The sequence below is a fragment of the Campylobacter sp. US33a genome (assembly GCF_004378855.1).
Classification (GTDB): domain Bacteria; phylum Campylobacterota; class Campylobacteria; order Campylobacterales; family Campylobacteraceae; genus Campylobacter_D.
The window spans coordinates 1-57671 of record NZ_RYYL01000002.1; the positions used below are offsets into that span (position 1 = coordinate 1).

Consider the following 57671-nt stretch of genomic DNA (forward strand, 5'->3'; position numbering starts at 1 on the left):
GCTAAGCACATCGTGGGTGATGATACTACGCCTTACTGGCAGGGGGAAAGTAGCTCATTGCGGACTTGTTAATTCTTATTCTTACTTACTACTTAGTTTAATTCTTGAATTAGTTTATTCTTTTTATTGGTTTCTAAAGTTTATTTTTATATGTTATTTAGTTATTTCTTATGGTTTAGATTTGTATTGTTGGTTATTGAATTATTCTAATGGCTTATTTGATGGGTTGGATTTGGGGATTTAGTCATTTTAACTTTAAAATGTTTATAGTGAGTTTGATAAATTTGGTTTTTATGTGTTTCTTTATAGGAATTTTAGTTCTTATATTTAGTTTTTATTAGATTATAATATATGGTTATTGTGTGGATTGGATTTACACTTAAAATTGATTTGTTTGTGTGTAAACAAGATTGGTATGAAAAAAATTATAAAAAATATAATGGGTAATATATGGAAAAATTTGTTGAAAGATTGCTTAAAGAAGATGGTAAGTTTGAACAAGATGCAAATAATGGCTTGAGTAATATAAATATATTTGAGGCTTTGGGTGTTGAAGAAAAAGAAAATTATCATTCAAAATTTATAGCTTATTTGATTGATGTGAATAAAGGGCATTACCAAAAAAATTTTGCAAAAGAGTTTTTGGAAAAACTTAGCAAAAGTTTAGCAAATACCAAATTTGAAAATTTAAATATAGGGGATATAAAAAGTGTAGAAACAGAATCTTGTATTAAAGATAATAGAAGGGTAGATATTTTAATAATATTAAGTGACAAGAGATATATTATAATAGAAAATAAAATTTATGCAAAAGATCAAAAAAATCAATTGAAAGATTATATTAGTTTTGTAAGAAAAAATATCAAAAATATAGAAGATTGTTATAAAAATATTTTAACTATATATTTACATCAAGATGAGTATACTAGTCCTAGTGATTATAGTTTGGGAAGTTTTATTATAAGAGAAAATTGGATTAAAGATAAAAATGAAAACAATATTTGTCATTATTTGAAGATAGATTATATATGGATTAAAGAGTGGATTGATGAGTGTATAAAAACATATGAAGAAAAACTAACCAAAGATCAAAAATTTGTTCTCGATATACAAAACATTATTTTTACTCTCAATCAATATAGAAATATTTTGCAATGGTATATAACAAACGAGTATATTCAAAGAGATGATGTGTTGAAATTTATTTTTCAAGATAATGTAAAAATGCAAAATTTAAAGAATGTTATGGTTTTATATAGATATAACAAAAACAAATCAGAGCTTAAAAATTTAAATGAGCAAGATTATAAAAAAGCTAAAGTTATCATCCAACATAAATGGAATAGTATCTGTGAATACATAATAGAAGAATTTTTTGATAATTTTGAATATATGGAAATTAAAATAGGTGATATAACTTTTATTGGTAACAAAATAGAAGAAAATCGTGTCAATCATGGTGTGTTTATGTTTTATCCTAAATCTTACAAAGACGAAAGTTTATACCCTTGTATATATTTATATTTTAAAAAAAGTTACTACAATACTGTTGGTTTGACATTTGAAATTTCAAATGATAATGATGAAGATATAGAAAATGAAAAATATCAAGAATGTTTAAAATTATTTAAAGATATAAAAGAAGAAAATGTTAGAAAATATCAAAACCACTATTATTGCGATAAATTAATAAATAATGAAAAACTAGAAGGAGAATATGCTTTTATTTATTGGTTGATTGAAAGTCAAAATTTTACAAAAGATTTTATTAAAATTTTAAATGATTTTTTTAATAAAAATCTTATACAACAAGCATATAAAGATATTGATGATATATTAAATTCTAAAATATAGCTTTTATAAAAGTAAATTTTAGTAAAATAAAAATTATTTTTTTTCAATAAAGGCGAATTAATGAATTTTAAATCTATAGATGAAAAAGAATTTCTCAACCCTTACTACCGCAAAAAGCCGATTTTAGAAGTAGAGTTAAATAAATTCATTAAAATTTTAAAAGATTATAAAACAAATTTAAAAGACAATCTCAAAAACAACGAAGACTCCCTAGTAGCAAACGCCCTTGGCAAATTTTTTGAAAGTTTGAGTTTTGAGTGTGAGGTAAAAAGCATACATAAAGGCAATAGCGGTATAGATCTAGCCTTGAAAAAAGATAAGCAAATTCAAGTTATCATTGAAGCAAAATTACCAAATTCTAAGGATTTTTTCAGTCCAAACAAGCCAAATTGCAAGGCTTTGCACGAGTGTATTTTGTATTATCTTCGCGAAAGAAAAGCCTTAAATTCATCGCTTAAATACATCATTATCACAGATTTTTATCGTTTTTATATCTTTAAGGCGGAGTTGTTTGAAAATCTTTTTAACAACAACAAATACTTCAAAGAAACTTTTGAAAATTTTGAAAGCAAAAATTCTCTTTTTAAGGGCAATACTGACGAGTTTTATAAAGAATGCGAAAAGCTTTTGAAGAGTCAAAAATATCTTGATTCTATCACGAGAAAAGATCTTTTTGATGAGCCTAGCTTAAAGGGTGTTTTTGTCGATTTCAAGCCTATTTTAGAGCAAGATAAATCAAGTTTTAGCAAACTTAAGCCTTTATTTAAAATTTTTCACAAAGACTTTTTACTAAGCGAATTTAATCCCAACGATGCAAATTCCTTAAACAATACCTTTTACAAAGAGCTTTTATATATCTTAGGACTTTGTGAAAGCAAACAAAACTCAAAGCTCATCATCACAAAAAGCGAAGAAAGCAAAGCAGAACAAGGCACTTTTTATACTGCTATAAATTCCAAACTTAAAGAAGAAAATTTTGAAACCATTTTAAAACTTTTGATTTTATGGCTTAATCGTATCTTATTTTTAAAGCTTATAGAGTCAAATTTGGTGCGTTTTAATGATGATAAAAATTTAAAATTTTTAAATTTTAAAAAAATACCTGATTTTGATAAGCTTAGTGAACTTTTCTTTGAAGTTTTAGCCAAAGAAAGAAGCACACGAAAGAAAAGTGAATTTGCTTATCTGCCTTACTTAAATTCTTCTTTGTTTGAAAAACAAAGCATAGAAAATACGCTTGAAATTTCGAGCCTAAACAACGATTTAAAACTTAACTACTACAAAAACACTGTGCTAAAAGATGACAAATGCAAGACTAAAAAAGGACAAGTGGGACTTTTGGAATATTTGTTTGAATTTTTGGATAGCTTTGATTTTGGCAGTGATGATGAGCAAAGCGAGATTTTGAGTCAAAAAGAACTCATAAGTTCAAGTGTTTTAGGAAATGTATTTGAAAAACTTAACGGCTACAAAGAAGGAAGCTTTTACACTCCAAGCTTTATCACTTCTTATATGTGTAAAGAAAGTATCACAAAGGTTGTGCTTGATAAATTTAATACCCGATTTGATCTTGATGCCAAAGATATAAGCGAGTTAAGACAAGCTTTGAGAAAAGAAGATAAAAAAGTGCAAAAAGAGCTTTTAAATTCTATAAAAATTTGCGATCCTGCGGTGGGTAGCGGGCATTTTTTAGTGTCGGCTTTAAATGTTATGCTTAGTATCTACGATGAGCTAAATCTTTTTGATGAGGAGTTTTACCTGGAAGTGCAAAACGATGAAATTCTCATCACTAACCGCAAAGGTGAATTTATAGAATACAAACGCCCGCATTCAGACAAGGACAAAGCCCACTTGATCCAAAAAGAACTTTTTTACACGAAAAAAGACATCATAGAAAACAACCTTTTTGGAGTAGATATCAACCCAAACTCATGCGAGATCACAAAGCTAAGGCTTTGGATAGAGCTTTTAAAACACAGTTTTTATCAAAGTTTTGATGATGAGAATTATCATGATCTTAAAACTCTGCCAAACATCGATATAAACATAAAATGCGGGAATTCTTTGATATCTTACTTTGAAATTGACAAAAGCCTAAGCCATTATCCTAATATCAAAGAACGCATGAATAAATACAAAAACATAGTCAAAGACTACAAAGAGGGCTTTTATACAGATAAAAGCCAAATCAACCAAGAGATAAAAAATCTCAAAATTTCTTTTAAAAATTTCTGCTTTGCGGATAAATTTAAAAAAGAGATGAAAAGTTTTAATGAAAAATGCGAAAAATACTCCAAAAAATACGGCAATTTCTTAGCTGTAAATGATGAGAATTTGAGAATTTTTGTCAGTGCGAATTTGACTCTTTTTGATTTTGATGAAAAAGAAGCCACAAAAGAATTTAAAAAACTCAAAGATGACTACAATGCTATTTTTAACCTAGAAAGCAATCATCCTTTTGAATGGCGTTTTGAATTTCCTGAAATTTTAGACGATGATGGAAATTTCAAAGGCTTTGATCTCATCATTGGCAATCCGCCTTATATAAAAGAAGCGGACAATAAAGAATTTTTTACTAATACAAAAAAGCTAAGAACTTATCAAGGAAAAATGGACATTTGGTATCATTTTGTAGGGCGTGGATTTGATATATTAAAAAACAATGGATATTTATCGTTTATCGCTACAAATAATTGGATTACAAATTCAGGAGCTAAAAAACTACGCAATATAGTTTTAGAAGAATCCCAAATTTTAAGCCTTGTTGATTTTAGCTCTTTTATGGTGTTTGATTCTGCAAGTATACAAACGATGATAATGCAATTTCAAAAAACAAAACCGCCTAAAAATTATGAATTTCATTTTGCTAAAATCACAACCCAAACTCCAATTTATGAAGATGCTCTAAGTATTTTAAAAAATGAAAAAAACCAAAACAATGAAATTTTAAGCATAAATTTAGCTCCAAAAAAATTCATAGATAAAACTTTAAATTTCACAAAAAGTGATTATGAAGAACTTTTCAATAAAATTCAAAAATATGGGAAATTTTATCTTGAAGAAAAAGAAGTCGCACAAGGGATAGTTTATCCACAAGAGAATGTAAATAAGAAGTCTTTAGAGATTTTGGGAAAAAATTTTTATATAGGACAAGGTATTCAAAAGCTAACAAATGAAGAAGTTGAAAAACTAAATCTTTTAAAAAATGAAAAAAATTTATTAAAACCTATTTTTGAAAGCAATAGCATAGAAAAATATTACGCTAAAAAAGATAATGATTTTTGGGTTATTTATACAAATTCATCATTTAAAAATCTAAATTCTATGGATAATTATCCAAATTTAAAAAAGCATTTAGATAAATTTAAAAAAGTTATAACTTCAGATAATAAACCTTATGGTTTGCACCGAGCAAGAGATGAGAAATTTTTTAAAGGAAGCCCTAGAATTGTGGCACTTAGAAAATGCGTAGGTGAGCCTAAATTTAGTTATGTTGATTTTGATTGTTATGTTTCAGCAACTTTTTATATTATCAAAACACAAAGAATAAATGTGAAATATTTAACAGGGCTTTTAAATTCAAAGCTTGTCGCATTTTGGTTAAAACATAAAGGAAAAATGCAAGGTAATAATTATCAAATCGACAAAGAGCCTTTGTTAAATATTCCTATAGTAGATATAAATTCTAAAAATCAAAAAATAGCCGATGAGCTTGTAAATTCAGTCGATGAGATTTTAGTTTTAAAAGAACAAGACAAAAACGCAAACACCAAAATCCAAGAAGACAAAATAAACTCTATCGTTTATAAACTTTACAACCTAAACGAAGAAGAAATAAAAATCATTGAAGGAAAACGATGATAAGGGATATATATAATATTGATTTAGAAATACCAAATAGTGGTATCTTTATAAAAGGTTTGGATAATGAGAAATTAACTATTTCTCTAGATTTAGTTAGATTTATGCAAATCAATAAGAGGCAAATAGTATCCTCAGGCAATAAACTAGATGTTGGAAAATTGGCTAAACCATTAAATCCATATATTATTTATAATATTTTAGAAGAAAATAATAAAAACAATTTTAATGATGTAAAAATTATAGATAAAATAGAAGATAACAATAATATTGTCTATCATTTTAATTTCGGATTAATATTAAATACTTTTATAGAAAAATCAAAAATTACAAGACAGATGGAGCAAAATACATCAGATAACTTGAAAGATCTGAATGAAATCAAAGCTTTTATAGCTCCTTGTTTTTTTTCCTATGGAATGGTAGGAGATGTTAAATCAATCCCTAAAAACGAACTTGAAGATTTAGAAAATGATTACGGCTATGAGGGAAAAGATTATAAAAGTATTTTTAAAAAAGAAGTTTATATAAATTTTAGTTGCTATGAGAGAGTGTATTTTTCTAATTGTGAGTTTAAATCTAAAGTTTCTTTACATATAATTGATAATGACAATACGGTTTGTTTTCTTAATGGCATGGATTTTTCTAATTGTATTTTTGAAGATGAAATAAATTTTAAACGCTTTATATCTGGAACATCTTTGCCTGAAAATAAATATTATAACAATGAACAGGACACTTTATTTAAAAATTGTATTTTTAAAAAAAGAGTTGTTTTTCATAATTCTAATTTTTTTAACAGTATCTATTTCAATAATTCCCATTTTAAAGATTATGTTGATTTTCATGAATGTGAATTTAAAAAAACTGCTTGTTTTTACGGAGTGAGATTTGATAAAACTCCAAATTTTTCTCAAGCTATCTTCAAAGAAAATTTAAATGTAGTTAATACAAATTTAAATTTTACTTTTGGCAATCTACAAGAGAGAATCAAACAAGAATACAAAGATTTTAATGAAACTAAAGAAAAAAAATCTTTAGATAAATTCGCAAATGATTTTAGAGATTCTTTCAGAACTTTTAAAAATGCTTTGATAAAAGATAACAATCTTTTAGACGCTTCAAAATTTCACAAATATGAGCTTTATTGTAAAGAGATAGAGCTAAAATTTAAAAAGTCCAAGATATTTTCTAGAGAATGGATGGACAAATGGCAACTTGTCTTTTATCGCAAGCTTTGTGATCATCATACCGATATTTTACAAAGTTTAAATTCGCTTATTTTGGTGATAGGGATTTTTGTGCTATCAAGCGTTGTGATGGTTTTTGGTTTTAACTATAGTCTTGGATATAAGCCTATTTTAGAGCATTGGTATTTTTCATTGGATTTTTATAATCATCATATAAATTCTATCATACAGGACAATTATTTGTTTGTGGTAAAAGTAAATTTTGCAATGCTTTTTGGTTATTTGATTTTAGTTGGATTTGCTTTATGTCTAAAATATATAAGAGAATTTTTTATAATCATATCTTATGCGATAACTCTTTTAGTCCTAGTGGTTTCACCGAAAATTCTTATCCCTGCTATGGGATTTTTTACAGATAAAAGAGCTATGCTAGATCCACTTAGCACAATGGGTGGAATTTATACAATCGTTTTTGGTTTTGTTGTATTTTCTTTTATAAAGACAATTAGAAAAAATTCCATAGTGCCAAGTTGAAAAATAGGAAGGATTAAATGATGAAAAAAACACTTGAAAAAATACTTAATACCTTAGAGAAATGTTGTGAAGAAACACATCAAAATGATAAGAGTGAGTATGAAATTAGAAGACAGTTATTTAATATTTTATCAAAAAACAATCCAAATAATATAAAAGAATATGATATATCTATTCTAAATAATGAAGAGATAAAAGGCAAGCAAGACTTTAGACAAAAAGATGAATTATTTCCTAGCGATGAAAAATGGTATTCAGTTTGTGGTAAAGACGATGGGATAATAGATATATGCTTACCATATGATAAGATAAAAAGTATTCCATGTAATGTTATTTTTAATAATTGCAATATTGATTTGCATATAGATGAGTCAAAAGGCGTGAAAAAAGATAATGTAGAGACAATTAAAAACCATTTATATTTTTATAATTGTACTTTTGAAAAGTCATTAAATTTGAAAAATATTATTTTTGAAAAAATATTAACTTTTAATCAGTGTGCGTTTTCTAAAGATCTAAAAATATATCAAAACCAATTTTTAGATCATTTGGTTTTTATAAATTGCTCTGTTGAAAACAAAAAAATTAAATCATTAGATTTGCAACAAAATATTTTTAAAGGATATCTTTTTATAAAAAATTGCACCATAGAAAAAATAAATTTATGGAAAAATAAATTTGAAAATAGGTGTTATTTTGTAGATTCTAAATTTGGATATAAAGATAATCAAAAAAAATTAAATTTTTCAAATACTCATTTTGAAGATGAAGTTTATTTTAACAACTCTGAATTTTCTAGTTATGCTGATTTTCACGAGTGTAAATTTGATAATATAACTTGTTTTTATGGAGCAAAGTTTTATAAGGCTCCGAATTTTAGTGCTTGTTATTTTAAAGAGCAAAAAGCTGCAAATTTGATTAATGTTGATATATATAAGCTAGATTTTAAATCAGTGGAGAAATATATAGAAGATAACTATCAAGATGAGACATATGAAAATAAACAAGAAATAACAGAAGAACAGCGTAATAATAATTGTAAATTAAAATGCGCCAAACATTTAAAAGATTCTTTCAGGGTTATAAAAGATATTTTAATCACACAAAATAATACCCTAGAAGCTCAAGAATGGCACAAGTTAGAGCTTTATGCGAAAGAGGAAGAGATCGCGATAAAAGCTAAAAGTGCGATTGATGTTACAGATTGTAAAAACGCTAGTGCAAAATTTTTAAAAGAAGAATTATATGATTTTACCGAATGGGTTAATTTTGTATTATTGTTTATATACAGAAACACTAGTAGTCACCATACAAGCTTTTTAAAAATACTTAACTTTACAGTTGTAATGATTGCGCTTTATGCTTCGTTTGTTTGGTGGTTACAAATTAATAATACTGTTCAGTTTGTTTATGAGTTTATATTTATAACAGCTTTTAGAGTAATTGTAATTATAGCTTTTTTGTCATATATTACTTATGAGGGTGCATTTAAATTACGCATATTTCGATTTTTATTATTTTTGGGTATGGGTTGCGGTATATTTTTATTATTCTTCTTTCAAAATCCAGAGCCTATCATTATATATTGTTATATTTTATTGGTTTCTTTTTTTAGTTGGATATTTTTTTCTGAAAAACTTTCGCGTTTTTTTGTTTTAACTTTGGCATATATTGTTTTTTTTAGTGTTTTAATTGAAAAACCACAATTTATAAACCCTTTTACAGGTATATTTTCATCGGGCAAACTTTATGAAAGTCAATTTGAAAAAAGTTTAAATGATTTAAATACGAGTGCTATTATAAATCTAGCAAGCATATTGCAGAATGATTTTAATCTCCATTTAAAAGATCAAAATATTTCTTTTACAGAGTTAAATTCAGCTAAAGCATTGATAGTAGCAAATAAAGAAAATCTTTTAAAATTAAACGATGTAAATTCAAATATAGCCAAGGAAGTTTTAGGAGAAGAATATACGCATACTATAAATCAAGACAAGATTATAGAAAACACCATAAAATCCACTAGTGTTTTATATGGCATTATCCTTTTGCTTTGTATTTTCTCACTCCAAAAAACCGCACGAAAAAATTCCATAGTGCCTAGCTAAGCCTTATGCTTAGCTAGAAAATACACCCCATTTGCGATTAAAACACAAGCACACATTACAAAAGCAAGGATTAGCGGAGTATTTGCGTCTAAAGCACCCACTAAAGATGAGATAAGTCCTGCTAGGGCAAATTGCACAAAGCCAAGCACCGCAGAGGCTGTGCCCGAGTGATCCTTAAAACGCGCCATAGCCAAAGTTGTGGTATTTGGAATGATAAAACCAAGTAAAGCGATACAAGAAAAAAGAGAAATTTCAAAAAGCCAAAAATTACCCTTTATAAAAGCGCCAAGCGTTAAAACACAAGCACATACAAGCATAATTAGTAGGGCATTTTTTAAAATCTTTTCAGGATCAAATTTGCGCACCAAACGAGCATTGATATTGGCAAAAGTCACAAAACCAAGCGCATTGATACCAAAAAGTGCTGAGTATTGCTGCTCACTTAAATTATAAACCCTAGTAAAAACAAAAGAAGAGCCGGTTATATAAGCAAAAAGCATAGCCATAGCAAAGCCTGCAGAAAAGATATATACGATGAATTTTTTATCCTTTAAAACAAAGATATAATTTTGCAAAGTTTGCTTGTTTGAAAATTTGATTTTTCCAAGGTGAGGCGCGGACTCTTTAAGTCCAAATGCTATCATGAAAAACAAAATAGTCCCCAAAATGAATAAAGTCGTAAAAATGCTATGCCACGAAAAGTATTCGAGTAAAAATCCTCCAAAAGTCGGCGAAAGCATAGGAGCAATAGAGCTAAAAACCATCATTAAAGCAAAGATCCCCGCTGCTTCTTTAATCTCAAATAAATCATTAACAATAGCCCTTGCTATGACTATCCCTGCGCATCCGCCCAAAGCTTCAAAAAATCTTAAGACAATGAAAGCTTCGATCGAGTTTGCAATCATACAAGCAAAAGATGAGGTTAAAAAAAGTGCTATTCCAATGAGTGCGGGAATTTTTCGTCCAAAAATATCGCTTATTGGTCCATAAATTAATTGTCCTAAAGCAAAGGCGACAAAAAAGCTAGTCAGCGAAAGCTGGGTAAGTGCTGTTGTGGTTTGAAAGCTTTGTTCTACATGCGTAAGTGCGGGTAAATACATATCCGTTGAAAGTGGAGCAATGCTTGACATCAAAGCAAGGATAATAATGAGTTTAAATTTAGCAAAGCCGTGAATTTTGGTGTGTTTTTGCATTTTGTAATCCTAATTATTTAAAAAATGATTTTAACAAGTCAATCTTAGAATAATCTTGTATAAAACAAAGAAAAATTACTTAATTTACCTTTTTTTAAAGACAATCTCGCTAAAGTTAAGAAAATAATTATAAGGAAAACAAATGATGCCTTTTAGTGATGAAGAGCTTGTAAAGCCTGTTAAAGCAAGTTTGGATAAAAGTATGTATATTTTAGAACGCGATGGCGGTGGGCTTGAATTTTTAGGCATTAAAAACGGCGTGGTTTATGTGCATTTAATCGGTGCTTGTAAGGGCTGTGCGGCAAGTGGAACAACGCTAAAATACCACTTAGAAAGACAGCTTAAAATCGACATACATCCTGAAATTACCATAGTGAATTTAAATGGCGGAGCGGACGAATTTGCAAAATTATAAAAAAATAGCCATAGAGCATTTTTTAAAAATGGATTTTAAAACAGCAAAATTGTATTTTTCTTTGGCTTATGAAAGGAGAAAAAATAAGCGTTTGTTTATCTTTGTCTCTCTTTGCGATATAGGACTTCATTCTCCTCAAGAAGCTTTGTTGCTTTTTGAATTTTATAAAGATAATTATAAATTAAAATTTATTGATGAAGAAATGGAAGAATTACTAAAAATTCGTGAGTCAAAGCACCAAAAAGTCGTAGATTATAACGAAGATGAAAACAAAGCTTTAAATTATGGGGATTTTTTGGAAAGCGAGAAAAATGTTGGCTTTAAAAGAAGTTTTGAAAATGTGATTTTTTCAGGAAAACTCATCATAAGCGATAGAGAAGATTTCATAGAATTTTTAGAGAAATTACTTGATAATGGCTATATCGAAATGACTTTAAATTATATAGAAAGTGTTTTGCCACATTTTTCAAACCACGCAAGATTTATAAAACTTCAAGAACGCCTTAAAGGATATAAAAGTGATAATAAATTATAAAAATACCTTCATCACAGATAATTCTTTAGAATGCCAAAAAGACTGTTTTTTTCTCAGCACAGCACAAAATGCAAAATTTGTGAATCAAGCTAGGCAAAATGGTGCAAACATTATCGATATAGAAAAAGCCAAAAAAATGCTTGAAATTGATGAAAACATTAAAATCATAGGCATTACAGGCACTAATGGCAAAACCACAACTGCGGCTGCGATTTACTCGATTTTGCTTGATTTAGGCTTTAAATGTGCCCTTTGTGGGACGCGTGGGGCTTTTATGAATGATGAGAAAATTGATGAAAAATCCTTAACCACTTCGCCTATTCTTAAAACTTTGGAGTATTTACAGCTTGCTACACAGAAAAAATGTGAATTTTTCATTATGGAAGTAAGTTCTCATGCTTTGGTTCAAAATCGCATCGAGGGCTTGAAATTCGCAGCCAAAATTTTCACCAATATCACTCAAGATCATTTAGATTTTCATAAAACTTTTGAAAATTATAAACTAGCAAAAGAAAGCTTTTTTACCGATGAAAGCTTGAAATTTATCAACAAAGACACACAAGCAATTAAATTTAATGTTAGAAATTCTTTTACTTATGGCATAGAAAATCCGGCTTTGTATCATATCAAAGCTTATTCTTTAGAGAGTGGAATTAGCGCAGTTGTGATGGCAAAAGATCAAACTTTCCATATAGATTCTTCCCTTGTGGGACTTTTTAATCTTTATAATCTTTTAGCCGCAAGTGCTTGTGTTAATGAGCTTGTAAGTCCTAATTTAAAAGATTTAGAAAAAGCTATTAGTGGTTTTGGTGGGGTTTGTGGAAGAATGGAAGTTGTAGCAGAAGGGGTAATCGTTGATTTTGCACACACGCCAGATGGCATTGAAAAAGTCCTTGACGCACTTAAAAATAAAAAACTCATTGTTGTTTTTGGCGCAGGTGGTGATAGAGATAAAAGCAAACGCCCTTTGATGGGAAAAATTGCAAAACATTATGCCAAAACGCTAATTATTACAAGCGACAATCCACGCAGTGAAGAGCCTTTGGATATCATTAATGATATTTTATCTGGGATAAAGGTCGATGAAAATGTATTTATCGAGGCGGATAGAAAAAAAGCTATTGAAATGGCTTTAAAAATGCGCAAAAATGATGAATTTGTCGTTATTTTGGGTAAAGGCGATGAGGACACTCAAGAAATTAAAGGAGTAAAATATCCTTTTAGTGATAAAATAATCGTCAATGAAATTTTAAATCAAAAATAAGGAATATGATGTTTGAAAATATGGATTTTTCTAAAATGGGGGAGCTTTTAAATCAAGTGCAAGAAAAAGCAAAAAGCATAGAATTAGAGCTTGCAAATCGCGAATTTAGTGCAAAAAGTGGTGCTGGACTTGTAAAAGTAAGTGCAAATGGCAAAGGCGAAATTATCGATGTGAGTATTGATGATTCTTTGCTTGAGGATAAAGAATCTTTGCAAATTTTACTTATCTCTGCGATTAATGATGTTTTGGCTATGGTGGCGCAAAATCGTAATAACATAGCAAGCGATGTTTTAGGAGGTATGAAACTATGAGAACAAATTTAATCAAAGGTGCTTTATTATCTTTGTTTGTTGTTGTTTTTGCTTTTGGGATTGAAAGACCCAGAATGGAAGATTTTATCACTTGTTTTGAGAAAAATAAGGCGAGTATTTTAAATTATGAAGGAATGAATGCCTTTGCTTTAAGTGAAAATTTGCTTGCTGTTGTGAAAAGTCCTAGTAAAAAATTAAATAAATATGTTAAATACGATCCTTTTTTAAATTTATACCTTGTAAGAACTGATTTTAGTTTAATTCCAGCAAAAATGACAGATGAGCAAAATTTAACACGCAATGATTGGGTGGGGATTTTAGATGCTAATACCCCTTTTATAGGACATTTGAAATATTTGGCTCAAAATATTGACGAAAAAGATCAGCTTGATTTTAAAACTAAAATAGGGCAGTTAAATACTCCGTGTTGTAATATGGTCGGAATTTCTCTTAATAATGGCGCATTTATTGGAAATCGTTATTTAAAGCATTTTATGAAGTATAATGATGTGTATTGGGGAGATATTGGCGCGGATTTTGAAGTGCGTGATGATAAAATTTATGTCAGCAATGTCAGAAAAACAGGGCAGTTTTTGGTTAATGATGAAATTATCAGCGTAGATGGTGAAAAAATTAAAAACATAAGAGAGCTAAATGAAAAGGTTTTATTTGCCGATAGGGGCAGTACTTTGTATTTTTCTATTTTAAGGGACAATCAAGATGTGAATGTTTCTGCGGTAGTTTTTAATAAAGACTTAAGTAAATTTAATTTACCAAATTCAAAACCAAAGCCTAAAATTTCAAGTTTTAGAAGCAATCTTGGCTTAAGTGTGAATTCAAATCTTGTTATAACCAAAGTGGAAACAAATTCAAAGGCAGATAGCGCTGGTTTTTTGGTTGGAGATAAAATTTTAAGAGTAAATAATCAAATCATTAATGATTTTAAACAGTTGCAAAATATTCTAGCGCAAGGAAATGATTTTAATGTTTTGGTGCAAAGATCGAGCAAAAAACTTCCTGTTGGAAATTTAGACAGCAATCAAGGCGATGGACAATTTCAGTTTTTCATAAGGCTTGCTAAGTGATTTTAGAACTTTTCAACAATCATTTAGAAAAAAACTTGCCTAAAGTAAAAAGCTTCCATCCTTTTTTTAATGAAGCCTTAGCGGTGATGTTAAAAGCAGGGGGGAAGCACTTTCGTGCTCAACTTTTACTAGGCATCGTAGAAGCAAAAACACCAAGCCTTATATCAAACGCCTTAGATGCGGCTTTAGCATTAGAATTTATCCATACTTACTCACTCATACATGATGATTTGCCTGCTATGGATAATGCGGATTTTAGAAGAGGAACTCCTACTTTACACAAAACTTATGATGAAACCACGGCTGTTTTAGTGGGCGATGCTTTAAATACTGAAGCCTTTTTACTTCTTTCAAAACTTGATTTAAAAGATAGCGTGAAATTAAAACTTGTAAATACCCTAGCTTTTAACGCGGGGCTTAATGGTATGATTATAGGTCAAGCAATTGATTGTTATTTTGAAGATAAAAGGTTAAATTTAGAAGAGCTTGAGTTTTTACATATGCATAAAACTGCAAAACTCATAGCAGCGGCCTTGAAAATGGGTTGTGAAATTTGTGAGTTAGATGAAAAAGAAAGCGAAAAGATTTATCAAATCGGCTTAAAACTTGGACTCATTTTTCAAATCAACGATGATATCATCGATGCGACTATGAGTGAAGAAGAAAGTGGAAAGCCCACAAAACACGACGAGCATAAAAATTCTTTTGTGAATTTGCTTGGCTTAGAAGAGGCTATAAATTCAAAAAATCGCTTAAAGCTTGAGTGCGAGCAAAGTTTGGCTAGTGTGGATAAAGTGATCGCAAAAATGATAAGCGATCTAATAAAACAATATCTTTAAGGAAAACAATGAACGATCAAGATATAGAAGCTTTAAAATTTGAAGACAAAATAAGAGAGAAGAAATATATGCTTTTTTTTAGTCTTTTATTTTGGTGTGTTGCTTTTGGATGGGGGATATATTTTAGTGAAAATCCTATGAATAGTGAGTTTCCTTTTATCCCTTCTATTTATCCGTACTATTCTCCTTATGTTTTTGCTGTTTATCCGTACTATTCTCCTTATGTTTTTGCTGTTTGCTATATTATTTTTTCTATTTTTTGGATAAAAATTCTTAATGATTTTGGCTTAAAAATAAAATATTTTATTTGGTTTTTAATCGCTACTTTTTTGTGGGGTATACTACAAAATGATATTTTTTATATACGCGCTGTAGATTATGATAAACACAGGGCTGTCCTAAGTATTCTTAAAATGGTTTTATTATTTTTTATGAGTGCAAGTTTTTGTTTATGGATAAGGTATTTAGTGAAAATTAGCGAAAAGAAGTTTTTAAAATGTGTGCTTATAAGCTCTGCTGTATTGGCAGTAGTTGCATTTTTATGTTTGTTTTATTTTAATAGAATTCCAACACTTAAGTATCCATTCAGCTCGGGAATGGCTCATATGGTTTTATTTTATAGCTTGGCTTTATTGGTTCTTGCAATCGCTTTGGCAAATTTTAATTTTGTAAATATTATAAAGGAAAAACAATGAATAAACTTATGCTTGCTAAACAGGCAAATACTTTAAGATTTTTAAGTGCAGATATGGTGCAAAAGGCAAATTCAGGTCACCCTGGTGCGCCTTTGGGAATGGCTGATATTTTAACGGTTTTAAGTTATCATCTTTCTCATAATCCTAAAAACCCAACTTGGTTAAACCGCGATAGATTAATATTTTCAGGTGGACATGCCAGTGCTTTGCTATATAGCTTTTTGCATTTAAGTGGGTATGATTTAAGTTTGGATGATCTTAAAAACTTTCGCCAACTTCACTCAAAAACCCCAGGTCATCCTGAAATTTCAACCACAGGCGTAGAAATCGCTACTGGACCTTTAGGACAAGGCGTGGCAAATGCAGTAGGCTTTGCTATGGCAGCTAAGAAGGCGGCAAAAATTTTGGGTGAAGATTTAATTAATCATAAAATTTATTGTCTCTGTGGAGATGGAGATTTACAAGAAGGGATTTCTTATGAGGCTTGTTCAATGGCTGGACTTCATAAGCTTGATAATTTGATTTTAATTTATGATAGTAATGAAATTTCCATTGAAGGCGATGTGGCTTTAGCTTTTAATGAAAATGTAAAAGAACGCTTTAGAGCACAACATTTTGAAGTGCTAGAAATCGATGGGCATAATTTTGAAGAAATTGATGTAGCTTTAAAAACTGCAAAAGCAAGCAAAAAACCTTGTCTTATCATCGCACACACAAAAATCGCAAAAGGCGCGGGAGAGCTTGAGGGAAGCCATAAAAGTCACGGCGCACCTTTGGGTGAAGAAGTGATCAAAAAGGCTAAAAAAGAAGCGGGGTTTGATGAGAATTTAAGCTTTGAGATAAGCGAAGATGTAAAAATTCGCTTTGAAAGTGCAGTAGAACTTGGGGATTTAGAAGAAGCAAAATGGAAAAGTGTGCTAGAAAAAAGCAGTAAAAAAGAATTATTAGAAAGACTTTTAAAGCCTGATTTTAGCAAGATTAATTTCCCTGATTTTAAAGGAAAAGACTTAGCCACAAGAGATAGCAATGGCGAAATTTTAAATGTCTTGGCCGCAAGTTTAGAAGGCTTTTTGGGTGGAAGTGCGGATTTGGGCCCTTCAAATAAAACAGAACTTCATAAAATGGGCGATTTTGTAGAAGGAAAAAATATCCATTTTGGTATAAGAGAACACGCTATGGCAGCAATTAATAATGCCTTTGCAAGATATGGAATTTTCTTACCTTTTTCGGCGACTTTTTTCATTTTTAGCGAGTATTTAAAACCAGCAGCTAGAATTGCAGCTTTAATGAAAATAAAACATTTTTTTATCTTTACACACGATAGTATAGGTGTTGGAGAAGATGGACCAACGCACCAACCTATCGAACAACTTAGTACTTTTAGAGCTATGCCAAATTTCTTAACCTTTAGAGTGGCTGATGGGGTAGAAAATGTCAAGGCTTGGCAAATTGCTTTAGAAGCTGAAGTGCCTTGCGCTTTTGTGCTTTCACGCCAAAAACTCAAAGCCTTAAGTGAGCCTATTTTTGGTGATGTGAAAAATGGAGCTTATTTGCTAAAAGAAAATGAAAATGCTAAATTCACACTTTTAGCAAGTGGAAGCGAGGTTAGTCTGTGCTTAGAAGTGGCAAATGAGCTAGAAAAGCAAGGCGTGTTTTGTAATGTAGTTTCTATGCCTTGTTTTGAGCTTTTTGAAAAACAAGACAAAGCTTATCAAGAAAGGCTTTTAAAAGGTAAAGTAATAGGAATTGAAGCGGCACATTCTAATGAACTTTATAAATTCTGTGATGAGGTTTATGGCATAGAAAGCTTTGGTGAGAGTGGTAAAGATAAAGATGTGTTTGAGTATTTTGGTTTTAGTGTTTCAAAGCTTTTAAATTTCATTTTAAAGAATTAAAATGAGTGCGAATTTCAAATTTCAAAAACAAGAGCAAAACGACGAGCTTATGGTTTTTGGAATTTGGGATAAAAACTCTATTGCAAATTTAAATCCAAAAGATATTTTAAGTCAAATTTCAAAACAAAATTTAATCTTAAATTTTGAAAATTTAGAAGACATTGATATGGCTGGAGTTTGCTTTTTTCTTGCTTTAGAACATGATTTAAAACTTCAAAGTATTAACACCCAAAAAAGCAATCTTCGTCCCCAATTTCAAAGCCTTTTTGAGCTTTGCGAGAAAAATTACACACGCTTTGTGCCTTTGAAAAAAGATAAGCTTGTTTGGAGTGATTTTTTTTATCGATTAGGGAATTTTTGCATACAAAATTTAAAAACTTTTCAAAAATTCATAGCTTTTAGCGGTATGATTTTTTATACTTTATTTTATACTTTATTTCAACCTAAGAAAATCCGCTTTATTTCTTTTTTATATCACATAGAATACTCAGCCTTCAGAGCTTTGCCTATAGTGGCTTTGACTTCTTTATTAGTTGGGGTTGTTTTAGCTTATCAGGCTGCTTATCAACTCGAACAATTTGGGGCAAATATTTTCATCGTTGATCTAACTGGAATTTCAGCCACTAGAGAGATCGCTCCCTTAATTGCCGCTATTGTAATTGCGGGTAGGAGCGCAAGTTCTTATACGGCACAAATTGGAGTGATGAAAATCACCGATGAAATTGATGCGATGAATACTATGGGTTTTAAATCAAGTGAATTTATCATTTTGCCAAGAATTTTAGCTCTAGTTGTTGCGATGCCTTTAGTTGTTGCTCTTGCTGATGCTGTGAGTATTTTGGGTGGAATGATTATTGCTGATTTAAATTTAGATATTAATTATAATGAATTTATGCGCCGTTTTAAAGAAGCAGTGGAACTAAAGCATATTATTATAGGGCTTATCAAGGCACCTATTTTTGGGTTTTTAATAGGCATTATCGCTTGTTTTAGAGGCTTTGAAGTAAAAAATACCACAGAGAGTATAGGAATTTACACGACAAAAAGTGTTGTAAATGCTATTTTTTGGGTTATAGCTTTTGATGCTTTATTTTCTGTTGTGCTAACGCAAATGGGGATTTAAATGATCATTAAAGCACAAAATATCATCACGCGTTTTGGCAAAAAGCTAGTGCATGATGGAGTAAGTTTTGAAGTAAGAGAAAACGAAATTTTTGGCATTTTAGGTGGAAGTGGGAGCGGAAAATCCGTGCTTTTAAAGCAAATGTTGCTTCTGGAGCATTTTGATGGTGGAGAGTATGAAATTCTTGGTACAAGATTAAAAAATATTAGCGAAAAAGATGCTTTAAATTTGCGACAAAAATGGGGAGTGGTTTTTCAATTTGGTGCTTTATTTAGCTTTTTTTCTGTGTTTGAAAACATAGCCATACCTTTAAAAGAATATACAAAATTAAACTCACAAACCATCAATGAGCTTGTAAGAATGAAATTAAAAATGGTAGGCTTGGATGAGAGTGTTTTAACGCAATATCCTAGCGAGTTAAGTGGCGGCATGAAAAAACGCGTGGCTATTGCTAGAGCTTTGGCACTTGATAGCAAATTACTTTTTTTAGATGAGCCAACTTCGGGGCTTGATCCACATAGTAGCCGCGAATTTGATGAGCTTATTTTAAAACTCAAGCAAAGTTTTGATTTAAATATCATTTTAGTTACGCACGATAAGGAGAGTATGGGAAATTTACTCGATCGTTTTATTATTTTAGAAGAGAAAAAAATTGCATTTTGTGGGACTTATGAGGAGTTAAGAGAGCAAAATGAACGGCTTTTTCAAAGATTTATGGGGTAGATTATGGAGAATAGGGCGAATTATTTTTTTGTAGGATTTTTTGTTTTTGGAGTGTTTTTTGCAGGCATTTTTTTTGTGATGTGGATGAGTGGCTTTTCTCAAAAACAAGAATTTGAGTATTATCAAATTTACACTCAGGAATCCGTCGCAGGACTCGGGATTAAAGCTCCGGTAAGGTTTTTGGGGGTGGAGATTGGTAGTGTTGAAGAGATTAATATCGACACTAAAGAAGGTATAGGTGTGAGTATTTTGATCAAAGTCAAAAAAGGAACTCCTATCAAAGAAGATACTTATGCAAATTTACAATTTCAAGGCATTACGGGACTTAAATTCATACAATTACAAGGCGGGAGCAATGAAGCACCTTTTTTGAAAACAAGTGATAAAAATATCGCTACCATTAAAATCAAAGAAAGTTTTTTAAGCACTTTTGATAGGCAAAGTGGCAAACTTTTTTCTTTAGTTGAAACTGCTGATAATAAAACAAAAGTTTTACTAAGTGATCAAAATTTGAAAAATCTTTCCATTGCACTTGAAAATTTGGCAAGTGTGAGTAAGACTTTAAATAAAGATACTAAAGTAATGACGCAAAAAATCATCAACGCCAGTGAAGATATCAGCAAAATGGCAAAAGCAATCGAAAAAACAGCAAATCACGAAAAATTCAATCAAACTTTAGATTCTATCGAAAAAAGTGCCAACGCTATTAATAATCTTTCACAAAAGATTTCAACCAAATTTGATGAATATGATGAAATTAAATACGATTTAGGTGTAAATTTAGAGCTTTTACGAAGGCTTTTGGTGCAAAGCAATGAATTTATTAGAAATCTTGAGCAAAGTCCTTCGGATTTGCTTTTTAAAAAAAGTTCTAAAAACCCAGCTCCAGGAGAGAAAAGATGAGAAAAATTTTACTTTGTATTTTTGCACTTTTTTTAAGTGCTTGTTCTTTTAGTCAAAAAGAAATCAATCCTCCTTCGGTTAAATTCATTTTAAATTCTGATGAACTTTTGGCTACAGAAACTTTGACTCAAACCCGTTTTAAAATTAAAATTTTGATGCCACAAAGTCCACTTTATTTACAAAGCAATCAAATATATTATCTCAAAAAGAACGAACTTAACAGCTACGCATTTCATATGTGGGAAAGCCCGCTTACTATGAGTTATTATTCATTTATGACGCATAAACTGCAAAATAGCGGTATTTTTGAAGCGGTGATTAATAAAAACAGTTTAATTTCGCCAGATTATATCCTAGAAAGCAGAATGGATAATTTTGAACAAGTATTTGATGATAATGATAATTTTGTGTGGCTTAAAATGAGCGTGAGTTTGATAAGGGCGCAAGATAAGACTTTGCTTGGACAGAGATTTTTTGATTATAGAACCGAGGTGGATAATCAAAATATACAAAGTGTTGTTGCTGCCTTTGATAAAACCTTAAATTCTTTGAGCAATGATCTTGTGGTTTGGATTAGTGAGCTTTTAAAAAAGGAATGAAAAGTGCTTATAAATGCCAAATGCATGTTGAAGGATAAATAATGAGTAAAGAATTAAAAATTTTAGAGCAGCATTTGGGAAAAGTGCAGGCTGTGGGTGAATTTAAGGCGAGTCAAATTTGTACGCAAATCAATGATGCGAATGATTTTATCGGAGCTTTGCAAGTTTTAGATCTTGCTTTAAGGAAAATTCATACAAGTATTAGCACATATGATACGAATTTAGATGAAAGTCAAAAAGGCACTTTGGATGCAAATATATCGCAGTTCATACAAAATTGTTCTTTTATGGGCACGGCACTTTTTGATAATGCTTTTAATGTTTATGTGGGACAAAAACTTTTTGAATTTGAAATTTCAAATCCGCTTTTAATACTGCAAAAATATGGCTACGAAGGTGTTTTGGCTTATGTTGAAGATAAAAGAGAGGAGCTTAAAGGCATTTTAGGCGAGCTAGCAAGCATCATTGCGATGGGGATTGATACTGATTTTGCTAATGCTTTAAATTCTACAAACGATCTTAAAAAAATCTTTTATTAAGCTTGTCAAATTCGGCAAGCTTAATCACTTCTTTTTTCTTACAATAAATTTTTCTAATAATTTTTTCAAATGACACAAGCTGTCGCAAGCTTATTTTATACTTCTTCTTGAAATCAAAATCAAGGAGAAAAAATGAATAAATTAACTTTATTTTTAGGCGGTGTTGCACTAGGTGCTTGTGGCTATGGACTTAAGAAGTGGTATGATAAACAATGCCAAAAAGAACAAGGCGATTGCGATGAGAATTTAGGCAATTTTTTTGAAAACACGACAAAAGACGAAGAAAACTTTAGTGAAGAAAGTTTAAACAAAGAAAAACTTAATGAAAAAAGACTTAACAATAATAGTGAAAGAATTATTGATTTGTTTTATCTTTTAGATAAATACAGCAAGCCTTTTTTGCAAGATTTAAAAGATAAAGAGTTTTTAAATTTCAAAGCAAAATACACAGATGATGTTAGCTATGATTTAAAAAATATAAATTTAGAATTTAAAGATGACTTAGAAGAAATCATTAGGCGGGCTAAAAATTTAAAAGCCTTAGAAGCTTTTTACGAAATCAAAAATAAATACACATCATTTATTTATGCCCTAAATAGAGAGATACACAGAAGAATAAGCAAAATTTTAGCAAAGCAAAAATGATTATTGTAGGAATTTTGGGAGTTTTAATTAGCGTAGTGGCTTTGTTTGCTCATGGGGTGTTTTGGATTGTATTTGGGAGTATATTTTGGGGCGTGATTTTAGCTTTTATGCTTTTAGATTTAAGCGGAAGTTATAGCGTAGTGGCACTTTATATACTTTTTGTAGTACTTAATTTAATTTTAATTTACAAAATTACAAAGGAGAAAAAATGAAAAAATTAGTTTTAGCTTTAGGTGGAATCGCACTAGGTGCTTGTAGTGGCAAAATTTATCAAGGTATTAAAAATACTTGGAATGAATTCATTTTTAAGGATCTTATCGCACTTAGAAAGGTCATCAAGCAATACGAAGAGATGGAGAAAATTTATCCTAGCTATTTAAATGATCCTAAATTTTTAGAATTTAGAAAAGCTTATAAATACGATGCAGAAGTCATTCATAATATGAAAGATCATTTATTTAGCGATTTAAAAAAGGAAAAGCTTATCCAAATAGGCACCACAATGGAAGCTTTTATGGAATATGGCGATAAATATCTTGAAAATGATGAAACGGCGTTGAAAATTAACTGGAGATTTTGTACTATGAAATTTAGATTTGATAGTGCTTTGTTCCAATTACAAGATATAAATAAGATGGATTAGGGGGTTAAATGCGAGAAAAATTAAAATAAATTTATCAAAATTTTGAACTTTTAAATACTCAATTTTCAAGTTATTTTAATGATAAAGAATTTGTGAATTTCAAAAAAGATTTTGAAGTGAAAAATGCTTTAAATTATCGTGATTTTGAGGAATTTGACTTAGAGGAAAAAGACAAAGAAAGGCTTAAAGACATGTAAATTTGTTTGTTAGCTTATGTGGATTTTGCGGTAAAAATACCATGAAAGAACAAACAATGCAAATAATTTCTAGGATTTTTATGCCTATGTTTCTTATCTCTAGTTTGTATTTTGCATTAAAAGAGGAAAAGTTAGATAAGCAAATTCGCAAGGCGTTTAAAGAAAAAGATGAGTTGATGAGAGAAAAATCTTTATGGATTTCCCAAGTCCTACCTTTTTAAAGTTTTGATTAAAATTTTTTAACCTTGTGTTAAAAAATTTATTGACTTTTTATGGCGGCGGGGGGGGGTATAATTTTACGGAATTTTTTAAGGAGAGAGAATGGCTTATAAATTTGATATAGATTTAGAGTTTTCAAGAGAATTAAAAAATGAAGAATTAAATGATCTAGTAAGTATCATAACGCACGATAAAGATGGTTCTGCAAGGTGGACGGAGCTTTTAAGCATTAGTGGGCTTTATAAAACACATTATCCAAATCATCAAAAATATTTAGAACTTATTTTAGAAGAAATTCAAAGATTTGGTGGAAATAGTTTTGTGAACGTTTTTAGAGGAAGCGGAGTTTTATACAAAGAAATTTTGTGCGATGTGGCTGATAAATATAAAGTTAATTACAACAGAAAAGCCGATACCGAACTCATAGAAACAAATCTTTTTATGAAAATTTTGGAAACTTCTTTAGATAAAATGAGTCAAGAGGATATAAAAACAATCTCTCAAGAATTAGATTTAAAGCTAACCAATTTTGATAGACAAGCTTTAATGGCAAGTTTGCAAATTTTAATAAAACAAAGTCTAATAATACCTTTTGTGATAAATAGAACTATTCTTATGGGTGTAGGTTGCATACCGCCTATAATTACTGGTGGTTCCATTCTTGCTGGTACTGCACTAGGGCGTGTTGCTACTATATTCACAGGTCCTATAGGTTGGGCGATTACTGGGGCTTGGACTGCTATAGATTTAGCAGGTCCTGCTTATAGGGTAACAATGCCTTTAGTGATACAAATAGCTTTTTTAAGACAATTATACAAAGCAAAACCCAAAGGTATTAATATTAATTCAATAATAGGAGGTTTTGAAAAAGTAAAAAATAATGAAAAATGAAATTTTTCCTTGCACGTCTTGTGGAGCGTGTTGTAAAAATATAGGCAAAGTAGATGAGTTAAAGGAATTTAATCAAAATGGCGTTTGTATGAATTTGCAAAATGATAATACTTGCAAAATTTATCATACTCGCCCTTTAGTTTGTAGAGTGGATGAATTGTATGAAAAATGTTTTTCTAAACAAATGAGTAAAATTGATTTTTATAATGAAAATATAAAAATCTGCAATTCATTACAAGAAAAATTTAATATAGAGAAAAAATATAGAATTAATTTTTTAAATAAGGAGAATTAAAATGGCAGTTCCATTTATTTTAGGTGGTATAGCATTAGCAACAGGTGCTTTTGGCGCAAAAAAAGCTTATGATGGTTTCAAAGATAAGTCTGAAGCTAACTCTATAAATGATAGTGCAAAGAGTATATTTAATTATTCAAAAGAAAAATTAGAACAAGCAAGAAGTGACGCAGAAAATTCTTTAGAAAATTTAGGTAAAGCCAAATTGCATATTCATCAAAATTCTTTTAAAGAATTCGTAGAAATTTTTTCAAAAATGAAAAATGTTGAAACGCAAGATTTTTCAAAAGATGATTTAAATTTTAATATTCAAGAATTTGTTGAATTTACTAGAGAAAGTGTAGTAAGTTTTACAGAATTAGCAGGAGGTGGAATAGCGTCTTTAGGGGCTGGAGCGCTAGCTGGAATTGGAGCATACGGAAGCGTTGGAATGCTTGCTAGTGCCTCAACAGGAACAGCAATAGCATCTTTAAGTGGAGCAGCGGCTACAAATGCTACTTTGGCTTGGCTTGGTGGTGGAAGTTTAGCTGCTGGAGGTTTTGGTATGGCTGGAGGAATGGCGGTTTTGGGTGGTATAGTGGCTGCACCCGTCTTGGCTGTAGGAGGATTTTTATATTCAAAAATAGGAGAAAAAGCTTTAGATGATGCAAGAAGTAATTTGGCAAAAGCTAAAACAGCAGCACGAGAAATGGATACTGCAACAGTAGCTACAAATGCCATTGAGACTATTGTTGTGAATTCTTTAGAAATGATTCAAAAATTAGATGGAATACTATCAAATGAATTGAGCACTTTTAAATCAATGGTTATTAGAGAAAATGATTATTCTAAATATAGTAATGGAGAAAAATCATATACGCAATATATTGTAAATTTGGTTAAGGCTATTAGCGGAATATGCAAAGTTAATGTTTTAACTGAAGAAGGTGAAGTCAATGAGGAATTTAAAAAAGCCGTGCAAACAGCAAAAGATTTAAGTAAAGAAATTCAAAGTTTATAAGAGGTGATTTCACCTCTTAAATTTAGGAGAATAAAATGAATAAGAAATTATTATTTGATGAATTAATTGATCAACTAGGCACACAAAGCTTAGCAAGACTCGATTTAAATATTTTTGATTTAAATTCTTATGGAGCAATGGTGGAGAGTGCAAAACACACTACAAATACACAAAAAACCATAAAGCAACATGGCGATAATCCAAATGGTTTTGGGCAGTCTTTTGAAACCTTAGAAGTGGGAAAAGAAAATATTAAAAACACTTATTATAAAACAGGAGAAAGAAGCTTTACTACAGATGAACTAGCTGATATTAAAGCGGTTTATAATAATGAAGAAATTGGTGGTAAATATAGCCAAGAAAGAAAAGAAAATATTTTAGCAAATTATAGTTCAGAAGAAATAAAGGCAATAGCAAAAAATGAAAAATTAATGAAATATGCCACCACAAATCACAATTTAGTTGATGTTGTTATAATTGATAAAAATGGCAATATTACCACAGAGCAACTAAAAGCTGTAAATGATAATATATTTAGCAACAAATATAATAGGTATTTTGAAGGAGTAGATAGCGTAAGAGTGGATGAAAATGCCTATAATAACGCTAAAGAAAAATTAGAACAAGCAAAGCTAAATTTTGAAAAACATCCCTCAGAAAAAAATAAAGAAACCTTAAAAGAATATGAAGAAAAATTTAGCAAACTTAAAATGGGTTCTAATAAAGAAGAAGCAGGATATGTAAAAGGCGATAAGAAAGATAAAAATCATACAGATACCAACGAGCCTATGAAAAATGCTTTAAAAAATCAAGCCAAAGAAACATTGAATAATATCCATCAAACAGGAATAAGTGATGCGGCAAGTGTTGTGCTTAGCACTTTTGCAAGTGGTGTTTTATGGGAAATTAAAGATGAATTTTTAGATAATAATTCACAAGATTTTAGCACTAGAATTAAAAGGATAATCACTGAAGTGATTAAAAAAGGTTCAGATTCTTATGCAAGAGGTGCAAGTTTTGGGATGATTGATGGTTTAGTAACTATAATATCGCAATTTTTTAAAAAGATAGGCGGGCAATTAAAATATCTTTGGACCAATATTAGAAATGCAGCAAAATCAATATGGAATGCGATTTATTCTTATATAACTGGAAAAATCACAAACTACGCAGAACTTATCAAAACCATTCTTAAATCTTTATTTTCAGCAGTTATGACTGTATTTGCAGTTGCATTAGAAGCAGAAATCTCAAATAAGCTAAAGCTAATTTTAGGTGAAACCATAGCGGGTATTTTGTCAATTGGAATTTCAATATTTGTTTGCTCTGTAGCTGTTATTTTGTTTTCAAAAACTATAGATTTGACTATCAATGCATTTTTTGGAATTTGTGCTGTAGCTAATATGGCTAAACAAAGAAGAGAAGAAATCGAAAGAGTATATGATGTAATTATGCCTAAAATGATGGAAAATCTTGATAATTTGGAAAAATATATCGCAGATTATACGATAAATTTGCAAAATATGGGCGAAACGAGTTTCAATGAGCTACAAAATGCTTTAAATAAAGAAAATTATGATAAAGCAAATCAAAGCATTATAAAATTAGCTAGTGTATATGGTGTCAATGATTTATTTGTAACAAGAGAAGAATTTGATAATTTTATGGCGAGTGACGAATCGTTTAAAATATAAACAAAGATAATATATGGCACACGATAAACTTGCAGTGCGTTTAGCACAAATTTTAATGCGTTTTAATGATGGAGGAAGCTTTAGTTTAGAAGAGTTAGCAAGTGAGTTTAATGTGGACATTAGAACCATACAAAGAGATTTAAACCAAAGGCTTTCCTTTATGCCTATTAAAAAAGAAAATGGAAAATATTTTTTAGAATCTTTTGCACTCGGCAAGCTTAGTTTCAAAGATATACAAAATTTTGCTATGCTAAGTGGCATTAGAGAGCTTTATCCTAAGCTTGATGAACGCTTTGTAACGGATTTGCTAAGTTCTAAGATAAATGGCATTTTTATGGTAAAAAATGATGGTTTTGAAAAGATTGATTATGAAAGTTTTGAAAAAATCAGCGTGGCTATTTTAAAAAATTTCATAATCACTTTTACTTATAAAGAGAAGCAAAGGGAGGTTAAGCCCTATAAACTTATAAATTATCAAGGAATTTGGTATTTAATAGCTGATGAAAATAATAAATTAAAACATTTTAGTATAAGCAAAATTAAAGATTTATCCACTACTTCAAAAAGCTTTATTCTAAAAGAAGAATTTATAAATCAAATTTTAAATGATAAAAATATCTGGCTAGATGATAGCAAAGAAGCCATTATAAGGCTTAGCAAAAGTGCCAAGGAGTATTTTTTTAGAAAAAATATTTTGCACAATTTTGAATTTATCGATGAAGATGAGCAAAGTTATACTTTAAAAGTGTATTTTTCCTATGATGATGAACTCTTAAACATGGTAAAACAATGGATACCTTATATAAGAATTCTAAAACCGATAAATTTAAAATCAAAACTTGAAATGATTTTAAAAGATTATTTGCAAAATTAATTTTTCATAAATTCAAAGATTTTTTGGTATAATCTTAGCTTTGTATTTTTTATGAAAGGAGAAAATTTGGCTAAAGACGATGTTATTGAAATAGATGGCACCGTTGTTGAGGCTTTGCCTAATGCAACTTTTAAGGTGGAGCTTGATAACAAGCATGTGATTTTGTGCCATATTGCAGGTAAAATGCGTATGCATTATATTAGAATAATGCCAGGTGATAAAGTGAAGGTGGAGCTTACGCCTTATAGCTTAGATAAGGGACGCATTACTTTTAGATATAAATAAAAGTCTAAGTTATTTAAAAGTTTTTTTTAGATAAAATTAGCATTTTTGCGACAAAATGTATCGAACTATATGAAGAGGTATTTTTAAAATTCACCACTTATTTTAAAAATAGTTGGTTATTCATAAAACCTGATGCAGTCGTAAATCAAGTGGAATTTATTTTAAGGAGAACTCATGAAAGTGAGACCATCGGTTAAAAAGATGTGCGACAAGTGCAAAGTAGTTCGCCGTAAAGGCGTAGTTCGCATTATTTGCGAAAATCCAAAACATAAACAAAGACAAGGATAAACATGGCTCGTATTGCAGGTGTGGATTTACCAAAGAAAAAAAGAATTGAATATGGACTCACCTATATCTATGGTATAGGACTTTTTACTTCAAGAAAAATCTTAGACAAAACAGGCATTTCTTATGATAAAAGAGTGCATGAGTTAAGCGAAGATGAAGCAGCAGCTATCAGAAAAGAAATCCAAGAAAACTATATGGTTGAAGGGGATTTAAGAAAGCAAGTTGCTATGGATATCAAAGCACTTATGGATTTAGGAAGCTTTAGAGGCTTAAGACACAGAAAAGGCTTACCAGTTCGCGGACAAAAAACAAAAACAAACGCAAGAACTAGAAAAGGTAAGAGAAAAACTGTTGGTGCAAAATCATAAGGATAAGAAATGGCAAAAAGAAAAATTGTAAAGAAAAAAGTAGTTAAAAAAAATATAGCAAAGGGTATTGTTTATATTAGTGCGACTTTTAACAATACCATGGTAACAGTTACAGATGAAATGGGAAATGCTATCGCTTGGAGTAGTGCAGGTGGTTTAGGATTTAAAGGTTCTAAAAAATCAACTCCTTATGCAGCACAACAAGCAGTAGAAGATGCTTTAAATAAAGCAAAAGAACACGGAATTAAAGAAGTAGGCATTAAAGTGCAAGGACCAGGAAGCGGCAGAGAAACCGCTGTAAAAAGCGTAGGTGCTATGGAAGGAATCAAAGTAACTTTCTTAAAAGATATTACTCCATTAGCTCATAATGGTTGCAGACCGCCTAAGCGTCGTCGTGTCTAAGAAAAGATAAAAATTAGGAGAATTAATTATGGCAAGATATAGAGGACCAGTAGAAAAATTAGAAAGACGCTTTGGTGTTAGCTTGGCATTAAAAGGAGAAAGAAGGCTAGCAGGAAAAAGCGCACTTGACAAACGCCCTTATGCACCAGGACAACACGGAGCAAGAAAAGGTAAAATCAGTGAGTATGGACTTCAATTAAGAGAAAAACAAAAAGCTAAATTTATGTATGGCGTGAGCGAAAAACAATTTAGAAGACTTTTTGCAGAAGCTGCTAGAAAAGATGGAAATACAGGGGTTTTACTCATCCAACTTTTAGAGCAAAGACTTGATAATGTAGTTTATAGAATGGGCTTTGCTACTACTCGTCGTTTTGCAAGACAACTTGTAACTCATGGACACATTTTAGTTAATGGAAAAAGAGTGGATATCCCTAGCTTTAGAGTAGAAGCTGGTGCGAAAATTGAAGTGATAGAAAAAAGTAAAAATAATCCTCAAATTACAAGAGCAATCGAACTTACTGCACAAACTGGAATCGTTGCTTGGGTGGATGTGGAAAAAGATAAAAGATTTGGAATTTTCACTAGAAAACCTGAAAGAGAAGAAGTTGTCATTCCAGTAGAGGAAAGATTTATCGTTGAGCTTTATTCTAAATAATAAAGGAGTTGAATATGAGATATATTACAACATCTGCTTATACACCGACAGAATTTACTATAGAAAATATCAGCGATAATGTGGCCAAGATCAGTGCTTGGCCTTTTGAAATTGGCTATGGCATTACTTTAGCCCATCCACTTCGTCGCTTACTTTATACTAGTACCATAGGTTATGCGCCAACAGCGGTGCATATTGATGGTGTGACTCATGAATTTGATAGTATGCGTGGTATGCTTGAAGATGTGGCTCTTTTTATTATTAATCTTAAAAAACTTCGTTTTAAATTAAAAAACGATTCTGAAAAAGAAACAATAGAGTTTCATTTTAAAGGACCAAAAGAAATTTATGGCAAAGATCTGCAAAATGAGCTTGTTGAAGTTGTAAATGCTGATAGTTATCTCGCGACTATTAATGAAGATGCTGATTTAAAATTCACTGTAATTGTAGAAAAAGGTATAGGCTATGTTCCAAGTGAAGAAATTAGAAATACTTTGACTGATGCTAATTTCATTGCTTTAGATGCTTTTTTTACTCCAGTTAGAGAAGCTGTGTATGATCTTGAAAAGGTATTGTTTGAAGATAATCCAGATTATGAAAAAGTGGTTTTTACCATTACAACTGATGGACAAATTACACCTAATAAAGCTTTTGAACATGCTTTAGAGGCAATGTATAAGCAATTATCGGTATTTGATAAAATCACCAATATACACAATGTTTTAAAAAGTCAAGCTTCAAATAATGACATTGAGAATGCGAAATTATTGCAAAATATTACGGATTTAAATTTAAGTGCAAGAAGTTTTAATTGTCTTGAAAAAGCAGGAATTGTTTATATAGGCGAACTTGCTTTGATGAGTGTAAATGAGCTTGCTGGACTTAAAAATTTAGGCAAAAAATCTTTAGATGAAATTAAAAGCATTATGGAAAGCATAGGTTTTCCTGTGGGGACTTCTAAACTTAGCGATAATAAAGATTTGCTTAAGAAAAAAATTGATGAATTAAAAGCACAAAACGAAGGATAAAGAATGAGACATAAACACGGATATAGAAAACTTGGTAGAACTTCATCTCATCGTGCTGCCTTGTTAAAAAATTTAACTATAGCTTTAGTTAATAGCGGTAAAATCGAAACAACTTTACCAAAAGCTAAAGAATTAAGAGGCTATGTAGAAAGATTAATTACTAGAGCAAGACTTGGAGACTTTAACGCGCATAGGGCAGTTTTTGCTTCTTTGCAAGATAAAAATGCAACGAACAAGCTTGTTACAGAAATAGCTCCAAAATTCAAAGAAAGAAATGGTGGTTATACAAGAATCATCAAAACAAGAATTCGCCGTGGCGACGCAGCCGAAATGGCTTTTATTGAATTTGTAGCTTAATTAATCCTAGCAAAGAGCTAGGATTTTCTTTCTTCTTTCAAATATACTTATATTATTTATGCAAAGCTGGACTTAAAAATGAAAATTATTTTTGTTGCACTGTTTTTTCTGAGCACTTTATTTGGAACAGATATGGAAAAAACTTTATTTGACGCTGTTTATAATAATGACATAAAACGATTGGAACAACTCATCAAACAAGGTGTAAATATTAATATCCAAAATCAGAAAAAACAAAGTCCTATCATGGTTGCAACATATAATAACAATATTAAAATGGTTGAAATGCTTTTTAAAAACGGTGCTGATGTGAATCTTCAAGATGATTATAAAAATACTCCGTTTTTATATGCCGGAGCAACTGGGCAGCTTGAAATTTTAAAAATCATTTATACAAAAGCAGACGCTATAAAACCATTAAATCGTTACGGTGGAAATGCCTTGATACCTGCTTGTGAAAAAGGACATGTTGAAGTTGTTGAATTTTTGCTTAAAAATACTAGCGTAGAAGTAAATCATATCAATAATCTTGGTTGGACAGCACTTTTGGAAGTGGTTATTTTGGGCGATGATACGCCAGAATATGCCAAAATTGTTAAAATTCTTGTAGAAAATGGTGCAGATATTTATATCAAAGATCACAAAGGAAAAGATGCTTTGTATTATGCCAAAAAGAACAAAATGTTTAAAATACTAAAGGTTTTAGAAAACCCATAATCACACAGTGGGTATTAAAATTTCAATTTTGTTTTGAAAAATAAATACTAAAAGTTATTTTAAGAAATTAAATTCGTGCAATTTTAAAAACTCTTGCTTAAAATTCAAATACTTATGATAATATAATTTTTTATTTTATTAGCAAGGAACAAATATGCAAGAAAATTCTCGTTTGCGTCTTGCCATACAAAAATCAGGCAGACTTTCAAAAGAATCTATAGAACTTTTAAACAAATGCGGGATTAAAATGCATATTCATGAGCAAAGTCTTATAGCTTTTGCGACTAATCTACCCATAGACATTTTACGCGTTAGAGATGATGATATACCAGGACTTGTTTTTGACGGCGTTGTCGATCTTGGTATCATAGGGGAAAATGTTTTAGAAGAAAATGAGTTGGAGCGAAAAAGCTTAGGCGAAGAAATAAATTATAAGCTTTTGACAAAGCTTGATTTTGGTTATTGTAGGCTTTCACTTGCCTTGCCACAAGAGAAAAAATTTGATAGTTTAAAAGATTTTGAAAATTTAAGAATCGCCACTTCTTATCCACAGCTTTTAAAACGCTTTATGAAAGAAAATAATATTAATTATAAAAATTGTATGCTTACAGGCTCTGTGGAAGTTGCGCCAAGGGCAAATTTAGCTGATGCGATTTGTGATTTAGTCTCAAGCGGTGCGACTTTACAAGCTAATAATCTTAAAGAAGTTAAAGTCATTTACGAATCTCGTGCATGTTTGATACAAAGATCTAGTGCTTTAAGCGATGAAAAACAAGCCTTAGTGGATAAGATTATGCTTAGAGTTGCAGGAGTAATGCAAGCAAGAGAAAGCAAATACATTATGCTACACGCTCCAAAAGAAAAACTTGATAAAATCAAAGCTTTGTTACCAGGCGTAGAAAAACCAACCATTTTACCTTTAGCACATGATGAAAAAAATGTGGCTTTGCATATGGTAAGTAAAGAAAATCTTTTTTGGGAAACCATGGAAGCCTTAAAAGAGGAAGGTGCGAGTTCGATTTTAGTTTTACCAATAGAAAAAATGTTAAAGTGAGAAAAAAATGCAAATAATAAATTTTAATGAATTAAATGAAGTCCAAAAACAAGAAGTTTTAAAACGCCCTGCAATAGCAGCAAAAGATGAAATTTCGAAAATTGTAAGTTCTATCATCGAAGAAGTAAGGCTTAAAGGCGATGAAGCCTTGATAGAGCAAGCTTTAAAATTTGATAAAACTCAAATTTCAAGCATAAAAATAAGCGAAGAAGAACTAGAAATTGCAAGTACTCGTTTAAGCAAGGATCTAAAAGATGCTATTTTGGTAGCCTATGAAAATATTAAAAAATTCCACGAAGCGCAAATTCCACAAGAAATCTCCGTTGAAACCACTAAAGGTGTTAAATGCGAAGTTTTAACGCGCCCTATCGAAAAAGTAGGACTTTATATACCAGGGGGCTTAGCACCTTTATTTTCAACCGTTTTAATGCTAGCAATTCCAGCTAAAATTGCAAAATGCGAAAAAGTAGTTTTAGCAAGTCCGGCTAAAATAAGTGATGCGACACTTTTTTGTGCCAAACTTTGTGGTGTAGATGAAATTTATCAAATGGGCGGTGCAGGAGCCATAGCAGCACTTGCTTATGGGACAAAAAGCGTTTTAAAAGTAGATAAAATTTTTGGACCAGGAAATGCCTTTGTAACCGAAGCAAAACGCCAAGTAAGTAGCGATTTATCAGGAGCAGCCATTGATATGCAAGCAGGACCTAGTGAAGTTTTAGTTATCGCGGATGAAAAGGCTAATGCGAAATTTGTGGCTAGTGATTTGCTTTCACAAGCTGAACATGGAGCAGATTCTCAAGTGATTTTAGTGTGCTTAAGCAATGAATTTGCACAAAAGGTAAGCGATGAAGTAAGCTTACAGCTTGAAAACTTACCAAGAAAAGAACTAGCAAGTAAAAGCATAGCAAATTCAAGAATTATCATTGCAAAAGATTTAAATCAAGCTTTAGAAATTTCAAATCTTTACGCACCGGAGCATTTAATCATACAAACACAAAATCCACGCGAACTTTTAAGTAAAGTCAAACACGCAGGATCAGTGTTTTTAGGCGAATTAAGCCCAGAATCCATGGGAGATTATGCAAGCGGGACCAATCATGTTTTGCCAACTTATGGGCTTACAAAAACGCATTCTAGTTTAGGTTTGGCAGATTTTAGTAAAAGAATGAGCGTGCAAGAGCTTAGCAAAGAAGGCTTTTTAAATTTAGGAAAAAGTGTTGAAATTTTAGCTGTGAACGAGCATTTAGACGCACATAAAAACGCTGTTTCGTTTCGTTTAGAAAGTTTAAAATGAGTGAAAAAATCCTTTTTATCGATAGAGATGGCACGATCATAGAAGAGCCAAAAAGCGATTTTCAAATCGATAGTCTTGAAAAACTTCGCTTTGAAAAAGATGCTATTCCTGTGCTTTTAAAACTTAAAAATTTTGGTTTTAAATTTGTGCTTGTTTCAAATCAAGACGGCCTTGGAACACAAAGTTTTCCTAAGGAAGACTTTGAAATAGCACATCAAAAAATGCTAGATATTTTGCAAAGTTGTGAAATTGTGTTTAAAGATATTTTCATTTGTCCGCATTTTGAAAATGAAAATTGCGAGTGCAGAAAGCCAAAAACCGCAATGCTTGATGATTATATTAAGTATAATTTATATGATAAAGAACAAAGTTTTGTCATAGGTGATCGTGATACTGATATGATCTTAGCTTCAAATTTGGGTATTTGTGGTTTAAAATATGGCGATTTGAGTTGGAAAGAAATAGAGCAAGAGATTTTAAATTCTTTTCGCACTGCAAGTATTTTGCGTGTCACTAAAGAAACAAATATCAGCGTTAAAGTGTGTTTAAATGGTGGTAAAGTGGCTATTGATACAGGAGTGCCATTTTTTAATCATATGCTTGAACAAATCGCAGTGCATGGCGGGATAGGACTTGAAATTTCTTGCAAGGGCGATTTGGAGATTGATGAGCACCACAGCGTTGAAGATGTAGCTTTAGCCTTAGGAAGTGCCATAAAAAAAGCCTTAGGCGATAAAATAGGCATAGCAAGATATGGTTTTGTTTTACCTATGGATGAGTGTTTGGCAAGTTGTGCGATGGATTTTTGCAACCGCCCACATTTAGTCTATAAAGCTAAATTTAAAAAAGAAAAATTAGGCGAGTTAAGCACAGAAATGATAGAACACTTCTTTTATTCACTAAGCTATTCTATGGGAGTGAGTTTGCATTTAAAAGTCAAAGGTAAAAACGATCATCATAAAGCCGAAGGACTTTTCAAAGCTTTTGCAAAAGCCTTGAAAATGGCAGTAAAAATAGAAAGCGAAAATTTAGCCAGCTCCAAGGGAGTGATATGACTTATCAAAATTTTAAAAATAAACTTGACACAAAAATTTTTGGTGAAGATTTAAATTATGAAATTCTACTTACAGTGCTAAATAACCCTAAACGCTATATAGGATTATTTAGGATTACAAATGCTAAAACAAAACTAATACAAAATATAACTCAAAGTTGTGAAATTAAATTTGGTGATTTTATAGAAGAGATTTTAAGTGAATATATTATTGAAATGGGATATAAAGCACTAGATAAAAATATAGGATTTGATGAAGAAAATAATAAACTTAATGCCGATCAAGTTTTCAATGATGAACATAATATTTACCTTATTGAACAAAAAATTAGAGATGATCATGATAGTACAAAAAAACGAGGGCAATATGCAAATTTAATTAAAAAAATCAAAACTTTAAAACAAAAATTCCCAAATTATCGCATTATTGCTTGTATGTGGTTTAGTGATGATAGTTTAAAGAAAAATAAAAAATTTTATGAAGAACAAATTAACAACAATACAGATGAAAAAGTTGACATTTTTATTTTCTATGGAAAAGAATTGTTTGAAAATCTTTTTCAAAGAATAGATATTTACAATGAACTTATTTCACATCTTAAGAAAAACAAACAAGAAAGAAGTAAGGATATTTTAAATGTTCCAGATTTTGATATAAGCGAAGAAATAAAAAATGCACTTTTAAAAACTAAGAAAAATTATCCAAAATTAATACAAAAGCTACTTTCCAACAAAGAAGAATTTGTAGAACTTAGAAAAGAACTTTTTCCAACAGGTAAAAACTTAAAAGGTTTACAATAATGCAAAAAGATATTATTTTACAAGGTAATTGTTTAGAAATTTTAAAAACCATTCCGGATAAAAGCATTGATTTGATTTTTGCAGATCCACCTTATTTTATGCAAACACAAGGTGAACTTTTAAGAACCAATGGCGAAGTTTTTAGTGGTGTAAATGATGATTGGGATAAATTTGAATCTTTAAAAGCCTATGATGATTTTTGTAAAATTTGGCTTAGCGAATGTAGACGAATTTTAAAAGACGATGCAAGTATTTGGGTTATAGGATCTTTTCAAAATATTTTTAGACTAGGATATATAATGCAAGATTTGGGCTTTTGGATTCTAAATGATATTATTTGGAACAAACCAAATCCTGTTCCAAATTTTAAAGGGACGAGATTTTGCAATTCCCATGAAACTCTTATTTGGTGTTCTAAACATAAAAATTCAAAATATACTTTTAATTATAAAACTATGAAATTTTTAAATAACAACAAACAAGAAAAATCGGTTTGGAATATAGGAATCTGCATAGGGAATGAAAGATTAAAAGGAATAGATGGTAAAAAAATTCACTCTACTCAAAAACCCGAAATTTTGCTTGAAAAAATAATCTTATCAAGTACAAAAAAAGGGGATTTAATTTTAGATCCTTTTTTTGGCACAGGAACCACAGGAGCTATTGCTAAAAAATTAGGGAGATATTATATAGGTATAGAGCAAGAGAAATTTTATGTTAAAATAGCAGAATCTCGAATTAGACAAATAAATATAATTGACAATGAAATTACTAGAAACGAACTCGAAACAAAACCCCCAAAAGTAAGCTTAGAAGAGCTTTTGAATGCTGGATTTTTAAGTGAAAATGAAAAATTCTATGATAAAAATAAAAATTATATTTGTTATTTAGTCAATGGTAATAAAGTAAGTGATGAGAACGAAATTTTAAGCATACATAAAATGGCAGCAAAATATTTAAACAAAGAAAATCATAATGGCTGGAGTTATTTTTATATTTTTAAGAATGAAAATTTTATAAGTATCGATTCTTTAAGATATGAGTATAAAAATTTTACAAATCCTGAAGGGGTAATATGAAACTAGTTATCATCGATACAGCTTGTGCGAATTTAGCTTCACTTAAATTTTGTCTTGATAGATTAGGATTTAATGCTAAAATCAGCAGAGATTTAAAAGATTTAGAAAATGCGGATAAGCTTTTTTTACCAGGGGTTGGTACCGCAGCAAAGGCAATGAGTAATTTAGAAAGTTTTAATTTAATAGATTTTTTAAAAAATACCAAAAAACCCTTACTTGGTATTTGCTTAGGAATGCAAATTTTGGGAGATTTTTCCGAAGAGCTCGATCAAAAAACTTTAGGAATTATGCCTTTTAAAACACAAAAATTTGATTTGCCAAAAGAATACTCTTTGCCACACATGGGTTGGAATGAAGTTTCAAGCACGCACCCACTTTTTAAAGGCTTAAATGGGGCTTATTTTTACTTCGTGCATAGTTACTGCATAGCATTAAATGATTACACTATCGCATCAAGCGAGTATGGAGTGAAATTTAGTGCGTCTTTAGCAAAAGACAATTTTTATGGCGTGCAATTTCACCCTGAAAGAAGCGGTGAAGCGGGCGAAGAGTTGATTTTAAATTTCATTAAGGATATGACATGTTAATCCCCGCACTTGATTTAATTGACGGAGAAGTGGTACGTCTTGTAAAAGGCGATTATGAGCAAAAAAAAGTTTATAAATACGATCCTTTGGAGAAATTTAGAGAATACGAAAAAGCAGGAGCGACTTGGCTTCATTTGGTGGATTTAAGCGGAGCAAAGGATACGAGCAAAAGACAACTTGCTTTGATAGAAAAGTTAGCTAGTAAGGTCAGTGTGAATTTACAAGTAGGTGGTGGAATTCGTACTAAAGCTGAGATAAAAGCTTTGCTTGAAAGTGGAGTAAAACGCGTGGTAATTGGATCTTTAGCGATTACAAACCCCGTGCTTTGCGAGGAAATTTTATCAAGTTTTGGAAGCGAAGCCATCGTTTTGGCTTTGGATACGATTTTAAAAGATGAGTATAAAATAGTCATTAACGCTTGGCAAGATACTAGCGATAAAAGTCTTTTAGAAGTTTTAGAATTTTATAGTGCTAAAGGCTTAAAACATATACTTTGTACTGATATTTCAAAAGATGGCACTATGCAAGGAGCAAATGTCTTACTTTATAAATTTATCTACGAAAAATTCCCACAAATTCATATACAAGCAAGCGGTGGTGTGGCGAGTTTAGAAGATCTTAAAAAACTAAAGGGCATTTGTAGCGGTGTAATTGTCGGAAAAGCTTTGCTGGACGGAGTTTTTAGCGTAGAAGAAGGGATAAAATGTCTAGCAAATTAACTTATAAAGAATTGATTATAGAAGTTTTAAAACAAGCCAAAAAGCCTTTAAGTGTGAGTGAAATTTGGCAAATTGCTCTTGAAAAAGGTTTGGATAAAAAACTTAGTAGTATAGGGCAAACACCTACTCAAACACTTTGGAATAGACTACTTACGGATAAAATTGATTTTATCAAATCTTCCATAAAACCGACAACTTTTTGGTTAAAGGAAAGAGAAAAAGAACTTTTAAAACTTGGAAATAAAAATGAAATTATCATCGAAAAACAAGAAAAAAACAATTTTCACGAAAGAGATTTGCACCCATTATTAGTAAAATTCTTATATGAAAACGCAGATTTTAATTTAAATTGTAAAACCATTTATCACGAGCAAAGTAAAAAGGGTAAAAGTGGCGCAGATAAATGGAATTATCCTGATATTGTGGGAGTTTATTTTCCTTATGATGATTATGAAAAAGAAACCATAACGCTTTTAGAAAATATCAAACAAAATAGCTATAAACTTTTTTCTTTCGAGCTTAAAATCACTTTGAATTTTTCGAATTTAAAAGAAAGCTATTTTCAAGCTGTGAGTAATTCTAGCTGGGCAAATGAAGGTTATTTGGTGGTTTTAAAAGAAATTGATAGTGAAGTTTTAAGCGAGTTAAGACGCTTAAATCAAAGCTTTGGCATAGGAGTGATAAAGCTTGAAAAAGATATTTTTAATTCTTCGATTTTGCTTAGTGCGAAAGAAAGAGAACTTGACATACAAACTTTAAATATGCTGATTAATAAAAATCCAAATTTTAAAGAATTTATAGATGATATAAATAAGCAAATCAAACTAGGCAGTGAAGCTAAAGTTCAAGCTAAATTTGACAAGATTAAAAGCGATGAAGAAATGCAAAAATATCTCAAAGAGAAAGGTATTTGAAAAGACAAAATGCTTACAAAACGTATAATTGCATGTTTGGATGTAAAAGATGGCAGGGTAGTAAAAGGGACGCAGTTTAAAAACCATAAAGATATGGGAGATATCATAGAGCTTGCAAAGCGTTATTCGCAAAATGGTATCGATGAGCTTGTATTTTATGATATAGCTGCAAGTGCTAGAAAAGAACGCATTTCAAGAAATTGGGTAAGCGAAGTGGCTAAAAATATCAACATTCCTTTTTGTGTCGCAGGAGGCATTAAAAGCGAAGAAGATGCAGCCGAGCTTTTAGCTAATGGTGCGGATAAAATTTCTATCAATTCTCCTGCGTTAAATGATCCAAGCTTAATCACACGCCTTGCAAAAAACTTTGGTGTGCAGTGTGTTGTGGTTGGCATTGATAGCTTTAAAGATGAAAATGGCAATTTAAAGGTATTTAAATACACAGGCGATGAAAAGACAAGCACGCATAGTGGAAAAAGCACGATAGAGTGGGTTAAAGAAGTCCAAAATTTAGGTGCTGGAGAGATCGTGCTAAATATGATGAATCAAGACGGCGTTAAAAATGGCTATGATTTAGAGCAATTAGCCTTAGTAAAGCAAGAATGCAAAGTGCCTTTGATAGCAAGTGGCGGAGCTGGAAAAATGGAGCATTTTTTAGAAGCTTTTGAAGTAGGTGTTGATGGAGCTTTAGCCGCTTCTGTTTTTCATCAAAAAATCATTGATATTAAAGAATTAAAACAATACTTAAAAACTAAAGGCATAAGCGTAAGGATATAAAATGCAAAATTATGAAAATTTAAATGAAAAAATCAATTGGCAAAAGGTAGATGGACTTATACCTGCCATAATACAAGATGCAAAAACTTGTGAAGTTTTAATGCTAGGATTTATGGATCAAAAAGCTTTGGAAAAAAGCTTAGAAAGCAAAAAAGTCGTGTTTTTTTCACGCACTAAAAATCGCCTTTGGATGAAGGGCGAAGAAAGTGGAAATTTCTTAAATATAGTGGATTTAAGCCTTGATTGTGACAATGACACGCTTTTGATTTTAGTAAATCCCATGGGTCCTACTTGCCACACAGGAGATATTTCTTGTTTTGAAAAGCTTTCTAAAAACGCAGATTTTGTCTTTTTATCGCGTTTAGAAAAGCTGATAAATTCACGCAAGAATGCTGATGAAAGCACTTCTTACACTGCAAAACTTTTTAAAAGTGGCACCAAACGCATTGCACAAAAAGTCGGTGAAGAAGGCGTAGAAACTGCGCTGGCAGCGACGATTAAAGACAAAGATGAGCTAATTTGTGAAGCAGCTGATTTGATGTATCATTTAAGCGTTTTGTTAGCAGATGCGAATTTAAGTTTTTCAGATGTGATTGCTAAGCTTAAAGAAAGACATAAAGAATAATTTGAAAAGGACTATTTTAGGCTTTTTAATCTTTTTTGTTTATCCTGCTTCGATGATGTTTCTTATCTTAATGCATAGAAAATATATTTCCGAAGTGCCTATGCTTAGTTCTCATGCAAGCGCGGAAATTTTTAAACGCATAAGTATTTATTATTTTTATCTTTTGGTAATTCATACCCCTTTATTTTTAGTGTGGAAAAAAGTTATTTTAAAGATAGAAAGTTTAAATTTTATAAATACTTTTTACTTTGGGATTGCTTTTAGTCTTTGTGTGTTTTTCTTGCTTACCTTGCCTTTAGATGGGCATTTAGCCTTAGTGCCTTTGCTTTGTGTATTGTTTGGTTTTGTCTTTGTTTTTAAATTTATTTATTTTTGTTTTAAACAAATTTCTCATTTTACTTGGAAAAAATTAATTTTGATTTTTACTTTTGTTTCGGGTGTTTGTGTAGGTTTGATTTATATCTTTTTTTGCCTTTATTATCAGCTTCATGTTTTTGATGATTATGATTTTTAGGTAAATTTTATAATATCCCCGCTCATAAAAGACCTTTGAATTTTATATTTTGAGCAGTATTTTAATTTTTTGTTTGATTTATATTAAATTTAAAAATAAAATAAGATTAAATTATGATAAAGTCTTTATTTAGATTGATTTTCAAAGGTTTAAAATGGAAAATTCACAAGAAAATTTACTTCAAAAGAAGATAAAAGAAATTCGTTTTAAAGCTATAGCGAGTATTGTTTGTGGCTTTTTAGGTATCATTCCTTATATTGGAGCTTTATTTTCTCTTGCGAGTTTGATTTTATTTTTTATTGTGCTTTATGATTTAAAAATCTATGGTGGCGCTAAAAAACTATTTACCAACTTCTTTATTGCGTTAGGAATTTTGATTTTTGGTAGTGTTATTGCTGTTATTGCTGTATTTATGATTTTAGAACCTCGCATTGGTTATAGTCGGTTTTATTTTAATGGGGATAATATCTTTTTAGGTATTGCTGTTTTTTTAATATTGTATGTCCTAATTATAGCTTTAATTTTTCCTTTTTTAAGGCCTTTTATTATGAAATCGCTAGAGTAACTAAACAAAAGTATTTTATCAATGTTTTTTGGGCTTATTTTATAGGGATTTGCACTTTGCCTTTATTTGGTTTAGGTGCTATAGGAATATTAATAGGTGATATTTTAAAGCTTGTAGCGTGGATAGAATTTAAAGAATTTGATAAGCAAGAATTTTCAAACAAAGAAGAAAATTCAAACAGACAAGAAATTTTAAATAAAGAAAAATTTGCACTCTCAATACAAAAAGTTATTTTCGATTTTGATTTAAAATGGATTAAAATCACAATGACTTTATCTTTAATTTTAAGTGCAATTGCTTTTGGAATTATAAATTTTGCCAAAATGATATTGTTTCAATCTATGTATTTTGAACCTATGAATTATGAGCCTAACGCTCGTCAAGACTTGTTGCAAAATCTTTTCAGCATTCATCCTTTTTTATTTTATTCGGCGATAATTTTAGCCTTACTTAGTGTGTTTTTATTTTGCAAAAAGTTAAAAACTTATAAAATATTTATTTATTTTCTTGTGTGGCAGGTTTTGGTTGTTCTTGGATCAAATTCGTATTCTATTTTAAAATTAATAATGAGTGAAAATATTTCTTTTGCGAATAATATTTTTGGGAAAATTATAAGCATAGCTTCCATTATTCTTGCCTTTTTCTTCTTTAGGGCCTTAGTTCAAGTTACGAAAGAAAAACTTTTTTATTTTGTTTTTGTATTTTTTGCTTGTAAGGAGATTACAATATTTGTAAAATGGATTGTTTTTAAGATAACGGGTTTAGAAACGCCAGTATCAATGATAGCAACTTATATTAATACTCCATTGATAATTATTTATTTGATTTTGTTTTTAATTACTTGGCTTAATTTAAAAGGGCAAAAAAGTGCAAAAATTAATCCTTAATAAAACAAATAATCTTGCTTAAGATTTTAATGATTTTATAGCTTATTGAAAAAATTAGAAAAAAGGGGCTTGATTTTTTTTGATAACATTTTTTCAAATTTTTAAAAGGAGAAAAAATGGCTATTACTTTAGCGGTTTAAAAGGGAAGTTTTATATATGTTTATGATGGAAACAAACAATTGTATGTTAAACCTGCAGGGCAGCTAGTTGGTTTCACAAGCTCAAATGTTAGTATAAAAAATTCGAGTTTTATATACACTTACGATGAAAAAGGAAGTCAAATATCTGTAACTCCTGTTTAAACTTTATACCTTTTTCAAGGCATAAAAATAATATCCACTAAGCTTTCATTTTCTAAAATTTCACATTCTTTTGGTGCTATCATTAATGCAGCTTTATTGTTAAGATTATTTATAATCGCACTGGAGCCTTCTTTTTTACCTTCCAAATTTGCCAAAATGCGTCCATTTTTAAATTCCACATTACAGGCGACAAATTCCAAATAGGGACTTTTTTTCTTATAGCTTCCTTGCAAAAAAGCCTTGCAAACATAGTCTTTTGGCTGAAGTAGCCACGCATTTATTATTTCTCTTGCATAAAGATTAAACATCACCATAGCAGAGTAAGGAAACCCAGGTAGGGCGATGATGAATTTTTCATCTATTTTAGCAATTTTTATATGACGCCCTGGTTTTATATCTGCTTTATCAATGATGAGTTCGTATTCTTTAATGGCTTTTTTTAAAAAGTCAAAATCTCCCATAGAAACGCCACCCGTTGTAACTAAAATATCACAACTTCCCAAAGCAGCTTTTATAGCCTTTGAAGTATCTTTTTCATCATCTTTTAAAAGAGCAAATATGCGGACATCGCAATTTAAATTTTTAGCCAAATTTGCTATGGCGATGTGATTAGAAGATCTAATTTGTGCAGGATTTTCCAAACTTTCGCCTAAATCTTTTATCTCACTTCCACTGCTTAAAACCCCAATTATAGGCTTTATAAACACGCTAATGTGAAAAAATCCAAGTTCGGCTAGAAGCGCAATTTCACTATAATTTAGCTTCGTGCCTTTTTTAAGTAAAATTTCACCCTTTTTGTAATTTTCGCCAATCTCTCTAACCGCAAAGCCTTTAGGAACTTTTTTTTCTATAAAAAGCGTATTATTTTCCACTCTTACATTTTCCACAGGCACCAAAGTATCGCTTCCTTCACTCATCAAAGAGCCTGTAAAAGTCTTCACACAAGTATTTGCTTCAAGCTTAAATTCGGGCATTTTTCCAGCAGGAGTTATGCCCAAAATTTTTAAAGGCAGATCTTGATCTTCAAATTTAATAGCATAGCCATCCATTGCTGAAGTTGGCATACTAGGTTGGTTTTCACTCGCTTTTATATCATTTGCTAATATGCGTCCCAAACACTGCGTTAAAGCCACTTTTTCCACTCTTTCGTAAGGCTTTATGTGAGAATGCAAGATCTCTAAACTTTTTTCATAAGGCATTAGCATTTTTACTCCTTGATACCAATGTAAATTTGGACTTTATTTGCAGTATAAAAGTCAAAATCTGTTTCAAATTTTCTTTGCAAATTTGAATTTTTGAAAAATTTATAAATTTCTTGCCAAAGTTTTGGTGTGATGATTTCAGGTTTTCCAAAGTCTTCAAAAAGCATATATTTTCCTTCTTTTATAAGCACTTTTTCACCCTTTTCTTTTTCTTTCACACCCACGCAGACTTTGTACTCTAAATTTTCTAAGTCTAAAGTGTTTTTATAATCATAATACACGCTATAAATTTCACTTGGTGTGCTAAGAATTTGATGAAAATTTTTCCATAAAGGAATGATTTGTGAAGTTTTAACATCACTTTCAAATTTGGCATTTGTCAAAGCGCTCACACCAAAAATACTAAATTGTTCTAACTCTTTTATCATTTTAAAAGTCCAGCACCGCAGAGTTTACTTGATCTTTCTTTAGCGTAAATTCTTTGCTTATTTATCACATCGTATTTCCAAATGGGCGCACTTGCTTTAAAATCTTCCACAAATTCATTGATGAGTTTAAGCCCTAATTTTCTTTGTTTGCTTAAAATCCCTGCTAAATACGAACTTTCGTGAATTTTTACATCGCCAATTGAATGTGCAAAAAGCAAAATCACTCCATCATTTTCAACTCTTTTTTGCCATTCATTAAACCAATTTTTTAAAAGCGGTTCGTAAATATCAAAACTTAGAGCTTCAATGCTATTTTCTTCACGCACTATGCCACAAAATGTAAGCAGTGTACCACAATTTTTATTTTTTGCAAATTCATACCATTTTGCATAAATTTGTGGGATTTCTAAAGCCCCATTTACAAGTATAAACTCACTCATTTTAGCCCCCACAAACCGGTGGTAAAAGTGCTATTTTATCGCCATCTTTTAAAGGGGTATTTTCATCAAAAATGATTGTTTCGTTTAAAGATACGGCGCAAAGTTCTAGCCATTCTTTTAAGCTTTCATCTTGTTTTAAAATTTCTTTTAATTCTTTTAAATTATTGATATTTAATTCTAGTTTGGGTTTGTTTATAGGACCTAAAAATTCAACACTAACCATAATTTCTCCAAAATTTTAAAAGTTTGAGTATAGCATTAAATTTTTTAGATTTTGTTTTAAAAGAATAGGATAGATGAAAATCTTAAAGAAATAAAAAATTTACATAAAAATAAATTTTAAAAAGCAAAACAATTAAAAAACCACAAAAAAACAAAATCACTTCTTTTATGGTAGAGGAATTCTCAAAGAAAAAAGAGTTTTAATAAAATCTTTAAAATCTTTAAAATCTTTAAAATCTTTAAAATCTTTTGTAAAAAAGTAAAGTGATTGAATTTCACTTTACTTGGTTAAAATAAACTTAGCTAAGTAAAACAAAATAGATTCATTTTACTGAGCTTTAAATCCTTAGAATCTATATTTAAACCCAACTTGCCCACTCACATAGGTTTCGTTTTTGCTATCTACTTTGCCTGCTAAGATTTGCTTAGCACCAATACCTGCATTAAGACTGAATTTCTCATTAATATCTACATTACCGCCTACGATGATTTGTCCATAAGTTTTTTTCTTATCATTAGCTTTTACATTGCTAAAGAAAGCATTGCCAATAGATAAATTTGCAACATAATCATCTCCACTATTAATAATAAATTGTTCTATTTTTGGAGTAATAAAAAGATAAGAGCTTTCACTCATATATTTTCTAAGCTCAGCACCAAGTTCTAAACTCACAGAATTATTAGTCATAGAATCAACATTAAAACCACCAATGTTATTATTTTCAGTGTAGCTTGGAGTATAAGAAAGATAATAATTTACACCCGCAAAAGGTTTGATAAATAAAGTATTATCACTAAAATCAAACACACGACCCACATTTGCACTTAAACCAAAGAATTTACTTGTAAAATCAGAAGTTGCTAAACCTTGTGTGGTAATATTGCTTTGATCGGTCGGAGAAAGTTGTGCGTATGCTCTTAAGCCAAGTTCCCATTTAGGTGCGATATTAATAGTAGAATAAAGTCCTAATTGGAAATTATCACTATCTTGCTCTAAGCTATTATCTTTGATTTTTGAGCTTGCATAAGTAAAATAAGTCCCTAATAATACACTATCATTAATCTGTCTATCCCCGCCTATAGTAGCACCATATATAGCCCCACTATCGCCATCTATAATATTTGCACCACCAAAAGCATTAGCCCAAATACTGTTTTTATAATCATCTAAATAATTTCCAGCCATATCAGTGCTTGCAAATCTAAGTTTAGAAAGTCTTGAAGCATAGTTTCCATAAGGATTATTTAGCATTGCTATTCTTTGTCCTATGGATACATCATTGCTTACACTTATGGTTGTGTTGGTTGCATTTGAAGCAGAGTTTAGATTAGTGATAGCTTTACCTGTGTTGTCTGTGTCTTTTTTGATATTAAGGGCTAGTTTGACGCCGCTAAGACTTTTTAGATCTAGTCCTAAACCTTGATCTGCAAGTCGGTCTGCAATACCTCTAAGATTAAGCACAGCTTGATAATCGGCACTTCCTTCTTTTAGTCCATATAATTTTACTACTTCTTTGTCTAAGTTTGGATTGTTTTCGCCTTTTTGTATTATTTCATCTAATTTTGTTTTTTGTTCTTCAAGCTGAGCTTTTATTTCTTGATCTTCAGGATTGCTAAATTCTCCTATTAGTTTTCCTAGCATAGCTGAGTCAATTTTTAATTGGGTTAGGGTATCTTTTAAAGTATCAGTCGCTTTGCCATTTGCTACCAAGCATTTGCTAGATCCGCAATTTACTTCTTTTAAATTGTAATCCACCAAAGTGTCATCAAGTACTATACTTTGAAAGGTATCTTGACTTTTATCTATATTGATATAATCACTTGCAAATTTGCCATATGAAGCTTCGGCTGTATTTGATGTGCTTATGTCTTTATTAAATCCTTGTGCTTGGATCAAAAGTGCGTCTTTAGTAAGCAAATCTTTAAAAGATGTGCCATTTACACTAAATTTAGAATTAGTGATATTTACATTTTTAGCAACTTTTATAGAATAATTTTGCGTTGCGTAAGGATTTCCAAATTCAAAAAAGGTATTATTTGCATTTAAATTTCCATTCACGATAAGATCATTGCCATATACAGATACTCTTGAGCCTTTTAACGCATCATTATCTACCAAGCTAGTTCCGCTAAGGCTTAAATCTCCATTGATCACCGAGCCACTTTGATTAACATATAAATTCATATCTTTTAGTATAGTTTCTTTAGCATTTACATAAAGATTTGCAATGCTAGAACTTCCCATACTTAAAGTATTTTTATCGCCCAAATCAAAGACATATTTAAATTCATCAGTATCGATATCTTTACCTTCTGGATTTAAAAAACCTTCATCATCAAACCTAGAAATATTTGATTTTATGGTTAAATCATTGCCTTTTAAACTATCTCTATCAATTAAAACTACATCTTGCCCTTTAACTTCAAAATAATCTTGCAGATTTTTTCCACCTAGTTCTATTTCAATTGGCGTTGTCGGAGCTTCAGCTAAGGCATTTTTGAATTCAAATTTATTGCCATTGCATTACTACAAAGCACAGCACCTAAGCTAAAACCTACTAAAACTTTACTTGCCGAAAATGAAATTTTCGTCATAATTTCTCCTTAAATTTTTGTTTAAAAAAGGAAAAATTATAATCCCCCCCCCCCCTTTTTTTTTAAATTAAACTTAAATTTATATGAAAACTTTAAAGAGTAAATAAAAATTTTAAAGCATTGTTTTTGGTTTTTATTATGCTTTACTTAGAGCAATAATAAAAGTGTACGAGTGAGAGATTCTTCGCCTAAAGGCTCAGAATGACGAAGAATACTCACAATGACAGTACAAAACAGTCAATTATTTTTCAACAACTTCTAAACTTGCCATCATTCCTAAATCTTCGTGTTCTAAAATATGACAATGATACATTCTAAGCCCTACAAAATCTTGTTTCATTCTTAGTCTTAATTCTTCATTTGGGCGCACATTAATTGTGTCTCTTAAGGCTCTAAATTCTGCTTTTTTAAGCTCGCCTTTAAATTTAGATGAGATGAGTTCAAATTGTGTTCCATGTATGTGGAAAGGATGATCCATGTGGGATTTATTGATGATGATCCAATCTTCTGCTTCACCAAGTTTTGATCTTTCATCCACTCTTTTCATATCAAAAACCTTGCCATTAAGTAAAAACATAGAAGCTAATGCGCTTTTCATTTCACTTTCGCTTTTTTTCATAATGCCGTGCATTTTATGATGATCTTCGCTCATAATAATTTCTTTGAAATTTTTTGGCTCTTCTAAAGGTGGAAGTTGTCTTAAAATTTGCGGGATATTTTTAGCGCTATTTTTAATACTAACATCAGCTAAATGTAGAGTATATGGGCTTTCTTTTACCATCATTTTATCTCTATCATAATATGTACTTTCAAGTTTTACTTCGCCTTTTTTATCACTTATGATTAAAACTTCCACGCGACTTGCAGGGCTTAAGAAAAGTTCTTGCATTTCAACAGGTTTTTCTATAAGTCCGCCATCTGTGCCTACAAGTACAAATTTAGCCCCGCTAAGACGCAAATTTAAATACCTAGCTGCACAGAAGTTATAAATGCGAATTCTTTGATTATCAACTTCGATTTTAGGCTTTAGTTGCCCGTTGATTAAGACAATTTCTCCTTCTCTGCCGTTTAACCAGTCGACTAAGGTATTGCTTGGAATTTGTGCGTTTTCATCAAGTCTTAAATCACTAATTACCCAATCTTGTTCTTTTAAATGTGACAATGCATCTTTTTTAGCTTTGACTACAAACACTCCCGCAAGTCCTTTAAAAACTTGTTTTGAGGTTGTATAGTGAGGATGTGGATGATACCAATAAGTTCCTGCACTTCCCATTGGTAAGGTAAAGCGATAAATTCTTTCTCTTCCAGCAAGTATTGGATCGTGTGGATTGCCATCTTGTTCAGGTGGTACAGGCATACCATGCCAATGGATAGTAGTGGCTTCATTTAGTTTATTTTTAACTAGAATTTCTATAGTATCGCCTTCATATGCCTCGATTTTTGGGCCAGGGATGAGTTTATTATAAGTGTAGCATTTGGTTTTTTTGCCCTTGGCAATTTCTATCTCACTCTCTGCTATTTCTATAGTGGCGCGAAAGAAATTTTTTTCTTTGCTTTCATTTTTAAGAAGTGTTAAAGGAGCTAATTTTTTCCCGCTTGCAATTTCGTTAATATTTAAAAGTTTTAAATCTTTAGGTGCAAAGTCAATAAAAGAAGTATTCATATTATTATGGTTTGAGTGATCCATTGTGCCGTGATTCATTTTAGAATGATCCATAGCATAAGCAAAACTTACACTTGCTAAACCTAAGGTATTAAATTTAAGAAAGGTTCTTCTATCCATTATTTTTCCTTTTTTAGTTAGATTTAAAATTACGGCTGAAATTATATAAGTTAATTTTTACAAATTGGTAAATATTATCAATTATCAATTTATTTAAATGTTAAGAAATTTGGTATCATTTTGCAATAAATTTAAAAGGATGATGATGTTAGATTATTTAGATGGGTTAAAAACTACTCCAGCTTATATTTTAGAAGAAGATAAACTTAGAAAAAATTGTGAGCTTTTAGCAAGTGTGGGAGAAAAAAGTAGTACAAAAGTGCTTTTGGCTTTAAAGGGTTTTGCCTTTTCAAGGGCGATGAAAATCGTGGGAGAATATTTACAAGGTTGTACTTGTAGTGGGCTTTGGGAAGCAAAATTTGCTAAAGAATTTATGGATAAGGAAATTCATACTTATTCTCCTGCTTTTAAAGATGATGAAATGGATGAAATAATAAATTTATCACATCATTTAGTGTTTAATTCTTTAAATCAATTTGAAAAATTTAAAGAAAAAGCAAAAGAAAAATCTTTAGGAATTCGTTGCAATGTAGAGTTTTCTTTGGCACCAAAAGAGCTTTATAATCCTTGTGGAAGATATTCAAGACTTGGAATTCGTGCTAAAGATTTAGAAGATACAAATTTAGAAGGGCTTAGCGGTCTTCATTTTCACGCACTTTGTGAAGAGAGTGCAGATGCTTTAGAGGCAGTTTTAAGAGCATTTGAAAATAGATTTAGTCCATGGATAAGAAAGGTAAAATGGGTAAATTTTGGTGGTGGTCATCATATTACTAAAAAAGGCTATGATGTGCAAAAACTCATTGATATTTGTAAAAAATTTAGTGATAAATATGGTGTGCAAGTTTATCTTGAACCAGGCGAAGCGGTAGGTTGGCAGAGTGGGAATTTAGTCGCTAGTGTGATTGATATAGTAGAAAATGAAAAGCAAATTGTCATTTTAGATACTTCAAGCGAAGCACATATGCCAGATACTATCATCATGCCTTATACAAGTGAAGTAAAAAATGCTAGAATTTTAGCCACGAGAGAAAATGAAAAAATTTCAGATTTAAAAAAAGGCGAATTTGCTTATTGGCTTACTGGAAATACCTGCTTAGCTGGTGATGTGATGGGCGAGTATGCTTTTGATAAAAAATTAAATATAGGTGATAAAGTGGTATTTTTGGATCAAATTCACTATACCATAGTAAAAAATACGACTTTTAATGGAGTGAGATTGCCAAATTTAATGTTCTTAAATTCAAAAAATGAGTTAGAAATGGTGCGCGAATTTTCTTATGAGAATTATTCTAAAAGAAATTAATTATGTATATTTAGCATAATTAATTAAAAAGATACAAGATTTAAAAAATAGCATTTGTATTTTTTAAATCTTTCAAACTCCTAAATTATCAATTTTGATAGTTAAATTCAGTGATTTTTAATTTAAATAGTATTACCATTAAAAGCGATAAAAAATCAAACAAAAAGTAAATATTACGCACTTTTGGCATAATATAATTTTTGTTGTGGTTTTATCAATTTTTTTAAAGTGAAAGTTATGGATATTTCAAAACTAAAAATTGCTAGAAGTCTTTATTATAAGTGTTTAGGGGAACTTTTTACCTTCTCGCTTTCTGGGCAAAGATTAACGCATTTAAATGAGTATTTAAGTGCTATGAAACAGGGGCTTTTTGATGAAAGTTTGGCGTCTTGTTTTGATTTTTTGCTTGAGAATTTAGAAAAAACGCAAAGTCCTAAAGATTTTTATGAAGAATACGACAAGCTTTTTTTGACTTTAAAGAATGCTATCCCTATAACTTTTTCTTATATAGAAGAAGGTTTTGAAAATTCAAAAGCTTTATTAAATGTGAAGCAAATTTTAGCAAAAAGTTCTTTGCGTCGTAATGAGAAGAATTTTAAAGAAAGTGAAGACAGTGTAGGTTTTTGCTTTTTATTAATGAGTGAATTTATAAAGGAAGAAAACAATGATTTAGCTAAAGAGCTTTTTGCAAAGCTTATCAATAAAAACATTGATGAATTTTTAAAACTGATTTTTGAGAATCAAAATGCAAATCTTTACAAACAAGTTGCTTTGATCGCAATGGCATTTATGGAGTTTGAAAGATTTTGTTTTGAACTTGAAAAACCTATGACAATATCTTCTAAAAAAGTTCAAAATGATTTATCACGTTCTGAGTTTTTAAGAAGAGAATCAAACAAACAAAGGAGGGCTCGTGAAAAATCGCAGGGAATTTCTTAAAAAATCTGCTATTGCCTTAGGAGCTACAGGAGTGCTTGGTGGTGCAAGTGTAGTTTTAGCGCAAGATGAAGAAAGAAAAGATCTTGTTAGAGGTAAAAGCAAGAAAAAAGAAGTGCTTTATCAAAGAAGTGCTAATTGGGAAAAATATTATATAAAGGCTGAGTGATGTCAAGTATAAATGAAAATATTAAGCTCAATCGTCGCTCTTTTCTTAAAATGGCAGCGCTTTCAAGTTTAGCTACACCGCTACTTGCAAGAAGCGAAAATTTGAGAGAAGCAAATGCAGATGAATTAAAAGAAGCTTATGAAGGAAGTAAAAAGGTTAAAAGTGTTTGCACCGCGTGTTCTGTGGGCTGTGGAATTATCGCAGAAGTGCAAAATGGTGTTTGGGTGCGTCAAGAAATTGCACAAGATCATCCTGTAAGTTTTGGCGGACATTGCTGTAAGGGCTCTGATATGATTGATATGGTGCGTTCACATGTGCGTTTAAAATATCCTATGAAAAAAGAAAATGGAGAATGGAAACGCATCAGCTATGAACAAGCCTTAAATGAAATTGGAGAAAAGCTAGCTACCTATCGCAAGGAAAATCCTGAAAGTGTTATGTTTTTAGGATCTGCAAAGCTTAATAACGAGCAAGCTTATTATATAAGAAAATTCGCAGCTTTTTTTGGCACAAACAATGTAGATCATCAAGCAAGAATTTGACACAGCGCAACAGTCGCCGGTGTGGCGAATACATTTGGTTATGGCGCTATGACAAACCATCTTGGAGATATTCAAAGAAGTAAATGCATTATTATCATTGGTGCAAATCCTGCGGTAAATCACCCTGTAGGCTTTAGACATTTCTTAAAAGCAAAAGAAAAAGGGGCTAAGCTTATCGTTGTAGATCCTAGATTTACTAAAAGTGCAGCCAAAGCGGATATTTATGCAAGAATTCGTCCAGGGACAGATATAGCTTTTATGTATGGAATGCTAAAAATCATTTTCGATGAGGGCTTAGAAGATACAAAATACCTTGATGAAAGGGTTTTTGGTATAGATAAAATTCGTGAAGAAGCGGCAAAATGGACTCTTGATGAGGTAGAAAATGTTACTGGAGTTTCTAAAGAACTTCTCATTCAAATCACTCATGAGGTAGCTAAAAATAAACCAGCAACATTAGTTTGGGCTATGGGCTTAACACAGCACACCGTAGGAACTTCAAATACGCGTTTAGCACCTATTGTACAAATGGTTTTAGGAAATATAGGTAAATTTGGTGGCGGAGTAAATATTTTACGCGGACACGATAATGTGCAAGGCGCCTCAGACATGGCGTGTTTGAGCGAGAATTTGCCAGGTTATTATGCTTTAAATGAAGCGACTTGGAGATATTATGCCAAAATTTGGGGCGTGGATTATGAGTGGCTTTTGGGGAATTTTGTTAGTAAAGATTGGATGCATAAAACTGGACTTTCACTTGCTAGATGGTGGGCTGCAGCACTTAATGGTAAAGATGGAAATGATAAGGTTGATAATGCAGGAACACCTTTAAAAGCTTTAATGGTAATGGGAAATGGTATCACTTCAACTGCGCAACAAGTAAAGGTTAAAGAAGGTTTGGAAGCTTTAGAACTTTTGGTTTTGGTTGATCCTTTTGTCAATGAAGCAGGGATCATTTCTGAAAGAAAAGATGGAATTTATCTTTTACCTGCTGCAACGCAATTTGAAACAAGCGGAAGTGTAACAGCGACAAATCGTAGCGGACAATGGAGATTTAAAATTATAGATCCGCTTTATGAGAGCAAAGAAGATCAAGAAATTTTATTTGAACTTGCTAAAAGATTAGGTTTTTATGAAGATTATACCAAGACTTTGCGCGATGAAAAAGGTGAGATCGTTTGGCCTGAAAATGCAACAAGAGAAATCGCAAGAGCGGTTAGAAGTATAGGACTTAATGGTTGGAGTCCTGAAAGACTTAAAAAGCACACTTTAAATTGGGATAAATTTGACGAAGTAACTTTAGAGGGCAAAGATGAGGTTGCAGGGGAGTATTATGGGCTTCCTTGGCCTTGCTGGAGTGATAAGCACCCAGGAACTCCTGTGCTTTATAATACTGATATCGAGGTAGCAAAAGGCGGTATGGGCTTTAGAAACAACTTTGGACTCGAGTATGAGGGTGAGAGCTTATTGGCAAAAAATGCACCGCTAAATTCGCCTATTAATACCGGTTATCCGCAAATCACAAAGGATAATATAGAAAAAATTCTAGGTATCACTTTAAGTGCAGAAGAAAAAGAAAAAATGGGTGCAACTTGGTCTTATGATGATAGTAATATCATAGCAACTAAATGTATAGAAAAAGGCGTAGTGCCTTATGGAAATGCTAAGGCTAGAGCTGTAGTTTGGACTTTTAAAGATCAAATTCCACTTCACAGAGAGCCACTGCATTCTCCAAGAGCAGATTTAGTGCAAAAATACCCTAGTTTTGAAGATCAAAAAGCACTTTATCGCGTGGATACTAAATTTATTTCTGTGCAACAAGCTAAGGATTATTCTAAAGAATTCCCGCTTAATCTAGTCACCGCAAGACTTGTGAATTTAAATGGTGCAGGTATGGAAAATAGAGCTTCTATGTATTTAACGCGTTTAACGCCTGAAATGTTTTGTGAGATTAATCCCGAGCTTGCACTTGAGCAAGATATCAAAAAGGGCGATATGATTTGGGTGCATTCTCCAGAAGGCACTAAAATTCGTGTGCGTGTGAAAATCAATCCTAGCGTGGCAAAAGATATGATTTTCTTACCTTTCCATTTTACCGGCGTGATGCAAGGGGTGGATTTAACGCATAATTTCCCACAAGGAACTAAGCCTTACGCAAGTGGTGAAAGTGCCAATACCGTGACAAATTATGGCTATGATATTATGTGTCAAATTCCAGAAACCAAAGGCGGATTGTGCCGTATTTCAAAAGATGGAGTGTAAAAGATGAGTAAAGTCAATTTTGCAAATTTGGAAAAAGAACGCTTGAAATTCTTTTGCGATAATGAGCGTTGTATTGATTGTAATGGTTGTGCGGTGGCTTGTGATGAAGCACATGAGCTTCCTATTAATATCCGCAGGCGCCGCGTTATTACTTTAAATGAAGGTGTGCAAGGCAAAGAAGTTTCAACTTCAATTTCTTGTATGCACTGTGATGATGCGCCTTGTGCTATCGTGTGTCCTGTGGATTGTTTTTATATCCGTGCAGATGGTATTGTTTTGCATGATAAAGAAATTTGCATAGGTTGCGGATACTGTCTTTATGCTTGCCCTTTTGGCGCACCGCAATTTCCAAAAGACAGTGTATTTGGCAACAAAGGCATTATGGATAAATGCACCATGTGTGCAGGTGGGCCTGAAAGTACAAATTCTGAAAAAGAAAGAGAGCTTTATGGGCAAAATCGTATTGCTGAAGGAAAAGTACCTGTGTGCGCGGCAATGTGTTCAACTAAAGCACTTTTGGTAGGAGAAAGTTCTAAAATTGAAGAGATTTATCATAATAGACTACAAAGTAGGGGTTATGGCATAGCCAATCCTTCGCAAAGTATAGAGTGGAAAATCGCTTATATAGGAAAGGAACGCTTATGAAAAAAATATTTTTAGTACTTTTAGCAAGTTTTGCGAGTTTGTTTGCCTATGGCGATGAAAGAATGGGGCAAGATACGCAAATTTGGGCTCAGCAACGCATAGAAAATATAGCAACCTATGATACCTTTGGTAAGCTTTGGACAAGTTTGCAAGGAGAATATATCGCAAGCGTTGCTTTGATCTCTATCATAGTGGTTTTATCGGCTTTTGCTCTACATTTTATGGTTATAGGTCCTAAGAAATTTTCTCACGATGGAAATAAAATTTATGCTTTTAATTTATTTGAAAGAATTTTTCATTTTATCGCAGCACTTTCTTGGATCATCTTGGTGCCAACGGGTTTGATTATGATTTTTGGTTCGTATTTTGGTGGAGGTGTTTTTGTAAGGGTTTGTAAAAATTTACATGCTTTTGCGACGATTTTATTTATCATTTCTATTATCCCTATGTTTTTGTGTTGGATAAAAAGAATGTTGCCGGCTAAATATGATATCAAATGGCTTATGATAGTTGGGGGCTATTTAAGCAAAGTAAAACGCCCAGTGCCTGCGGGTAAATTTAATTTTGGTCAAAAATCTTGGTATTATATCGCTGTATTTGGTGGCTTTTTGATGATAATTACGGGTGGATTTATGTATTTTGTTGATTTTGATTCCACTGTGGTTCAAAGCGTTTTTGGATTGAGTCAAATTGATCTTTTAAGACTTAGTGCTATTATTCACAATTTCTTAGGAATACTTTGTGTGGTGTTTTTTTGCGTTCATATTTATATGGCTGTTTTTGCCATTAAAGGAAGTATCCATTCTATGGTTAGTGGCTATAAGGAAGAAGAAGAAGTTTATATCTTGCATAGCAAATGGTATGAAGAATTAAGTAAAAATAAACAAATCAATCCAAGCTTTAGTTATGATGAAAATTCTAAAAATTAACGACACGATAGGGTGTGATAAAATTCAAAATTAATAAATTCAGGTGGCATAGGCACTGATTTTACAAAATCTTGGTAGGTATTTCCTGCCAAGAAAGAAGTTAGCTCAATATCATAACTTACACTGCGATTTTCACCTTTTGTATTTTTAAAATTTTGAGTGTTAAACATTTCTCCGTTTGCATCACCTCTTTTGTCCACTATGGTAAATTTTAAAACACAATTTTTAACGGGATATTTGGAAAAATTATTGAGTCTTCCGCTGATAATTATACTTTCGCTTCTTAAATTTCTTTTGTAATTTATATTTGTAATACTTGTTTTTTTGGTGTATTGATTGATGGTTAAAAAAAGCGAATAGCTTAAAATTCCTATAAAAATCACATTAATACCATAAAAGATGGCTGCTATTTGTTTGTTTTTAATTTTGAGAAAAATCAATATACAAATGAGTATAAAACAAAGCAATAAAATAATTGAGATGATGAAATGAAAACCTGTAAAATACATTTAAAAACACTTTGAAACTAATTTGATGTCTATATTATCATTATTTTGAAAATTTTCAAAACTGATTCTTTGAATTTGTGTTTTTCCTTTTTCTAAATCATTTAAAATTAAACTTTTTATTTTAATAGGAATAAATTGAAGTTTATAACGCGTTAAAATATTATCATTAGGATTGCTTTTTTGATAAATTTTTGCCGTAATTTTACAAAATTTGAAATTATATTTTGAGTGATTGCTAATGTCAAAATCGATTGCAAGCATAGCTGAGCTTTGCAAATTTTTAATAGATAAAATTTGAGTGCTTCTATCG

Annotated in this window: 61 protein-coding genes and 1 pseudogene (1 of these 62 running past the window's edge); 53 read left to right on the top strand and 9 right to left on the bottom strand. The window is 31.0% G+C overall.

The genetic code is table 11. The features are described 5' to 3' along the window. Positions 1–450 precede the first annotated feature (450 nt). The 4 genes from ELQ16_RS01145 to ELQ16_RS01160 are packed head-to-tail and all read left to right on the top strand — an operon-like array spanning position 451 to position 9547. On the top strand, positions 451–1854 hold the full coding sequence (locus ELQ16_RS01145; RefSeq protein ID WP_134237751.1) for a PD-(D/E)XK nuclease family protein: 1404 nt from the start codon (positions 451–453) through the stop codon (positions 1852–1854). 60 nt (positions 1855–1914) lie between these two features. Beyond that, positions 1915–5715 (top strand): Eco57I restriction-modification methylase domain-containing protein, encoded by a 3801-nt coding sequence (locus tag ELQ16_RS01150; RefSeq protein ID WP_134237752.1) that lies wholly within the window; start codon positions 1915–1917, stop codon positions 5713–5715. Further along, positions 5712–7439, top strand: coding sequence for a pentapeptide repeat-containing protein (locus ELQ16_RS10225; protein WP_134237753.1), 1728 nt, complete (start codon positions 5712–5714; stop codon positions 7437–7439). The genes ELQ16_RS01150 and ELQ16_RS10225 overlap by 4 nt, the downstream gene beginning before the upstream one ends. 17 nt (positions 7440–7456) lie before the next feature. Further along, positions 7457–9547: a hypothetical protein gene (locus ELQ16_RS01160; protein ID WP_134237754.1), complete on the top strand. Its 2091-nt coding sequence runs from the start codon at positions 7457–7459 to the stop codon at positions 9545–9547. On the opposite strand, the gene ELQ16_RS01165 is transcribed toward ELQ16_RS01160, so the two are convergent. Next, positions 9544–10740 carry a multidrug effflux MFS transporter gene (locus ELQ16_RS01165; RefSeq protein ID WP_134237755.1) on the bottom strand — a complete coding sequence of 399 codons (1197 nt, stop codon included), beginning with the start codon at positions 10738–10740 and terminating at the stop codon, positions 9544–9546. The two genes, ELQ16_RS01160 and ELQ16_RS01165, sit on opposite strands and share 4 nt — an antisense overlap. A 142-nt stretch (positions 10741–10882) precedes the next feature. Between ELQ16_RS01165 and ELQ16_RS01170 the strand changes: the two genes are divergently transcribed. The 43 genes and pseudogenes from ELQ16_RS01170 to ELQ16_RS10230 all read left to right on the top strand — a co-directional run bounded on the left by ELQ16_RS01170 (position 10883) and on the right by ELQ16_RS10230 (position 43094). After that, on the top strand, positions 10883–11155 hold the full coding sequence (locus tag ELQ16_RS01170; protein ID WP_134237756.1) for a NifU family protein: 273 nt from the start codon (positions 10883–10885) through the stop codon (positions 11153–11155). Further along, positions 11142–11690 carry a histidine kinase gene (locus ELQ16_RS01175; protein WP_134237962.1) on the top strand — a complete coding sequence of 183 codons (549 nt, stop codon included), beginning with the start codon at positions 11142–11144 and terminating at the stop codon, positions 11688–11690. The genes ELQ16_RS01170 and ELQ16_RS01175 overlap by 14 nt, the downstream gene beginning before the upstream one ends. Further along, a complete protein-coding gene (locus ELQ16_RS01180; protein ID WP_134237757.1) occupies positions 11674–12954 on the top strand; it encodes a UDP-N-acetylmuramoyl-L-alanyl-D-glutamate--2,6-diaminopimelate ligase in 1281 nt (426 codons plus the stop codon). The genes ELQ16_RS01175 and ELQ16_RS01180 overlap by 17 nt, the downstream gene beginning before the upstream one ends. Positions 12955–12962: 8 nt before the next feature. Further along, positions 12963–13265 (top strand): YbaB/EbfC family nucleoid-associated protein, encoded by a 303-nt coding sequence (locus ELQ16_RS01185; RefSeq protein WP_134237758.1) that lies wholly within the window; start codon positions 12963–12965, stop codon positions 13263–13265. Beyond that, positions 13262–14350, top strand: coding sequence for a PDZ domain-containing protein (locus ELQ16_RS01190; RefSeq protein WP_134237759.1), 1089 nt, complete (start codon positions 13262–13264; stop codon positions 14348–14350). The genes ELQ16_RS01185 and ELQ16_RS01190 overlap by 4 nt, the downstream gene beginning before the upstream one ends. After that, positions 14350–15189, top strand: coding sequence for a polyprenyl synthetase family protein (locus ELQ16_RS01195; protein WP_134237963.1), 840 nt, complete (start codon positions 14350–14352; stop codon positions 15187–15189). Before ELQ16_RS01190 ends, ELQ16_RS01195 begins: the two co-directional genes overlap by 1 nt. Before the next feature lie 8 nt (positions 15190–15197). Further along, positions 15198–15884 (top strand): hypothetical protein, encoded by a 687-nt coding sequence (locus ELQ16_RS01200; RefSeq protein WP_134237760.1) that lies wholly within the window; start codon positions 15198–15200, stop codon positions 15882–15884. Next, a complete protein-coding gene (gene tkt, locus ELQ16_RS01205) occupies positions 15881–17779 on the top strand; it encodes a transketolase (protein ID WP_134237761.1) in 1899 nt (632 codons plus the stop codon). The genes ELQ16_RS01200 and tkt overlap by 4 nt, the downstream gene beginning before the upstream one ends. A 1-nt stretch (position 17780) precedes the next feature. Continuing rightward, positions 17781–18902 carry an ABC transporter permease gene (locus tag ELQ16_RS01210; RefSeq protein WP_134237762.1) on the top strand — a complete coding sequence of 374 codons (1122 nt, stop codon included), beginning with the start codon at positions 17781–17783 and terminating at the stop codon, positions 18900–18902. Further along, positions 18903–19625, top strand: a complete 723-nt coding sequence (locus ELQ16_RS01215) for an ABC transporter ATP-binding protein (protein WP_134237763.1) — start codon at positions 18903–18905, stop codon at positions 19623–19625. A gap of 3 nt (positions 19626–19628) precedes the next feature. Next, a complete protein-coding gene (locus ELQ16_RS01220; protein WP_134237764.1) occupies positions 19629–20528 on the top strand; it encodes an MlaD family protein in 900 nt (299 codons plus the stop codon). Next, entirely contained in the window at positions 20525–21127 is a 603-nt protein-coding gene (locus ELQ16_RS01225; protein ID WP_134237765.1) for an ABC-type transport auxiliary lipoprotein family protein, read from the top strand. Before ELQ16_RS01220 ends, ELQ16_RS01225 begins: the two co-directional genes overlap by 4 nt. Before the next feature lie 41 nt (positions 21128–21168). Further along, positions 21169–21666, top strand: coding sequence for a flagellar FLiS export co-chaperone (locus tag ELQ16_RS01230; protein ID WP_134237766.1), 498 nt, complete (start codon positions 21169–21171; stop codon positions 21664–21666). 132 nt (positions 21667–21798) lie between these two features. Then, on the top strand, positions 21799–22311 hold the full coding sequence (locus ELQ16_RS01235; protein WP_134237767.1) for a hypothetical protein: 513 nt from the start codon (positions 21799–21801) through the stop codon (positions 22309–22311). Next, positions 22308–22523: a hypothetical protein gene (locus ELQ16_RS01240; RefSeq protein WP_134237768.1), complete on the top strand. Its 216-nt coding sequence runs from the start codon at positions 22308–22310 to the stop codon at positions 22521–22523. The genes ELQ16_RS01235 and ELQ16_RS01240 overlap by 4 nt, the downstream gene beginning before the upstream one ends. Next, positions 22520–22954, top strand: coding sequence for a hypothetical protein (locus ELQ16_RS01245; RefSeq protein ID WP_134237769.1), 435 nt, complete (start codon positions 22520–22522; stop codon positions 22952–22954). The genes ELQ16_RS01240 and ELQ16_RS01245 overlap by 4 nt, the downstream gene beginning before the upstream one ends. A 253-nt stretch (positions 22955–23207) precedes the next feature. Continuing rightward, the gene (locus tag ELQ16_RS01250; protein ID WP_243832559.1) at positions 23208–23372 is read left to right on the top strand and encodes an ABC transporter permease; all 165 of its coding nucleotides are present in this window, start codon (positions 23208–23210) and stop codon (positions 23370–23372) included. 100 nt (positions 23373–23472) lie between these two features. Beyond that, on the top strand, positions 23473–24261 hold the full coding sequence (locus tag ELQ16_RS01255; RefSeq protein WP_134237770.1) for a DUF3944 domain-containing protein: 789 nt from the start codon (positions 23473–23475) through the stop codon (positions 24259–24261). After that, positions 24251–24556: a YkgJ family cysteine cluster protein gene (locus ELQ16_RS01260; RefSeq protein ID WP_134237771.1), complete on the top strand. Its 306-nt coding sequence runs from the start codon at positions 24251–24253 to the stop codon at positions 24554–24556. The genes ELQ16_RS01255 and ELQ16_RS01260 overlap by 11 nt, the downstream gene beginning before the upstream one ends. Before the next feature lies 1 nt (position 24557). Continuing rightward, positions 24558–25556: a hypothetical protein gene (locus tag ELQ16_RS01265; RefSeq protein WP_208335051.1), complete on the top strand. Its 999-nt coding sequence runs from the start codon at positions 24558–24560 to the stop codon at positions 25554–25556. 35 nt (positions 25557–25591) lie between these two features. Next, complete coding sequence (locus tag ELQ16_RS01270) at positions 25592–27250, top strand: hypothetical protein (protein WP_134237772.1); 1659 nt, start codon at positions 25592–25594, stop codon at positions 27248–27250. A 13-nt stretch (positions 27251–27263) separates the two neighbouring features. Then, entirely contained in the window at positions 27264–28124 is an 861-nt protein-coding gene (locus tag ELQ16_RS01275) for a YafY family protein (RefSeq protein WP_134237773.1), read from the top strand. Between the two features lie 66 nt (positions 28125–28190). Further along, on the top strand, positions 28191–28409 hold the full coding sequence (gene infA / locus ELQ16_RS01280; protein ID WP_134237774.1) for a translation initiation factor IF-1: 219 nt from the start codon (positions 28191–28193) through the stop codon (positions 28407–28409). 174 nt (positions 28410–28583) lie between these two features. After that, the gene (gene rpmJ / locus ELQ16_RS01285) at positions 28584–28697 is read left to right on the top strand and encodes a 50S ribosomal protein L36 (protein ID WP_002781429.1); all 114 of its coding nucleotides are present in this window, start codon (positions 28584–28586) and stop codon (positions 28695–28697) included. 2 nt (positions 28698–28699) lie between these two features. Further along, entirely contained in the window at positions 28700–29065 is a 366-nt protein-coding gene (gene rpsM, locus ELQ16_RS01290) for a 30S ribosomal protein S13 (RefSeq protein ID WP_002779545.1), read from the top strand. Between the two features lie 9 nt (positions 29066–29074). Continuing rightward, on the top strand, positions 29075–29467 hold the full coding sequence (rpsK, locus tag ELQ16_RS01295; RefSeq protein ID WP_002779544.1) for a 30S ribosomal protein S11: 393 nt from the start codon (positions 29075–29077) through the stop codon (positions 29465–29467). A gap of 28 nt (positions 29468–29495) precedes the next feature. Beyond that, positions 29496–30122: a 30S ribosomal protein S4 gene (gene rpsD, locus ELQ16_RS01300; RefSeq protein WP_087725074.1), complete on the top strand. Its 627-nt coding sequence runs from the start codon at positions 29496–29498 to the stop codon at positions 30120–30122. 14 nt (positions 30123–30136) lie between these two features. Next, positions 30137–31150, top strand: a complete 1014-nt coding sequence (locus tag ELQ16_RS01305; protein WP_134237775.1) for a DNA-directed RNA polymerase subunit alpha — start codon at positions 30137–30139, stop codon at positions 31148–31150. A gap of 3 nt (positions 31151–31153) precedes the next feature. Further along, the gene (gene rplQ, locus ELQ16_RS01310; protein WP_134237776.1) at positions 31154–31507 is read left to right on the top strand and encodes a 50S ribosomal protein L17; all 354 of its coding nucleotides are present in this window, start codon (positions 31154–31156) and stop codon (positions 31505–31507) included. A gap of 132 nt (positions 31508–31639) precedes the next feature. After that, a complete protein-coding gene (locus ELQ16_RS01315; protein ID WP_134237777.1) occupies positions 31640–32224 on the top strand; it encodes an ankyrin repeat domain-containing protein in 585 nt (194 codons plus the stop codon). Between the two features lie 154 nt (positions 32225–32378). Next, positions 32379–33278 carry an ATP phosphoribosyltransferase gene (gene hisG, locus ELQ16_RS01320; protein WP_134237778.1) on the top strand — a complete coding sequence of 300 codons (900 nt, stop codon included), beginning with the start codon at positions 32379–32381 and terminating at the stop codon, positions 33276–33278. 7 nt (positions 33279–33285) lie between these two features. Next, positions 33286–34572 carry a histidinol dehydrogenase gene (hisD, locus tag ELQ16_RS01325; protein ID WP_134237779.1) on the top strand — a complete coding sequence of 429 codons (1287 nt, stop codon included), beginning with the start codon at positions 33286–33288 and terminating at the stop codon, positions 34570–34572. Beyond that, positions 34569–35627 (top strand): bifunctional histidinol-phosphatase/imidazoleglycerol-phosphate dehydratase HisB, encoded by a 1059-nt coding sequence (gene hisB / locus ELQ16_RS01330; protein ID WP_134237780.1) that lies wholly within the window; start codon positions 34569–34571, stop codon positions 35625–35627. The genes hisD and hisB overlap by 4 nt, the downstream gene beginning before the upstream one ends. Continuing rightward, positions 35624–36427: an HpyAIV family type II restriction enzyme gene (locus tag ELQ16_RS01335; RefSeq protein WP_134237781.1), complete on the top strand. Its 804-nt coding sequence runs from the start codon at positions 35624–35626 to the stop codon at positions 36425–36427. Before hisB ends, ELQ16_RS01335 begins: the two co-directional genes overlap by 4 nt. Then, positions 36427–37506, top strand: a complete 1080-nt coding sequence (locus ELQ16_RS01340; RefSeq protein ID WP_134237782.1) for a site-specific DNA-methyltransferase — start codon at positions 36427–36429, stop codon at positions 37504–37506. Before ELQ16_RS01335 ends, ELQ16_RS01340 begins: the two co-directional genes overlap by 1 nt. After that, a complete protein-coding gene (hisH, locus tag ELQ16_RS01345) occupies positions 37503–38093 on the top strand; it encodes an imidazole glycerol phosphate synthase subunit HisH (protein WP_134237783.1) in 591 nt (196 codons plus the stop codon). Before ELQ16_RS01340 ends, hisH begins: the two co-directional genes overlap by 4 nt. After that, positions 38087–38812: a 1-(5-phosphoribosyl)-5-[(5-phosphoribosylamino)methylideneamino]imidazole-4-carboxamide isomerase gene (gene hisA / locus ELQ16_RS01350; RefSeq protein ID WP_134237784.1), complete on the top strand. Its 726-nt coding sequence runs from the start codon at positions 38087–38089 to the stop codon at positions 38810–38812. The genes hisH and hisA overlap by 7 nt, the downstream gene beginning before the upstream one ends. Continuing rightward, entirely contained in the window at positions 38797–39726 is a 930-nt protein-coding gene (locus tag ELQ16_RS01355) for an HTH domain-containing protein (protein WP_134237785.1), read from the top strand. Before hisA ends, ELQ16_RS01355 begins: the two co-directional genes overlap by 16 nt. A gap of 9 nt (positions 39727–39735) precedes the next feature. After that, positions 39736–40503: an imidazole glycerol phosphate synthase subunit HisF gene (hisF, locus tag ELQ16_RS01360; protein ID WP_134237786.1), complete on the top strand. Its 768-nt coding sequence runs from the start codon at positions 39736–39738 to the stop codon at positions 40501–40503. 1 nt (position 40504) lies between these two features. Continuing rightward, the gene (gene hisIE, locus ELQ16_RS01365; RefSeq protein WP_134237787.1) at positions 40505–41128 is read left to right on the top strand and encodes a bifunctional phosphoribosyl-AMP cyclohydrolase/phosphoribosyl-ATP diphosphatase HisIE; all 624 of its coding nucleotides are present in this window, start codon (positions 40505–40507) and stop codon (positions 41126–41128) included. 1 nt (position 41129) lies between these two features. Further along, positions 41130–41695: pseudogene (locus tag ELQ16_RS01370) on the top strand (hypothetical protein). A 101-nt stretch (positions 41696–41796) separates the two neighbouring features. Continuing rightward, on the top strand, positions 41797–42207 hold the full coding sequence (locus ELQ16_RS09920; RefSeq protein ID WP_208335052.1) for a hypothetical protein: 411 nt from the start codon (positions 41797–41799) through the stop codon (positions 42205–42207). Between the two features lie 56 nt (positions 42208–42263). Continuing rightward, positions 42264–43094 (top strand): hypothetical protein, encoded by an 831-nt coding sequence (locus ELQ16_RS10230; protein ID WP_243832560.1) that lies wholly within the window; start codon positions 42264–42266, stop codon positions 43092–43094. Between the two features lie 316 nt (positions 43095–43410). Here the strand turns inward: ELQ16_RS10230 and ELQ16_RS01380 are convergent, their stop codons facing one another. The 6 genes from ELQ16_RS01380 to ELQ16_RS01405 all read right to left on the bottom strand — a co-directional run bounded on the left by ELQ16_RS01380 (position 43411) and on the right by ELQ16_RS01405 (position 50066). Further along, positions 43411–44601, bottom strand: coding sequence for a molybdopterin molybdotransferase MoeA (locus tag ELQ16_RS01380; RefSeq protein ID WP_134237789.1), 1191 nt, complete (start codon positions 44599–44601; stop codon positions 43411–43413). Between the two features lie 2 nt (positions 44602–44603). Further along, positions 44604–45026 carry a GyrI-like domain-containing protein gene (locus tag ELQ16_RS01385; RefSeq protein ID WP_134237790.1) on the bottom strand — a complete coding sequence of 141 codons (423 nt, stop codon included), beginning with the start codon at positions 45024–45026 and terminating at the stop codon, positions 44604–44606. Beyond that, positions 45023–45466, bottom strand: a complete 444-nt coding sequence (locus ELQ16_RS01390; protein WP_134237791.1) for a molybdenum cofactor biosynthesis protein MoaE — start codon at positions 45464–45466, stop codon at positions 45023–45025. The genes ELQ16_RS01385 and ELQ16_RS01390 overlap by 4 nt, the downstream gene beginning before the upstream one ends. A gap of 1 nt (position 45467) precedes the next feature. After that, positions 45468–45689 (bottom strand): MoaD/ThiS family protein, encoded by a 222-nt coding sequence (locus ELQ16_RS01395; protein WP_087725400.1) that lies wholly within the window; start codon positions 45687–45689, stop codon positions 45468–45470. Between the two features lie 345 nt (positions 45690–46034). Next, positions 46035–47957 carry an autotransporter outer membrane beta-barrel domain-containing protein gene (locus ELQ16_RS01400; protein ID WP_243832561.1) on the bottom strand — a complete coding sequence of 641 codons (1923 nt, stop codon included), beginning with the start codon at positions 47955–47957 and terminating at the stop codon, positions 46035–46037. 567 nt (positions 47958–48524) lie between these two features. Further along, positions 48525–50066 carry a multicopper oxidase family protein gene (locus ELQ16_RS01405; RefSeq protein ID WP_134237792.1) on the bottom strand — a complete coding sequence of 514 codons (1542 nt, stop codon included), beginning with the start codon at positions 50064–50066 and terminating at the stop codon, positions 48525–48527. 145 nt (positions 50067–50211) lie between these two features. Between ELQ16_RS01405 and nspC the strand changes: the two genes are divergently transcribed. The 6 genes from nspC to ELQ16_RS01440 all read left to right on the top strand — a co-directional run bounded on the left by nspC (position 50212) and on the right by ELQ16_RS01440 (position 56852). Further along, entirely contained in the window at positions 50212–51369 is a 1158-nt protein-coding gene (gene nspC, locus ELQ16_RS01410) for a carboxynorspermidine decarboxylase (RefSeq protein ID WP_134237793.1), read from the top strand. A 237-nt stretch (positions 51370–51606) separates the two neighbouring features. Beyond that, positions 51607–52308, top strand: a complete 702-nt coding sequence (locus tag ELQ16_RS01415; RefSeq protein WP_134237794.1) for a molecular chaperone — start codon at positions 51607–51609, stop codon at positions 52306–52308. Beyond that, entirely contained in the window at positions 52283–52474 is a 192-nt protein-coding gene (locus ELQ16_RS01420) for a twin-arginine translocation signal domain-containing protein (RefSeq protein ID WP_134237795.1), read from the top strand. The genes ELQ16_RS01415 and ELQ16_RS01420 overlap by 26 nt, the downstream gene beginning before the upstream one ends. Continuing rightward, a complete protein-coding gene (locus ELQ16_RS01430) occupies positions 52474–55278 on the top strand; it encodes a formate dehydrogenase subunit alpha (RefSeq protein ID WP_243832562.1) in 2805 nt (934 codons plus the stop codon). Before ELQ16_RS01420 ends, ELQ16_RS01430 begins: the two co-directional genes overlap by 1 nt. 3 nt (positions 55279–55281) lie before the next feature. Further along, positions 55282–55923: a formate dehydrogenase FDH3 subunit beta gene (gene fdh3B / locus ELQ16_RS01435; RefSeq protein ID WP_087724969.1), complete on the top strand. Its 642-nt coding sequence runs from the start codon at positions 55282–55284 to the stop codon at positions 55921–55923. Next, the gene (locus tag ELQ16_RS01440) at positions 55920–56852 is read left to right on the top strand and encodes a formate dehydrogenase subunit gamma (protein ID WP_134237797.1); all 933 of its coding nucleotides are present in this window, start codon (positions 55920–55922) and stop codon (positions 56850–56852) included. The genes fdh3B and ELQ16_RS01440 overlap by 4 nt, the downstream gene beginning before the upstream one ends. Here ELQ16_RS01440 and ELQ16_RS10130 read toward each other — a convergent pair. Both ELQ16_RS10130 and ELQ16_RS10135 read right to left on the bottom strand, forming a co-directional pair. Then, positions 56849–57361: a DUF2393 family protein gene (locus ELQ16_RS10130; RefSeq protein ID WP_134237798.1), complete on the bottom strand. Its 513-nt coding sequence runs from the start codon at positions 57359–57361 to the stop codon at positions 56849–56851. The genes ELQ16_RS01440 and ELQ16_RS10130 overlap by 4 nt on opposite strands. Continuing rightward, a protein-coding gene (locus tag ELQ16_RS10135; protein WP_134237799.1) for a DUF2393 family protein crosses the window boundary here: on the bottom strand, positions 57362–57671 show its 3' portion. 221 nt of this gene lie beyond the right edge of the window; only the last 310 of its 531 coding nucleotides appear in the window; the start codon falls outside the window, past its right edge — the gene reads right to left on this strand; its stop codon occupies positions 57362–57364.

Excerpts from the sequence above, each read along its gene's own strand:
- ELQ16_RS01145 (WP_134237751.1), top strand. The coding sequence starts at position 451 with ATGGAAAAATTTGTTGAAAGATTGCTTAAAGAAGATGGTAAGTTTGAA.
- ELQ16_RS01150 (WP_134237752.1), top strand. The coding sequence starts at position 1,915 with ATGAATTTTAAATCTATAGATGAAAAAGAATTTCTCAACCCTTACTAC.
- ELQ16_RS10225 (WP_134237753.1), top strand. The coding sequence starts at position 5,712 with ATGATAAGGGATATATATAATATTGATTTAGAAATACCAAATAGTGGT.
- ELQ16_RS01160 (WP_134237754.1), top strand. The coding sequence starts at position 7,457 with ATGATGAAAAAAACACTTGAAAAAATACTTAATACCTTAGAGAAATGT.
- ELQ16_RS01165 (WP_134237755.1), bottom strand. The coding sequence starts at position 10,740 with ATGCAAAAACACACCAAAATTCACGGCTTTGCTAAATTTAAACTCATT.
- ELQ16_RS01170 (WP_134237756.1), top strand. The coding sequence starts at position 10,883 with ATGATGCCTTTTAGTGATGAAGAGCTTGTAAAGCCTGTTAAAGCAAGT.
- ELQ16_RS01185 (WP_134237758.1), top strand. The coding sequence starts at position 12,963 with ATGTTTGAAAATATGGATTTTTCTAAAATGGGGGAGCTTTTAAATCAA.
- ELQ16_RS01190 (WP_134237759.1), top strand. The coding sequence starts at position 13,262 with ATGAGAACAAATTTAATCAAAGGTGCTTTATTATCTTTGTTTGTTGTT.
- ELQ16_RS01200 (WP_134237760.1), top strand. The coding sequence starts at position 15,198 with ATGAACGATCAAGATATAGAAGCTTTAAAATTTGAAGACAAAATAAGA.
- tkt (WP_134237761.1), top strand. The coding sequence starts at position 15,881 with ATGAATAAACTTATGCTTGCTAAACAGGCAAATACTTTAAGATTTTTA.
- ELQ16_RS01210 (WP_134237762.1), top strand. The coding sequence starts at position 17,781 with ATGAGTGCGAATTTCAAATTTCAAAAACAAGAGCAAAACGACGAGCTT.
- ELQ16_RS01215 (WP_134237763.1), top strand. The coding sequence starts at position 18,903 with ATGATCATTAAAGCACAAAATATCATCACGCGTTTTGGCAAAAAGCTA.
- ELQ16_RS01220 (WP_134237764.1), top strand. The coding sequence starts at position 19,629 with ATGGAGAATAGGGCGAATTATTTTTTTGTAGGATTTTTTGTTTTTGGA.
- ELQ16_RS01225 (WP_134237765.1), top strand. The coding sequence starts at position 20,525 with ATGAGAAAAATTTTACTTTGTATTTTTGCACTTTTTTTAAGTGCTTGT.
- ELQ16_RS01230 (WP_134237766.1), top strand. The coding sequence starts at position 21,169 with ATGAGTAAAGAATTAAAAATTTTAGAGCAGCATTTGGGAAAAGTGCAG.
- ELQ16_RS01235 (WP_134237767.1), top strand. The coding sequence starts at position 21,799 with ATGAATAAATTAACTTTATTTTTAGGCGGTGTTGCACTAGGTGCTTGT.
- ELQ16_RS01240 (WP_134237768.1), top strand. The coding sequence starts at position 22,308 with ATGATTATTGTAGGAATTTTGGGAGTTTTAATTAGCGTAGTGGCTTTG.
- ELQ16_RS01245 (WP_134237769.1), top strand. The coding sequence starts at position 22,520 with ATGAAAAAATTAGTTTTAGCTTTAGGTGGAATCGCACTAGGTGCTTGT.
- ELQ16_RS01250 (WP_243832559.1), top strand. The coding sequence starts at position 23,208 with ATGCAAATAATTTCTAGGATTTTTATGCCTATGTTTCTTATCTCTAGT.
- ELQ16_RS01255 (WP_134237770.1), top strand. The coding sequence starts at position 23,473 with ATGGCTTATAAATTTGATATAGATTTAGAGTTTTCAAGAGAATTAAAA.
- ELQ16_RS01260 (WP_134237771.1), top strand. The coding sequence starts at position 24,251 with ATGAAAAATGAAATTTTTCCTTGCACGTCTTGTGGAGCGTGTTGTAAA.
- ELQ16_RS01265 (WP_208335051.1), top strand. The coding sequence starts at position 24,558 with ATGGCAGTTCCATTTATTTTAGGTGGTATAGCATTAGCAACAGGTGCT.
- ELQ16_RS01270 (WP_134237772.1), top strand. The coding sequence starts at position 25,592 with ATGAATAAGAAATTATTATTTGATGAATTAATTGATCAACTAGGCACA.
- ELQ16_RS01275 (WP_134237773.1), top strand. The coding sequence starts at position 27,264 with ATGGCACACGATAAACTTGCAGTGCGTTTAGCACAAATTTTAATGCGT.
- rpmJ (WP_002781429.1), top strand. The coding sequence starts at position 28,584 with ATGAAAGTGAGACCATCGGTTAAAAAGATGTGCGACAAGTGCAAAGTA.
- rpsM (WP_002779545.1), top strand. The coding sequence starts at position 28,700 with ATGGCTCGTATTGCAGGTGTGGATTTACCAAAGAAAAAAAGAATTGAA.
- rpsK (WP_002779544.1), top strand. The coding sequence starts at position 29,075 with ATGGCAAAAAGAAAAATTGTAAAGAAAAAAGTAGTTAAAAAAAATATA.
- rpsD (WP_087725074.1), top strand. The coding sequence starts at position 29,496 with ATGGCAAGATATAGAGGACCAGTAGAAAAATTAGAAAGACGCTTTGGT.
- ELQ16_RS01305 (WP_134237775.1), top strand. The coding sequence starts at position 30,137 with ATGAGATATATTACAACATCTGCTTATACACCGACAGAATTTACTATA.
- rplQ (WP_134237776.1), top strand. The coding sequence starts at position 31,154 with ATGAGACATAAACACGGATATAGAAAACTTGGTAGAACTTCATCTCAT.
- ELQ16_RS01315 (WP_134237777.1), top strand. The coding sequence starts at position 31,640 with ATGGAAAAAACTTTATTTGACGCTGTTTATAATAATGACATAAAACGA.
- hisG (WP_134237778.1), top strand. The coding sequence starts at position 32,379 with ATGCAAGAAAATTCTCGTTTGCGTCTTGCCATACAAAAATCAGGCAGA.
- hisD (WP_134237779.1), top strand. The coding sequence starts at position 33,286 with ATGCAAATAATAAATTTTAATGAATTAAATGAAGTCCAAAAACAAGAA.
- hisB (WP_134237780.1), top strand. The coding sequence starts at position 34,569 with ATGAGTGAAAAAATCCTTTTTATCGATAGAGATGGCACGATCATAGAA.
- ELQ16_RS01335 (WP_134237781.1), top strand. The coding sequence starts at position 35,624 with ATGACTTATCAAAATTTTAAAAATAAACTTGACACAAAAATTTTTGGT.
- ELQ16_RS01340 (WP_134237782.1), top strand. The coding sequence starts at position 36,427 with ATGCAAAAAGATATTATTTTACAAGGTAATTGTTTAGAAATTTTAAAA.
- hisH (WP_134237783.1), top strand. The coding sequence starts at position 37,503 with ATGAAACTAGTTATCATCGATACAGCTTGTGCGAATTTAGCTTCACTT.
- hisA (WP_134237784.1), top strand. The coding sequence starts at position 38,087 with ATGTTAATCCCCGCACTTGATTTAATTGACGGAGAAGTGGTACGTCTT.
- ELQ16_RS01355 (WP_134237785.1), top strand. The coding sequence starts at position 38,797 with ATGTCTAGCAAATTAACTTATAAAGAATTGATTATAGAAGTTTTAAAA.
- hisF (WP_134237786.1), top strand. The coding sequence starts at position 39,736 with ATGCTTACAAAACGTATAATTGCATGTTTGGATGTAAAAGATGGCAGG.
- hisIE (WP_134237787.1), top strand. The coding sequence starts at position 40,505 with ATGCAAAATTATGAAAATTTAAATGAAAAAATCAATTGGCAAAAGGTA.
- ELQ16_RS09920 (WP_208335052.1), top strand. The coding sequence starts at position 41,797 with ATGGAAAATTCACAAGAAAATTTACTTCAAAAGAAGATAAAAGAAATT.
- ELQ16_RS01380 (WP_134237789.1), bottom strand. The coding sequence starts at position 44,601 with ATGCTAATGCCTTATGAAAAAAGTTTAGAGATCTTGCATTCTCACATA.
- ELQ16_RS01385 (WP_134237790.1), bottom strand. The coding sequence starts at position 45,026 with ATGATAAAAGAGTTAGAACAATTTAGTATTTTTGGTGTGAGCGCTTTG.
- ELQ16_RS01390 (WP_134237791.1), bottom strand. The coding sequence starts at position 45,466 with ATGAGTGAGTTTATACTTGTAAATGGGGCTTTAGAAATCCCACAAATT.
- ELQ16_RS01395 (WP_087725400.1), bottom strand. The coding sequence starts at position 45,689 with ATGGTTAGTGTTGAATTTTTAGGTCCTATAAACAAACCCAAACTAGAA.
- ELQ16_RS01405 (WP_134237792.1), bottom strand. The coding sequence starts at position 50,066 with ATGGATAGAAGAACCTTTCTTAAATTTAATACCTTAGGTTTAGCAAGT.
- nspC (WP_134237793.1), top strand. The coding sequence starts at position 50,212 with ATGTTAGATTATTTAGATGGGTTAAAAACTACTCCAGCTTATATTTTA.
- ELQ16_RS01415 (WP_134237794.1), top strand. The coding sequence starts at position 51,607 with ATGGATATTTCAAAACTAAAAATTGCTAGAAGTCTTTATTATAAGTGT.
- fdh3B (WP_087724969.1), top strand. The coding sequence starts at position 55,282 with ATGAGTAAAGTCAATTTTGCAAATTTGGAAAAAGAACGCTTGAAATTC.
- ELQ16_RS01440 (WP_134237797.1), top strand. The coding sequence starts at position 55,920 with ATGAAAAAAATATTTTTAGTACTTTTAGCAAGTTTTGCGAGTTTGTTT.
- ELQ16_RS10130 (WP_134237798.1), bottom strand. The coding sequence starts at position 57,361 with ATGTATTTTACAGGTTTTCATTTCATCATCTCAATTATTTTATTGCTT.